Below are 57,536 nucleotides of genomic sequence, written 5' to 3'. Positions count from 1 at the left end.
CGCCAGAGCGGCAAGGATCGCCAGGCCGCGTGCCTGGGGCAGGCGCCAGGCGATCAGCCCGCAGCCAATCAGCAGCAGTGGCCAGGGCCCCAGGGTGCCCTGCAGCCACCACACCGACAGCGGCCAGCTCAACGACAACGCGGTGGCAAGCACCACGGCGGTAGTGGACAGCGTGCGCAAGACCGGGCTCAGTCGCGCATCAGCTGATCGACGGCGTTGACCACATCATCGATGCTGCGCACCGACTTGAAGGCCTCGGGATCGATGCGCCGACCGGTGAACTGCTTGAGTTCGACCACCAGATCGACGGCGTCGATGCTGTCGATGTCGAGGTCTTCGTAAAGACGGGCCTCCGGGGTTACCTCGGCAGGAGAGACTTCGAACAGCTCGACCAGGGTACGTTGCACGTGGCTGAGAATCTGTTCACGGCTGATGGCGGCTTCAGTTGACACGGCGTTCCTCCACCAGTGCTTGCAGCGCCGCCAGGCTGGCGAAGTGGCGGCGAGTATCCTCGGCCTCGGCGTCAAGGGTGACGCCGTAGCGCTTCTGCAGCGCCAGCCCCAGTTCGAGGGCATCGATGGAGTCGAGCCCGAGGCCCTCGCCGAACAGCGGCGCATGGTCGTCGATGTCCTCGGGGGTGACATCCTCGAGTTCGAGGGTGTCGATGATCATGTGCTTCAAATCAAGCGACAGCGGTACGCTTTGGTTCATGGTGGAGGCGCTCCAGTTCCCTGTTGAAGTAGTGGCTCAGTTCCCGCGTCAGTTGTCGGGCTTGCTGGCTGGTCGGTTGGTTTGACGCCGGCTCTGGCGGCAGGTCGTCGAGTACGTGCAGGTCCATCTGAACCTTGCGCCGGGGGATGTGATACCAGGGCTCACCCTTGGTCAGGGTGGTGGGCGAGCATTTGATCAGCACCGGAGTGATGGCGCTGCCGGTGCGCAGGGCGATGTTCGCCCCGCCACGGCGAAACTTGATCGGACGACCGGGCGTGGTGCGTGTTCCCTCGGGAAACAGGATCAACGAATTGCCCCGGGCAAGGCTGTCCCGCGCGGCCTCGAGCAGTGCCTGGGGATCGCGGTTGGTGATATAGCCGGCGACACCGATCGGCCCGCGGGTGAAGGGGTTGGTGGCGAGTCGGCCCTTGACGATGCAGTCGGCGTTGGGGGTATAGGCCAGCAGGAACACCACATCGATCAACGACGGATGGTTGGCCAGAATCAGACGGCCGCCACGGGCGAGTCGCCCACGACCTTCCAGGCGATAGTCGAGTACTCCGAGGCCCTTCATCAGCGCAATGAAGGCGCGAAAGACCCGCTGGATCAGACGCCTGGCCAGGCGTTGGCGACGCATCGGGTCGCGCATCCCCAGGTGCAGCAGTGGTGCCACCACCAGGCCGATGATCAAGCCGCCAATGCCGAAGGCAGTGAAGGACAGAAAGGTGCCGATGCCGCGCCGCCACTGGTCCAGCGTCATGCTTCCTCCAGGCGCCAGCCCGGGGCGGCGGCGAGACGTGGACTGCAGCCACCAAGCCAGTCGATGACGTCGAGCGGCGTCGGTGCCGCCCCTGGCGTGGCGTCCTCGGCTACCAGCGCCCGGCCCTGGGTCAGTGACAGTCGCAGGCCCACCGCGCAGGCGTGCCCCGGGTGCGGCGTGCAGTCGATATAGTCGCCGGGAAGCGTCCCTTCGCTGAACACAATGACCACCGCTTCATGGCCCTCGGCCAGGTAGCCACGGGCTTCCCACAGCAAGGCGTTGAACTCGTTGCCGCTGGCGCCGAGCGCCTGTAGCGGGCGGTAGTGATGGTTGGCGATGGCGTGGACGCCCAGGGTGGCGTTGTGCACCGACATCGAAAACCGGGTAGGCGAGAGCGGTTCCTGATTCGCCAGAGCCTTCAGCATCGACAGAGTAAAGTTGGCGTCGCCGTGGCGGGATGCGTGGATCAAGGGACAACGCGCCTCGGGATCGAGCCCTGCAAGAATATCGCAGGTGGCCCGACCGGCATTGTCCAGTCGGCGCCGGAGCATGGCCGGTAGCGAGACTCCCGGCTTGTCTGAGGGCAGTAGTCGGGCATCCTTCGTCGCGTTTTCTTCGCGGAGAGGATCCCAACCAAGCCATTCACTTAGGCGTAGTTGTTCCATGCTTAAAATCCGCCTGAGCGAAAAGGTAAATTTTACCGCTAAATCTGCACCTATCCAAGCACGTTAATTATCAGTATTACGTCGAAAAAGGGGTGTTTGGTCGCGTTTTTTTCTGATTGGTGCAGATGTCGATAGGCGCGCGGTGTAAGCAAGGTTGGGCTCGATAAGGCCTTTCAAGGAAAGTTGCTCCGGAAAGTACCGAGATCAGACACCAAAGCCACATCAAACAGGGCATAAAGCCACATCAAACAGGGCTTTAAGATGCGACATATGTGGGACGACATGGTGGCGTGTTTCATTGCTGTCCAGATCACAGCGGTCGCATGTGGTGTAGGAGGCCTCGGTGGTAGTCCGTCGGCGCTATTCGGGGTGCGAGCTGCTGCAAAGGCACAACCTGACTTTCTTGTCGAACCAGAATGGGCCACCGAGGCGGCCCGTTTTTGTCCGTGTACGTCAATGCCGAGCGAGTGGCCGGGCATCGGCGCAGCGAGGCTGACAGCTCGTGCCTGATCAGGGCGTCGCCTTCTGGGCGATGGCCTGGCGATAGCTTTCAAGCGTCAGCTGATTGCTGGTCGCCCAATCGCTGTCGACCACCATCTGCATGCGATCCTTCAAGTGGGCGTGGATCGGTTCCAGCTGTCGTGCGTCGGAAAAGGTGAACTCGGTCTCGATATCGGTGTTCAGGGCGATAGCCCAGAAGCCCGGCTTGACCCAGGTCCAGAAGCGGGTCACACCGATATCCACGGTGGTCACGTCGTCGCTGGCGTCGGCGCTGTTGACTACATTCCAGCCTGCGTCCTCGAAGCCTTCGCTGGCGTAGACGCGCACCAGCTCCGTGATGGTCTTGTCTTCCGGCAGCAGCACGTCGCCGAGCGCCTTGCCGTAGCCATTGCGCTTGCGTCCGATGGCCCGGGACTTGAGCTCGTCCGTCGCCGCCTCGGCGCCCTCGAAGCCCAGTGATGGAATGTCGGCGGAGCGGGGGGCCTCTTCGAAGTGCCGCTGATCAGTGACGTTGCGTATGTACAGGCTGGGGCCTGTGTGTGCCTGGCTGACTGTCCCGGTATTGGGTGTCTGTACGTCCACGGTGCTACGACTGGTGGCGCATCCCTGCAGAAGGGCGGCCGCCACAATGATGGCGGCCAGCATGATCCTTTTCATATGTCGTTCCCTGATGTCTTGATGATGAGCAATATCGTTGTCGGCAGCAGAGCGATCAGTGCCGAAGCGGAAAAATATCAGTATTGGTTGAACAAGTGCAGCTAGCACGCGCCGAGGTTGTGTCGTAAGACAATGTAATGCAGGTGTGGGAATGTAAATGTCTAACTTTTGTTAACTTTGTGTATAGGGTTTAATTTACTGATATAGAAGAAATATTCTGATGTTTTGCACGTAAGGTGCCGAGATGGAGGTTTGAGAGTTGCAGATCTCTTGCCTATAAGGGAATGGCTTGTTTGGCGGTGTGACTGGTAGTTGGCGCCGACCGGACCGATGACGGCCCACGCCTGGTGGCGTGGAAGGCTCATTTCCCGAGCAAACAACGGAGTGTTTGTCATGGCGAAGAATCCGTACACCCAACCGAATCGAGACGAGGCTCATGACACTGAGCGTCGTACCGACGCCAACAGCAAGACCGACAATCTCGAGACTTATCGCAGTGATGCGACCGGGCATGACCTGCGTACCAACCAGGGCACCCGGATCGCGGACAACCACAATTCGCTGAAGGCCGGCGAGCGCGGCCCGACGCTGATGGAAGACTTCATCTTCCGCGAGAAGATGAATCACTTCGATCACGAGCGCATTCCCGAGCGTATCGTCCATGCCCGCGGTGCGGCGGCCCACGGCTACTTTCAGCCCTATGAGGCGGCGGCAAGGTACTCAAAGGCGGGACTGTTTCAGGATACCGGCAAGAAGACGCCGGTATTCGTGCGCTTTTCCACCGTGCAGGGCGGCCGCGGCTCCAATGATACCGTGCGCGACGTGCGCGGCTTTGCCACCAAGTTCTACACCGATGAGGGTAACTGGGACCTGGTGGGCAACAACATGCCGGTGTTCTTCATTCAGGACGCGATGAAGTTTCCCGACCTCGTGCACGCGGTGAAGCCCGAGCCCCACAACGAGATTCCCCAGGGACAGTCGGCCCACGACACCTTCTGGGACTTCGTCTCGCTGATGCCCGAGAGCGCCCATATGGTGCTGTGGACCATGTCCGACCGGGCCTTCCCGCGGCACTACCGCTATATGGAAGGCTTCGGCGTCCACACCTTCCGGCTGATCGATCGACAAGGCAAGGCCCGCTTCGTCAAGTTCCACTGGAAGCCGCTGGCGGGCACCCACTCGCTGATCTGGGACGAGGCCCAGAAGCTGTGGGGTCGTGATCCGGACTTCAACCGCCGCGAGATGTGGGGAGACATCGAGAATGGCGATGCCCTGGAGTGGGAGCTCGGCATTCAGGTGGTCGAGGAAGAAGACGAGCATGCCTTCGACTTCGATATCCTCGATCCGACCAAGCTGATTCCCGAGGAGCAGGTGCCGGTGACTCCCATCGGCAAAATGGTGCTGGATCGCAACCCGGACAACTACTTTGCCGAGACCGAGCAGGTCGCCTTCAACCCCGGCAATGTAGTGCCCGGCATCGACTTCAGCAACGATCCGCTGCTTCAGGGGCGCCTGTTCTCTTATCTGGATACCCAGATGCTGCGCCTGGGTGGCCCGAACTTCCATGAGATCCCGATCAACCAGCCGGTGTGCCCGTTCCACAATCACCAGCGCGACGCTCCGCACCGTCAGACCATCAACAAGGGCCAGGTTTCCTACGAACCCAACTCGATCGAGGATGGCTGGCCCCGGGAGACCCCGCCGGCGGAAGAAAACGGCGGTTTCGAGAGCTATCAGGAGCGCATCGATGCCCACAAGGTCAGGGCGCGCAGCGAGTCTTTCGGCGACCACTACTCCCAGGCCAGGTTGTTCTGGCATAGCCAGAGTGACGTCGAGAAAGAGCACATCATCGCCGCTTACGCCTTCGAGTTGTCCAAGGTCGAGCGTCCGTGGATCCGTGAGCGGGTGATCAAGGAGATCCTGCCCAATATCGACATGGAGCTCGCGCGCCGAGTAGGCGAGGTGCATGGTGTCAAGCCGCCGGAGCATCCGCCGGCACCCTCGGAAGAGTTGGGCACCACGTCGCTGGACGCCTCCTCGGCGCTTAGTTTGATGCATCGCGGTCAGCCGGATATTCGCTATCGCAAGGTGGCGATCCTGGCCGCCGACGGGGTCGACGGTGACCAGGTGGAAGCGCTGCAGAAGCGCCTGGAAGCCGAGGGGGCCCAGGGGCTCATCATCGCGCCGTCGATGGCGCCGGTGGCGACCGTTCAAGGCGGCACCCTGACCCCGGATGCCATGCTCAACGGACTGCCGTCGGTGACTCTGGACGCCGTGGCGGTGGCCCCTGGCGATGACAGTGTCAAGGCGCTGGCGGGTTCCGGCCTGGGGCTTTACTACGTGCAGGAGGCCTACAAGCACCTCAAGCCGATCGCTGCACTCGGCGACGGTGCCAATGTGCTGCAGGCGGCTGGCATCGAGGTGCCGGAAGACGGCGTGTTCTCGGCGCAGACCGTGGACGATCTCTACGCCGATTTCCAGGAGGCGATTCGTGGCCACCGGGTCTGGTCGCGCGACGCCAAGGCCAACGACATGCCGGCCTGAGGTCCGGCGATGGCAGACCCCTTTGAACAGGCGGTCAGCACAGCAGCCCCCGAGGAGACTCGGGGGCTTTTTTTGGGTTCATCGCATTTTGCCGGGAAATGCGGCGCGGATCTTCAGGAAGAAGTACGCCGTGTCGCGTTATCCATAGGCCATCCGCCGATCGGACCTGATCCACGGCTTGCTGTTGGGGCTATTGGCCGGTCTTACCCATGCCCTGTATTCGTGGACGGCACGCCGCCTCATGCAGCGGGGCATCGCTCCCCGGGCCGCCATGAGGGCCACCTTTGACCACCTTTGGATTGGGTGGCCTGATCTGAAACCTGTCCTCATGGTCGCCGAGGCCTTATGACTCCCAGACTTGCCAGCTGAGCCGAAACCAATCATTATTCGGCTCACAATGCGAGTCGAATATCGTTGTCATTCGGCTCCTCCGCCTTCTTGGAGGCCTGGCATGACCGATCACGCCTCGACATGGATCTGGCAGCATCCTGACTGGCCGAACTTCACCTGGCACGCGGCCGAGATTCAGCCGCGGGTCCAGGCATGCTGGAGGGATCTCGGCATCTTGCTGGGACGCTCGTGGGCTCTGACATCCGCGGATGACCAGGACGCTGAGGCAAGAGCCGCCCTGGATACGCTACTGCAGAGCATCGTTACCTCTTCGGCCATCGAGGGAGAGCGTCTGAACGTGGCGTCAGTTCGCTCTTCCTTGGCCCGACGCCTTGGTGTGGAGGAGCCGGAGGGGGCTACCTCACCACGTGCTGAAGGCCTGGCGGAGTTGATGCTGGATGCCACCTTCAAGCCTGACACGCCGCTGGACACCACCAGGCTGTTTCAGTGGCATCGGTGGTTGTTCCCTGATGCTGACGCGGGGCTTACGACGTTAAGGCCCGGGCAGTGGCGCGGAGTGGAGCCCATGCAGGTGGTCTCGGGTCGCCTCGATCGACCCAAGGTGCATTTCGAAGCGCCGCCGCGAGAGGGGGTGGAACATGAGGTTGATCAGTTCCTCACTTGGTTCGCGTCCAGCCGTCATGACCCCGAGTTGGATCCCCTGGTTCGAGCGGGCCTGGCACACTTCTGGTTTGTAACACTGCATCCATTTGAAGACGGCAATGGTCGAATTGCCCGGGCTATCGCTGATCGCGCCTTGGCGCAGGCGGATCAGCAGAGTATCCGCCTGTATGCCATGTCGGCTGCCATCCTGGAGCGCCGCGCTGACTATTATCGGCGCCTGGAAGCGAACCAGTGTGGCACGCCTGACCTGACGGCCTGGCTTGTCTGGTTCCTGGAGACGCTGGATGCCACCTTGTTGGATGTCCTGGGGAAGGTCGATAGGACGTTGGCCAAGGCCCGTTTCTGGCAGCACTTCAGGGCAGCCGGCCTGTTGCCTGAGCAGGTGAAGGTGTTGAACCGCCTGCTGGATGGCGGTGAGAGAGGCTTCGAACACGGCATCAGTGCGTCGCAGTACCAGAAAGTCGCCAAGGTCAGTAAGGCAACTGCCACCCGTCATCTCGCTGGGCTGGTCGAGAAGGGTTGCTTGGTGAAGCTTCCAGGAGGTGGCCGCAGCACGCGCTATCAGGTACCGGAACGGTTTCATCAGGACAGCGGGGAGTAGGTGTCCGCTGTAATGACACGAGGAGAAGGAGTGCCGAGCCATACTGCTGAGCCCCGCGGTTGCGGGTAACGGTAGGACGGGGTGCCGCCCTCTCGACCTCGGTAAGGCTCGTTGTCGACAGCTAGCTTGGCCTTTCCCCAATAGCGATAATAACTCGTTGAGACCGCCATATTTTTTTCTTCGGCTCCGCTCAAGCGGACCACTGGTGACCCTGAGTTCAAGCACCAGCCGGTGTAAGCGTCACCTGGATGAAAGTTGCAGGAGTAAAGACGGTTCCCTCAAGCTAAATAAATTGCCTGAAGTGCGCATCATTGTCCGAGCTGGTATCGACCTTGGTTGAGTCATCAGGAGATGTCTTGCAAGAGATATCGGCGATGACGTACTGATCGGTGAGACGTTGTTTTTTCTGCCACCGCCACTTTCACGAAGTTGGCGGTTTTTTGTTGCTGTTTCCGTTAGTTACTTATTCAAGTGACTCACTATGTGGTGGATCGGTTGACTATTTGACCGTGTATGGGGCCTTGCCTTGAATGGGATGAATCAAGGAGGCGCCATGGATGAACTGATTCCCCCCAAAGACCGCTCCGGCACCCAGACCCTGAGTCGAGGGCTCGAAGTGCTGCAGTGCGTCGGGCGTGGTATTTCCACGATCAAGGCGCTGTCCCAGGCGATGCAGCTCCCCCGCAGTACGGTGGCCCGTTCCCTGTCCTGCCTGGTCAGAGACGGCTACCTGCACAAGGTGCCCTACAAGGGCTACTACCTCGGGGCGAAGTTGATCGAGCTGGGCGAACGGGCGGCGGAGCAGCAGCCCTTGGTCGATATTGCCAGGCCGTACCTGGAGGCGCTGGCCGAACAGACGCGGGATACCGTGCACTTCGGGGTGCTCGACGGTGGTGATGTGCTCTACCTGTGCAAGTTGCCGGGCAAGCGGACTCTTGAGATGCGCTCGCGCACCGGAGGGCGCATGCCGGCGTTGGCCACTGCCCTGGGCAAGGCAATGCTGGCATCGAAGGATCCCTCCAGCTGGCCCGCCTACTATGCCGCCGTGCAGCAGGTATCCAGGCCACGCGAGGATGCTCCTGCACTCAAGTCATTCGCGGAGGTCCGCCGCGATCTGAAGGAAGCCGACGTGCGCGGCTGGAGCTTCGACTGGGAAGAAAACGAGTACGGCATCCGCTGTGTCTCGGCACCGGTCAAGAATCATGTCGATAACGCCGTGGCCGCCGTCAGTGTCACCAGTGTCATCAGCTTTATGCCGAGAGACCGCATGGCAGCCTTGGGCCCCCAGGTAAAACGCACCGCCGACACCATCTCGCGGGCCCTTCGTGGTGAAAGTTAGCAAGCAGCATCGCGTCCAGGCGCGGTCGCGCGTGACGCTCTGTGCCTGGCAGCCACCACCCACACCGGAGCGTGAGATGGACGTATTGGTCGATACCGGCCCCTGCAGCGCCGGGGATGACATGAAAGGACCACCGATGATGCTGGCATCACCTGTCTCTGACGATGTCAGAGAGGCCGTTTCGCCTGTGGACAGTGGTTGCCTGGGATCTTGAAAAGGACACCTGCCATGAACATTGTCTTCTCCGATCTGGATCACGCCGATCATGACATCGAGCGGGACATCCTGGCTTCCGCTGGATTCGACGCACCGATGCTGGCCTGTCGCAGCGAGCAGGATCTGGTCGATCAGCTTACTGACGTGGACATCGCGCTCAACCAGTACGCCCCCTTCACCCGTCGGGTGCTCGAGGCACTGCCACGACTCAAGCTGATCGTTCGCTACGGTGTCGGCGTCAATAACGTGGACCTCGAGGCGGCCACCGACGCCGGGGTGCAGGTATGCAACGTACCCGACTACGGCATGAACGAGGTCTCCGACCATGCCCTGGCGCTGACGCTGGCGCTCACGCGCAAGCTGGTGCCGATGAACCTTGCCTGTCACCAGGGTCGCTGGGACTACGTCGAAGCCATTCCATTGCGGCGGCAGTCGACTCAGACGGTGGGTCTGATCGGCCTGGGACGGATTGGTCGACTGTACGCTCGGAAAGTCAACGCCCTCGGTTTCCGTGTCATCGGCTACGACGCCTTCTACCGCCCCAGTGCCGAGGATGGCACCGACTATATCGAAGCCGTCGAACTCGATTCGCTCTACGGACGGGCCGACGTGGTGGCGGTGTTCTGCCCGCTGACGGAGGACACCCGTCACCTGATCGACGCAGGGACACTGGCCGCGATGAAGCCCGGGGTCTTGCTGGTCAACACCTCACGAGGCGGGATCATCGACGAGGTGGCACTGGCCGAGGCGCTCGCCTCCGGTCACGTCGCCGGAGCAGGACTCGACACCACTGAACGGGAGCCGCTGGAACCCGATAGCCCGTTGTGGGCCCAGCCAAGCTGTCTGATCACACCGCACATGGCCTGGTATTCCGAGGACGCGGCTGCCGAGCTCAAGCGCAAGGTGGCCGAGGAGGCGGTGCGCTTTGCCAGAGGGGAGGCGGTGTACTGGGCCGTCAATCGGCTCGCGTGACGAACCCTCGAGAAGCGGATGCAGGATTGCTGTGACGACGGGCGCCTTGCTGCCCGTGCTCTTCAATGCCAACAACGCCAATAAAGGAAGACCTCATGCCAAGACTCTCCAGAATGAAGCTGTCCCTGATCGCCGCGGCACTGGCGATGACCCCGGCGCTGTCTCAGGCCGAAACGCTGCGCATGTCCAGCGTGACCTCGACCTCGGCCAAGGACGCCAGTGTCGAGTTCAAGCGCCTGGTTGAAGAGCGGACCGACGGCGAGCTCGAGATCACGCTGTTCCCGGATAACCAGCTAGGCGATGACAGGGTGGTGGTGGAAAGCACCATCTTCGGTGATATCGACATCGGTATCTCCTCGACCAGTCCGATGGCCACGCTGTTTGCGGACCTGTACGTGTTCGATGCTCCCTTCCTGTTCCTGTCGACGGAGGGCACCTACAGCGCCCTGGACGGCGAGGTCGGCGACAAGCTCCTCGAGTCGCTGGAAAGCAAGGGCCTCAAGGGGTTGGCGTTCTGGGAGAACGGCTTTCGCAACTTCACCGACAGCGGCAAGGTGGTGGCCGAGCCGGCTGATCTGGACGGCATGAAGGTGCGGACCATGGAGAATGAGGTCCATCTGGCGGCCTGGCGCGCCTACGGTGCGAATCCGACACCGATGGCCTTCACCGAGCTGTTTACCGCGCTGCAGCAGGGGACGGTGGACGCCCAGGAAAACCCGTTGGGCATCATCGACGGCAATCGCTTCCAGGAAGTGCAGGACCATGTGTCGCTGACCCAGCACGTCTATACGCCCTACCTGGTGTTCATGAACCTCGACAGGTACAACGCCCTCGACGACTCCCTGCGTGAGGCGCTCGACGCCACCATCGATGAGATGACGACCTACCAGCGCGAGCGCTCCCAGCAGCTGGAAGGCGAGATCCTCGACAAGTTTGCCGATCAGGGGGTGACGGTGACCGAGATTACCCCGGAGCAGAAGGAGTTGTGGCGTGATGCCGCCGTCGAGGCCGACATCTACTCGCTGGTCAAATCGAAGATGGAGCATCCCGAGTACCTCGACGAGCTGTTGAAGCCATGACCCGATGAGGCCAGAAGGCGCCCGCCGCACGCGGGCGCTTCGCTGTAGCCTTGCCGACTTCTGTCATCACCCCGCTGCCAGGGAGAGAGCGGATGAAACTTGTGAGATGGCTCGATGAGTACGCGGAGATCTCGATCTGCGTGGCGCTGATGTCCGCGATGACGCTATTGCTCGCGGTGCAGGTGTTCATGCGATACATCATGGGCGCGTCGCTGTCCTGGTCCGAGGAGCTCGCGCGCTACTTCTTTATCTGGTTGATTTATCTTGGGATCAGCTACGGCGCCCGGGAAATGCGGCATATCAAGATCGACGCGGCGCTCAAGCTGTTCCCACGCTCGGCGCGTCACTGGGTGGTCATCCTGGGGGACCTGCTGTTTCTGGCCTTCGCGCTTTATGTGGTCTGGACCAGCTGGGCGGTCATAGAGCGCCAGCTGATGCTCGGCCAGGCCTCCCCGGCCATCGGTGTTCCCATGTGGGTGGTCTACGCGGCGCCTTTCGTCGGCTTTGCGCTGACCACCCTGCGCCAGGTGCAGAGCATTCGCTGGCGGCTTGCGCATCCCGACGCCGTACACGACAAGGAGGTGTGAGATGACCGCGACGGTATTGTTCTTGAGCCTGGTGGTATTGTTGATCCTGAACGTCCCTGTGGGCATCGCCATCGGTCTGTCCTGTGTGGTGACCATCCTGTCCTTCGGCACCCTGTCCGAGCTCTATGTGGCCCAGACCCTGGTATCGGCCACCGATAGCTTTCCGATCATGGCCATACCGCTATTTATTCTGGCCGGCGACCTGATGGGGGCCGGCGGCGTGTCGCGGCGGATTCTCGGGGTGGCCTCGGCCTTCTTTGGTCGCTTCACCGGGGGGCTTGCCATCGTCACCGTGGTGGTGTGCATGTTCTTTGCCGCGGTATCGGGCTCGGGCCCGGCCACGGTTGCAGCGGTGGGGTCCATGGTGGTGCCGACCATGCTCGAGGCCGGCTACTCGAAGTCCTTCGTGCTGGCGCTGGTGGCGGCGGCCGGCAGTATCGGCGTGATCATTCCGCCTTCGATCCCGATGGTGCTCTACGGGGTCTCCACCGGCACCTCGATCTCCAACATGTTCCTTGGCGGTGTCCTGCCGGGGCTGTTGATTGGTCTGGTGCTGATCACCTACGCCTACTTCTATTCCCGCAAGATGGGCTGGAAGGGCGATGATACCCCCTTCGATGGGCGCAAGACCCTGTGCCTGGTGTGGGAGGCCAAGTGGGCGCTGCTCAATCCGGTGATTATCCTGGGGGGCATCTACGCGGGCATCTTCACTCCCACCGAGGCGGCGGCGGTGGCGGCGGTGTACGCCTTTGTCTGTGGGGTGTTCATCCATCGCGAGCTGTCGCCCCGGGATATCTTCAAGACCATCGCAGGGTCCTGCGCCACCACCGGCACGGTGATGGTGATCCTGGGCTGCGCCTCGACTTTCGCCCGCATCCTGACCATCGAGCAGATCCCGGTGGCGATCGCCGACTTCATGCTGCAGTTCTCGTCGAGCCCTGCGGTGTTGCTGCTGGTCATCCTGGTAATGCTGCTGCTGGTGGGCTGCGTCATGGATACCACACCGGCGATTCTGGTGCTGTCACCGATTCTCTATCCGGTGGCGACCTCCATGGGCATCGATCCAGTGCACTTCGGCATCGTCATGGTGGTCAGCCTGGCCATCGGCTTCATCACGCCGCCGCTGGGAATCAATCTGTTCGTGGCCTCGCGCATCGGCAATGCCTCGCTTGGCACCGTGATCAAGGGCATCGTGCCCTTCGTGATCGTGATGATCCTGACCTTGCTGGTGATCGCCTACGTACCGCAGCTGTCGCTGGTATTGCTGTCGGTGTTCAATTGAGCGTGGCATCGTAAGTCGCACACGCTGTCCATCAACGCCTTTATCGCCCCCGTCTTCCGCTGCCGGCCAGGCCTCGGGAGACAGGGGCGATGCGCATGCCAAGGGGCTGCGGATGGCTGGCATATCGGGCGCTCCGGCCCTTGCCCAAGGTCTAGCGGTTGCCGCTGAGTTCGCCGTCTATGCTTCTCCTGTCGGTTCAGTGACCGCCAATGACAAGGAGATGCTCATGCTCGCCTCGTGCAGAACCGCCCTCGTTTTCACTACGTTCGCCACTATGCTTGCCCCGATGTCGCTTCTGGCTCAAACCGTCATGCAGGAGCACCGCATCAAGAGCTCTGTGGACGATGCCATCGAGCTTTATGTCAGGGAGCGTCTGCCTGATGGAGTGTCGCCCGCCGACATGTCCGAGGCGGTGCTGTTTGTTCACGGTGCCACCTATCCCGGCATTTCCTTCGACACCGACCTGGCAGACGGCAAGAGCTGGATGGATCACACCGCGGAGGCAGGCTTTGCCACCTACTACCTTGATCAGCGGGGGTATGGCAATTCGACTCGGCCGGAGGTGATGGCGCAGCCCTCTGAAGACAACGCACCTTTCGCGCGGGCAGAGACGGTCATCGACGATATGGAGGGTGTCATCGATTTCATTCGCGAGCGCACTGGAGTCGACAGGGTCAATCTGGTGGGCTGGTCCTGGGGTACCGTCACCAGTGGCATGTACACGGCGCGTAACGATGAAAAGGTGGATCGCCTGGTGCTGTTCGCGCCGGTCTATAGCCATCGTAACCAGAACTGGACCAGCAGCCTGGCCGATGCGAATGATCCTGGCAAGTTGGCCGACGTGGGCGCCTACCGGACAGTGAATCGAGAGCAGGCAGACCAGCGTTGGGCCAACCAGATCCCGCCCGAGGCACTTGAACAGTGGCGTGATCGGGCGGTTTTCGACCGCTGGTTCAACGAGATGCTGGCTATGGAGCCCGCCGAGGATTCCGACGTCGTCAAGGCGCCTAACGGCGTTCTGGTTGATCTGTGGGAGATCTTCAATGCGCGACCGATCTATGAGGCTTCGCGCATCAGCGTACCGACGCTGGTTATTCGCGGCGATGACGACCCTACGGCGACCGACGCTGATGCCAGAGGGCTTTTCGCAGAGCTGGCAGCTGAGGAAAAGCGCTATGTGGTGATTGGAGAGGGATCGCACTTTCTTAATCTGGAAAAGCATGCCCCTCAGCTATTTGCCGAGACATTACTGTTTCTCGGCGGTGGCGAAGGGCAGCCTTGACGAAGGCGTGGCCTGGACGGACGACGGATTAGCGGTCCAGATAGTTGCGATAGATACGCGCCATGCGCTTGCGGTCGCGGTAGCCCCTGAGTTGTTGCGTTTCCAGGTGGTGGGGGCGCGCCTGTCCGTTGTCGTCGAACACAAAGGAGCGGCTGGCCCCCATGATGCCGGGGGCGGAGCTGTAGATGTACAGCACCAGCAACTCGAGCACGTAGTCGCTGTCTTCACCCTCACACAGGGTGTTGTCTTCGTCCTCGATGTCGGCGGCGCGTGCCCGGCGCACCAGACTATCGATTTCGCCGGCATCCAGGTGGGCGTTGGATGGCAGTGGACCCTGCAGCGTCCCCCTGGCGATGGAGGTGGGGGTGTCGCCGTTTTCGTCGGTATCCACCTCCGACACGGTGCAGCGGCGTATTCCGCACTTCTCGTGCAGCCACACCTGGACGGTCTCGATATGGATGCCCTCGGCGCTCATGTTGCTGATCAGGCAGCGGCCCTGGGTGGACAAGCCCATCACCTGATTGATGACCACCTTGGGGCGCCGCTGGCGACGGAAGCCGGCGTAGAGCAACTGAGCGTAGAAGATCCAGACCGCCAAAGTGCCGAGGCTGGTCATGAATTGCAGAAAGGTACCGTGGCTGGAGATCCATTCCATGGGAGAGGTCCTTGTCGGTTAGGGGAGGGCGAGATCGAATCCATGATCTCCACGTATGACGCTGCCTTTATTGTGCAGCGTCGAGCATCTAGAAAGAGTGGGTCAGCGGTGACGGACTTGCAAGACGTGGGGAGGTGAAGGGGGGCGTGCAACGAAAAACGGCCACCTCTCGTGTGAGCTAAGTGGCCGTCTTTACTAAATTCTTGGTCGGAGTAGCAGGATTCGAACCTACGACCTCTGCCTCCCGAAGGCAGCGCTCTACCAAGCTGAGCTATACTCCGATGTTTGAGGTGTGTCCCTCAACGGATGCGTAGTATACGGATCCTTGTGGATGATGCAACCCTCGCGAGCCCGAGTCAGCCACTTTTTTCCAGCTTCCCCGTCACTTGAGGGCACTTGCCCGGTGATTCTCAGGTCTTGCGTTCCACCGCCAGGCGGGCCAGTTCGGCCATGCTGTCGCGGTAGGGCGAGGGCGGCAGATGGTCGAGTTCGGCCAGGGCCTTGGCGGCCATCTCTTCGGCCTTCTGGCGGGTGTAGTCCAGTGCGCCGGTGGACTTGACGATGGCCAGCACCTCGTCGAGGTGGTCGAGTCCGCCCTTGCGGATGGCGCGACGCACCAGGCGGGCCTGGTCGGGGGTGCCGGCGGCCATGGCCTGGATCAGCGGCAGGGTGGGCTTGCCTTCGGCCAGGTCGTCGCCGACGTTCTTGCCCATGGCCTTGGCGTCACCTTCGTAGTCGAGCAGGTCGTCGACCAGCTGGAACGCCAGGCCCAAGTAGCGTCCGTACAGCGCCAGCGCCTGCTCCTGGCGTTCGTCGGCGCCGGCCAGGATGGCGCCGCTGTGGGAGGCGGCCTCGAACAGCATCGCGGTCTTGCCGAGGATGGTGTCGAAGTAGGCGGCCTCGTCGGTGTCGGGATTGCCCACATTGGTCAGCTGCTGAACCTCGCCCTCGGCGATGGTGCAGGTGGCGGCGGACAGCACCTCCATGATGCGCATGGAGCCGACCTCGACCATCATCTGAAACGAGCGCGAATACAGAAAGTCGCCGACCAGCACCGAGGGCGCGTTGCCCCAGGCATCATTGGCGGTGGCCTTGCCGCGACGCATGTGCGACTCGTCGACCACGTCGTCATGCAACAGCGTCGAGGTGTGCATGAACTCGATCAGCGTCGCCAGGGTGATGTGACGATCGCCCTGATACTCCAGCGCGCGTGCCGCCAGCAGCACCAGCAGGGGGCGCAGACGCTTGCCGCCGCTTTCGATGATGTACTGGCCGATGGTCTCCACCAGCGGGATGCGCGAGGCGAGCTGGTCGAGGATGGTCTGGTTGACGGCGGCGAAGTCGTCGGCGACCACCGCGTGAATCGGCGAAGGAGCTGCTGATGGTGACGGGGTGGCGTTGACTGACATGAAGGCGGCTTCGACTGGAGGTGAGGGAGGCCGTGGGCCTTGGGTTGCCGGTCATGCTATGGGCCGCCCATGGGGGCGTCAAGACGATTAGCGCCCGGCGGCGGCCTCGCGCGGGGTTTTTTCCGGTCTCGCCACTTGACGCTGGTTGTCGGGTTGTGCCCACGCGAGGGTGTCGCTATAATACGCGGCCCACTCATCCATGCTCCCTGTCAGATGGCTGCCAAAAGGGGCGCCACTCGAAGCAGGTCGATCAAGAGCCAACCCCGATGAGTTTCTGGAGAAACAGCATGTACGCAGTGATCAAGAGCGGTGGCAAGCAGTACCGCGTTCAGGAAGGCCAGACTCTCAAGCTCGAGAAACTGGAAATCCCCACCGGCGATACCGTCGAGTTCGACGAGGTTCTGCTGGTCGGCAACGATGACGACGTCACCGTTGGTGCCCCGCTGGTCGAGGGTGCCAAGGTCAGCGCCGAAATCGTCGCCCACGGCCGTGGCGAGAAGGTGACTATCATCAAGTTCCGTCGCCGCAAGCACAGCATGAAGCGTCAGGGCCACCGTCAGTGGTTCACCGAAGTTAAAATCACCGGAATTTCTGCCTAAATACGCCTCGCCCTCGGGCGAATGCGTAGCGGACTATTCCCTCAACGAGCGAGGACTTTGCAATGGCTCATAAGAAGGCAGCCGGCTCCACACGTAACGGTCGCGACAGTGAAAGCAAACGCCTTGGCGTCAAGCTGTTCGGTGGCCAGGCCGTGACCCCGGGTAACATCATCGTGCGTCAGCGTGGCACCCGTTTCCACGCCGGCACCGGTGTTGGCATCGGCAAGGACCACACCCTGTTCGCTCTGGACGAAGGCGTGGTCAAGTTCGAGACCAAGGGTCCGAAGAACCGTAAGTTCGTCAGCGTCGTCTCTGCCTGAGACCGCCCGAACGCCATGGGCCGCCGGCGAGCGTGACTCGCTTGCCGACAGGCCCCGGAAGGCCCCGCCAAGCGCGGGGCCTTCTTGTATCATGGTGGAAAGCATCCGCCAGGAGAGTGATAGATGCAGTTCGTCGACGAAGCCTCGATCATCGTGGAGGCAGGCAACGGAGGTAACGGTTGCCTGAGCTTCCGGCGCGAGAAGTACGTGCCCAAGGGCGGCCCGGATGGCGGCGATGGCGGCCATGGTGGCAGCGTCTACCTGATTGGTGACGATGCCCTCAATACGCTGATCGATTTCAAGTATCAGCGCTTCTACAAGGCGCAGAACGGCCAGCCCGGTCAGGGTCGCCAGATGAGCGGCCGCGCTGGCGAGGATCTCCACGTCAAGGTGCCCGTGGGTACCACGGTGATCGACGAGGATACCCTCGAGGTGATCGCCGACGTGACCGAGATCGGCCAGGTGGTGCAGGTGGCCCAGGGCGGTCGCCGTGGGCTCGGCAACATTCACTTCAAGTCCTCCACCAATCGGGCACCACGGCGTACCACGCCGGGCACCGAAGGTGAGCGGCGCAACCTGCGCCTGGAGATGAAGGTGATGGCCGATGTCGGTCTGCTGGGGCTGCCCAACGCCGGCAAGTCGACGCTGATCCGCTCGGTGTCGGCGGCCAAGCCCAAGGTGGCCAACTACCCCTTCACCACCCTGGTGCCGAACCTGGGAGTGGTGAAGCTCGGCATGCACGAGCACTTCGTCATGGCCGACGTGCCGGGGCTGATCGAGGGTGCCTCCGACGGTGCCGGCCTGGGGCTGCGCTTTCTCAAGCACCTGACGCGTACCCGCCTGCTGTTCCACGTAGTGGATGTGGCGCCGTTCGATGAGTCCGATCCGGTGGAAGCCGCCGAGGCGATCATCCATGAGTTGGGCGAGTTCTCGCCGACCCTGGCCGAGCGCCCGCGCTGGCTGGTGCTCAACAAGCTCGACCTGCTGCCCGAGGACGAGCGTGAGGCTGCCGCCGACGAGATCGTGCGTCGACTCGGCTGGGAAGGCCCGGTCTTTCGTATCTCGGCGATCTCCAACGTCGGCACCGAGGCACTGGTGCAGGCGGCCCATCGCTGGCTGACCGAGCAGCGCACCCTCGAGAACGAGGATGAAGAGGCCATGGAGCGCGAGCAGGAGATGCGCCGGCGCATGGAAGATGAGGCGGTGGCCAGGACAGAGGCGCGCCTGGGTCGTCGTCGCAAGCGTGACGAAGACGACGATGACGATCTCGATGACGACGACTACGACGTCGAGGTCGAATACGTTCAATAGCGGTCGTCAGGGGAGTCGACAGCCTCCCCGTTCGGCCAGAGCAGCGGGGCGAGAAAAGGATGCACAGCGGAGAGCGGGTCCCGGGGCGTGACGCCCTGTCCAGCGCGCGACGGGTGGTGGTGAAGATTGGCAGCGCCCTGTTGACCAACGACGGGCGTGGCCTCGATGACCCCGCCATCGGTGGCTGGGTGGATCAGATCGCCGCCCTGGCGAGTCGCGGCATCGAGGTGGTGCTGGTGTCTTCCGGGGCCGTGGCGGCAGGCATGGTGCGTCTCGGCTGGCGGGCTCGCCCGTCATCGGTGCGAGAGCTCCAGGCCGCTGCGGCGGTGGGGCAGAACGTGCTGACCGAAACCTACGAGAATCACTTCGGTCGTCACGGTCTGGTGACCGCGCAGATTCTGCTGACCCACGACGATCTGTCCAATCGCAAGCGTTACCTCAACGCGCGCTCGGCGCTGAGCACGCTGGTGGACCTCAAGGTGGTGCCGGTGATCAACGAAAACGACACCGTGGTCACCGACGAGATCCGCTTTGGCGACAACGATACCCTTGGCGCCCTGGTGGCCAACCTGCTCGAGGCCGATGCGCTGGTCATCCTGACCGACCAGGAGGGCTTGTTCGACGCCGACCCGCGTCATGACCCCAGCGCCCGGCTGATCGAGGAGGGGCGCGCCGACGATGCGCGCCTGGCGGCGGTGGCCGGCGGCGGCGGCGCCCTGGGCCGTGGTGGCATGACCACCAAGGTGCGCGCGGCGCGCCTGGCCGCGCGCAGCGGGGCGGTCACGGTGATCGCCAGCGGTCGCCAGCCCCGGGTACTGGAGCGGCTGGCCGATGGCGAGCGGCTGGGCACCCTGTTGACGCCGGACCGGGCCCCCATCGCTGCGCGCAAGCGCTGGCTCGCCGGCCAGCTGCAGGTGCGCGGTACCCTCACCCTGGACGCCGGCGCGGTACGGGTGCTGCGCGGCAGTGGCTCGTCGCTGTTGCCGGTGGGGGTCAAGGCCTCCTCGGGTGACTTTGCGCGCGGCGATATGGTGCTGTGCGTCGACGAGCAGGGTGAGCGGATCGCCAAGGGGCTGGTCAACTACAACGCCGAGGACGCGCGCAAGATTCTCGGCCAGCCCAGCGGTCGCATCTGTGAGTTGCTCGGCTATATGGAAGCGCCGGAGCTGATTCACCGCGACAATCTTGTGGTGCTGGCTTGACCCAGGGCAGTAGCGCGCTTCTTGTTGCTGCTGGCACCTCTCTTTAGGGATATGGTTCCCGTCTTTTCTCCGTGCTCTTATGCGCCGCCGACAGCAGTCGCTGTCGGCGGCGCATGCGCGACATCTGTCCTGTTGCGTGGGCCTTGAAGCTGAAGCGTGCCCTGGTGCGTGGTCTCAGCGGTCTTTGGAGAAGAGGGAGCGTTGTCGATGAAGTCTATTCTGGTAACGGGTGCTGGTTCCGGCGTCGGCTTTGAGGTCGTCAAGCTGTTTTTGGAGAAGGGCTTCAAGGTCGGTGGCCTGGATATCAACGTCAAGGCGCTGAACGAGCTGCAGGCGCAAGGGCAGGCGAACCTGTTTGCCTACAAGTGCGATGTCTCCTGTCGTGCCGGTGTGCATGACGCCATCGAGCAGTTCGCCACCGTCTGCGGTGGAGTGATCGATGTCGTCCACTCCAATGCCGGGATTCAGGCGAGTGGCCTGTTCAAGGACGTCGAGCTCGAAAAGTACGAGATGATGAACCTGATCAATGCCATGGGCACGATCTACATCATCAAGGAAGCGCTGCCCTACGTGATGGCGTCCGAGGCAGGCGCCATCCTGCTGACGTCGTCGGCGTCGGCGATCACCGGGCTGCCGATGTTCAGCGTGTACGGTGCGACCAAGTCGTTCGTGACGTCGCTGGGCGAGTCGCTGAGTATCGAGCTGGAATCCGATGGCATCTATGTAGGGATCATCGAACCCGGCCTGATCAATACACCGATGAACTCCAACAATCCTGACTCCATGGTGTGCACGGAGCAGGAGATTACTCTGGGCCCGAAGGAAGTGGCGGAGGCCGCCTACCAGGCGATCAGCACTCGCCGTCAGCTCTACTGGCACGTGGGCGAAGAGGCTCATGATCTGGCGGAGGCGATCCAGGGGCTGCGGCTGCAGGAGCGTCAGCGCTTCGTCAAGCAGATGATCCAGTCGAAGCTGAAGTGATTCGAGTGGCGATGGCGGCGGCAACGTCTGCGGTGACCTGAGGCGCCCGTGGCGCCCGTGGCGTCGTGACAAGTGGCGCGATGACCGCTGCGCTGGCCGCCGCTGGCCGGGCACAGGGTCGGTGGAGTGAGCCAGGCGCGCCAGGCCCTAAAAGGCTGGCGCGCAGTACCTTGACATGATAGGATGCGCCATCCTCTCAGACACGGCCCGTAACGATTGCCTCGCGACAGTGCTTGCGATGGCGGTCGGCCAGATGGCCAGGCCGACGGGGATTTTTTTATTTCCCTGTTGGATCAATACGTTATCAAGTCATCGTGCGACGGTGACGACAACTTTCTCCAAGGAGACAGTCAGTGGCTAACAGCAAGCAAGCCCGTAAACGCGCCCGTCAGGCAGAATCTCGTCGTGTCCTGAAGGCAGGCCAGCGCAGCATGGTCCGCACTTACGTCAAGCGCGTGATCAAGGCGATCAACAGCGGTGACCACGCTCAGGCAATGGACGCCTTCAAGGCGGCACAGCCGGTCATCGACCGCATCGCCGACAAGGACACCCTGTCCAAGAAGAAGGCCGCTCGCATCAAGAGCCGTCTGAACAAGCGCATCAAGGCGCTGGCTGCGTAAGCCGGTCCCGCGCTTTCGGCGTGACGCGGATGCGTCCGTGTCGCGCACGCGAAAAACCGGCTACGGCCGGTTTTTTTGTGCCTGCCAATTGATGACCCGCGGCGCCCCGGTGCCCCTTCGTCGCCCTTCTCCGGGCGATGGCGAGCCACAGGGCGGGGACTGTCAGCGTGGCAAGAAGGCCGGACAAACGAGCCGGGAATTGAGCAGGGAACCCGCAAGCAAGGAATCAGTGACGTGACCGACGAGCGTCGACAGCAGGCCTCGGATGAGGACATTGATCAGGCCCTGGAGCAGGGGGCAGGCACCTCGGTGGGGGGCGCCAAGGCGCCCGTGCGCCGAGGCCTGATGCGCTCTGGGCTGGTGGTCAGCAGCATGACCATGCTGTCCCGGGTGCTGGGGCTGGTGCGCGACGTGGTGATCGCCACCCTGCTGGGTGCAGGACAGGGCGCCGACGCTTTCTTCGTGGCCTTCAAGATCCCCAACTTCATGCGTCGGCTGTTCGCCGAGGGCGCCTTCAATCAGGCCTTCGTGCCGGTGCTGTCGGAGTACTCGACCACCCGCACCCGCGAAGAGATACGCGAACTGCTCAATGCGGTGTGCGGTAGCCTGGCGGCGGTGCTGGCGCTGATTACCGCCCTGGCTATCGTCGCCGCGCCCTGGTTGACCTGGGTGTTTGCTCCTGGCTTTGCGCGAGATCCCGACAAGCTCGCGCTGACCACCGACATGCTTCGGCTGACGTTCCCGTATCTGCTGTTGATCTCGCTGACCGCCTTCGCCGGCAGCGTGCTCAATACCTGGAATCGCTTCGCGGTACCGGCCTTCACCCCGGTGCTGCTGAACCTGTCGCTGATCGGTGCGGCGCTGGTGCTGACGCCGATGATGAGCGAGCCGGCCATGGCGCTGGCCTGGGGCGTGCTGATCGCCGGTGCCGCGCAACTGTTGTTTCAGGTGCCCTTTCTGGTGAGGCTCGGGCTGATGCCCCGGCCCTGGCCCAACTTCGCCCACGAGGGTGTGCGGCGCATCCTTCGACTGATGGCGCCGGCGTTGTTCGGAGTCTCGGTGTCGCAGATCAATCTGCTGCTGGATACCATCCTGGCCTCGCTGCTGGCGGCGGGCAGCGTGTCCTGGCTCTACTATTCCGACCGCCTGGTGGAGCTGCCACTGGGGGTGTTCGGCGTGGCCATCGGTACGGTGATCCTGCCGGCGCTGTCGCGGCGCCACGCCGAGGCGTCCACCGAGCACTTCAGCCAGATGCTGGACTGGGCGCTGCGAGCGGTGCTGCTGCTGGGGCTGCCAGCGGCGCTGGCACTGGCGCTGCTGGCCGAGCCGCTGTTGATCACGCTGTTCCACTACGGCGCCATGACCGACAACGATATCGTGATGGCGGCGATGAGCCTGCGTGCCTATGCCCTCGGCCTGGTCGCCTTCATGCTGATCAAGGTGCTGGCACCCGGTTTCTTTGCCCGCCAGGACACCAAGACGCCGGTCAAGGTCGGTATCATCGCGATGGTCGCCAATATGGTGTTCAACCTGATCCTGATCTGGCCACTGGCCCACGCCGGGCTGGCGCTGGCCACCGCGCTGTCGGCCTTCCTCAATGCCGGGATGCTGGCCTGGCTGCTGCGCAGGCAGGGCGTGCTGCGCTTCCAGCCCGGCTGGGGGCGCTTTGCCGTGCAGCTCGGAGGCGGCTGTGTGGCCATGGGCCTGGTGCTTGTGTTGCTGGCGCCGGAGTGGCACCAGTGGCTCGGCTGGGGGCTCATGCCTCGTGTGCTGTGGATGGCGGCGCTGGTGGCGGCCGGTGGGCTTGCGTACTTCGCCTGGCTGGGGCTGACAGGAGTCAGAGTCCGCCAGTTCCGGCTCAAGGGTTAGGGCTGGGGTTTGTCAGAAAGCTGTCTGCCCACCCAGACGCCTTCAGACGGTGGGAAGACGCGGCGCCCCGCACTTCGCTATAATCGACTCCCTTTAGGTTCGGTGTGACCCGACTCATGGAAGTAATTCGAGGCCTGCACAATCTGCGCGAGGAGCACCGTGGCACGGTGGCGACCATCGGCAACTTCGATGGGGTGCACCTGGGCCATCGGGCGATCCTTGAGCAGTGCCACGCCGAGGCGGCGCGCAGCGGACTGCCGGTGACCGTGGTGGTGTTCGAACCCCAGCCGCGCGAGTACTTTGCCGGCGACCAGGCGCCACCGCGCCTGACGCGGTTGCGCGACAAGGTCGGCCTGCTCAAGGAGTGCGGCGTCGATCGGGTGCTGTGTCTGCCGTTCAATGAATCGCTGCGCCAGCTGACGGCGGCAGAATTCATCGAACGGGTGCTGCTGGAGGGGCTCGGCGTACGCCATCTGGTGGTGGGCGACGACTTCCGCTTCGGTTGCGATCGTCGCGGTGATTTCGCCCTGCTGACCGAAGCCGGCCGCAGCAGCGGCTTCAGCGTCGAACACACCCTGACCTTTCGCATCGACGATGATCGAGTGTCGAGCACACGGGTGCGCACCCTGCTGGCCTGTGGCAACTTCGAGGCGGCGGCGCGCCTGCTGGGCCGGCCTTACCGCGTCAGCGGCCGGGTGGTGCGTGACCAGCAGCGCGGGCGCACCATCGGTGTGCCCACCGCCAACCTGCCGCTGCTGCCGGGTCCGCTGGTGCTGCGCGGTGTCTATGCGGCGACGGTGGAGATCCACGACGGCAGCGATGGCGAGGCGTCCCAGCGTCATCCCGCGGTGGTCAATATCGGCTGGCGGCCCACGGTAGGGTCGCCGCGTCCGGTGCTGGAGGCGCATCTGCTGGACATGCAGGCAGACCTGTATGGCAAACGCCTGACGGTGGTGCCCTGCGCCAAGCTGCGCGGTGAAGAGACCTTCGCGGACTTCGCCGCGCTGAAGACCCAGATATATGCCGACATCGACCGGGCGCGAGCAGTGTTTGCCCGGGACCCTGACGGCCCACGACCCTATCCTCTGGCATCGGCGCCACGTGCGCGCGAGGCCGCAACCCAGGATTCCCCGGCGGGGCAGGCCCCCGCCGATCATGACGACGGCTGACCCCAGGACTATGAGCGACTACAAGCACACTCTGAATCTGCCAGAAACCGAATTCCCCATGCGCGGCATGCTCCCCAAGCGCGAGCCGGCGCGGGTCGAGCAGTGGCAGAAGCTGGACATTTACCAGCGCTTGCGCGACGCACGCCAGGGCCAGGAGGTCTTCGTGCTGCACGATGGCCCTCCCTACGCCAACGGCAGCATTCACATCGGTCACGCCGTCAACAAGATCCTCAAGGATATCATCGTCAAGTCGAAGAACCTGGCGGGCTTCGACGCACCCTACGTGCCGGGCTGGGACTGCCACGGGCTGCCCATCGAGCACAAGGTGGAGACCACCCATGGCAAGCACCTGGAGCCTGAAAAGGCCCGGGCGCTGTGTCGCGAGTACGCCGACGAGCAGGTCAAGGGCCAGCTTCAGGACTTCGTGCGTCTGGGCGTGGTCGGCGACTGGGACAATCCCTACCGCTCCATGGAGTACGCCAACGAGGGTGGCGAGATCCGCGCCCTGGCCGACATGGTCAAGGGCGGCTACGTGTTCAAGGGACTCAAGCCGGTCAACTGGTGCTTCGACTGTGGTTCGGCCCTGGCCGAGGCCGAGGTCGAGTACGCCGACAAGAAGTCCGACGCCATCGATGTGGCCTTCACCTGCGCAGACGACGCCAAGCTGGCCGCCGCCTTCGGGCTGGACAGCCTGCCCAAGCCCGCAGCGGTGGTCATCTGGACCACCACCCCCTGGACCATCCCGGCCAACCAGGCGCTGAATGTCCATCCGGAGTTCAACTACGCCCTGGTCGACACCGGCGAGCGGCTGTTGCTGCTGGCCGAGGAACTGGTCGAGAGCTGCCTCGAGCGCTTCGGCCTGAGCGGTGAGGTCATCGCCACGGCGCGTGGCGAACGGCTGGAGCTGATCGAGTTCCGTCATCCGCTGTATGAGCGTACCGCGCCGATGTATCTCGCCGACTACGTGACCAGCGACGAGGGCAGCACCGGTATCGTCCACTCGGCGCCGGTTCATGGCGTCGATGACTTCGACTCCTGCCGTCGCTACGGCATGGACTTCAGTGACTTCATCAGCGTGGTCAAGGGCGACGGCGTCTACGTCGACGACCTGCCGCTGTTCGGTGGCATGCTGATCTGGAAGGCCAATCCCAAGATCGTCGAGGCACTGTCCGAGGCCGGCGCGCTGATGGCTCACAAGACCATCACCCACAGCTACATGCACTGCTGGCGTCACAAGACCCCGGTGATCTACCGGGCCACCGCCCAGTGGTTCGTCGGCATGGACATCCCTGGCCATGACGGTCGCACCCTGCGCGAAAGTGCGCTCGAAGGGATCGAGGCGACCGAGTTCACCCCGGGCTGGGGCAAGGCGCGGCTGCACAGCATGATCGCCAACCGCCCGGACTGGTGCATCTCGCGTCAGCGTAACTGGGGCGTGCCGATCCCGTTCTTCCTGCACAAGGAAAGCGGCGAGCTGCACCCGCAGACCGTGGAGCTGACCGAGAAGGTCGCCGACCTGGTCGACCGCGGCGGCATCGACGCCTGGTTCCGCCTGGACCCGGCCGAGCTTCTGGGCGAAGAGGCCAGTCAGTACGACAAGGTCACCGATACCCTGGACGTGTGGTTCGACTCCGGCACCACCCACCGCCACGTGCTGCGCGGCTCGCATCCCCACGGCCACCAGAGCGGCCCGCGTGCCGATCTGTACCTGGAGGGCTCGGACCAGCACCGCGGCTGGTTCCACTCGTCGCTGCTGACCGGCTGCGCCATCGACGGTCACCCGCCGTACCGGGGCCTGTTGACCCACGGCTTCACCGTCGACGCCCAGGGCCGCAAGATGTCCAAGTCCATGGGCAATGTGGTGGCCCCGCAGGAGGTAATGGACAAGCTCGGCGCCGACATCCTGCGTCTGTGGGTGGCCTCCACCGACTATTCCGGCGAGATGGCGGTGTCCGACGAGATCCTCAAGCGCACCGCCGACGTTTACCGGCGTATCCGCAACACCGCGCGCTTCCTGCTGGCGAACCTGAACGGCTTCGACCCCGAGCGTGACGCCCTGGCCTTCGACGACATGCTGGCGCTGGACCAGTGGGTGGTGGACCGCGCCGCGCAGCTTCAGGCACGCATCGAGACGGCCTACGACGAGTACCGCTTCCTCGACGTCTACCAGCAGGTGCACGGCTTCTGCGCGCGGGAGCTGGGCGGCTTCTACCTGGACGTGATCAAGGATCGCCAGTACACCACCCAGTCCGACTCCCAGGCCCGTCGCAGCGCCCAGACCGCCCTCTATCACGTGGTCCAGGCGCTGGTGCGCTGGGTCGCGCCGATCCTGTCGTTCACCGCCGAGGAGATCTTCGAGAACATCCCCGGCGAGAAGGGCCTGGCCGAAGGCCGCAGCGTGCTGCTTGAGACCTACTACACAGGCCTGTCCACCCTCAGCGACGACGCCAGCATGGGCCGTGACTTCTGGGAGCGGGTGCTGACGGTCAAGCAGGCGGTCAACAAGTGCCTGGAAGACGCCCGCAACGCCAAGACCATCAAGGGCAGCCTGGCCGCCGAGGTGACCCTGCACGTCAGCGATGAACTTGACGAGTTGCTCTCGCGCCTGGGCGACGAGCTGCGCTTCGTGATGCTGACCAGTGAGGTCCACCTGGCGCCGCTCGACCAAGGAGTCGATGCCGCCGAGACCGACGTCGAAGGGCTCAAGGTGGCGGTGCGCGCCAGCGACAACGCCAAGTGCGAGCGCTGCTGGCACCATCGCCCCGAGGTGGGCTCGCTGCCCGAGCACCCGGACCTGTGTTCGCGCTGCGTCAGCAACCTGCCGGACGGTCCGGGTGAGGTGCGTCACTATGCCTGACGCCACGGATTCCACGACCAAGGAGGGTGACGGGCACATGAGTTCACAGGTGGAACCGATGCGCCAGCCGCTGCGCTGGTGGTGGCTGGCGCTGGCCTGGGTCGTGCTCGATCTGGGCACCAAGGCACTGATGAGCCAGACGCTGACCTACGCCACGCCGGTGGAGGTGCTGCCGTTCTTCAATCTGACGCTTTTGCACAATACCGGGGCGGCCTTCAGTTTCCTGGCCGATCACCCCGGTTGGCAGCGCTGGCTGTTCGCCGCCATCGCGGTGGCGGCCACCGTCGGCCTGACGATCTGGATGCGTCGCCTGCGGCGTGACGAAAAGCTGCTGGGGGCGTGTCTCGCGCTGATCATCGGCGGCGCCCTGGGCAACCTCTATGACCGCCTGGTGCACGGCTACGTGGTGGACTTTCTGTCCTTTCACGCGGCGGGCTGGTACTACCCGGCGTTCAACGTGGCGGATATCGGCATCACCCTGGGCGCCATCGGCCTGATCTGGGAGTCGATCTTCGGCGAGCGCCGCCGCGCCCGGCGCGGCTAATTATCTGTTGCCGGCAGCGACGTATCGGTCCCTGCCGGTCCGTCACTCTTTCGGAGATCCCAATGAGCGACTACCGTATCGACGAGGGCATGGAAGTCACCCTTCACTTCACCCTCAAGCTGGAAGATGGCACCGTGGTGGACTCCACCCGGGACAAGGCCCCGGCGACCTTTCAACTGGGCGATGGCAACCTGCCGCCCGGGTTCGAGCAGCCGTTGAAGGGTATGACCGACGGCGACAGCGGCAGCTTCGAGGTCAGTCCCGAGCACGCCTTCGGTCAGCACAACCCGCAGAACATCCAGCGCATGAAGCGTGAGGTGTTCAACGGCGACGAGCCGGAGGTCGGCACCGTGATGTCCTTTGCCGATGCCAACGGCGACGAATTACCCGGGGTGGTCACCGAGATCGACGGCGACATGGTGGAAGTGGACTTCAATCATCCGCTGGCCGGGCGCACCCTGACCTTTGAGGTCGAGGTGCTGGGCGTCAAGCCCGCCACCACCCACTAGGCGATTCACGTCCCCGGTGTGCCGGTAAGGCGCAGTACGTGATGACCACGCGAATCATCCGCTCAACCAGGTGCCAAGACGGCACCGAGGCAAGGCAAACCATGCAAATCAAGCTGGCCAACCCGCGCGGCTTCTGCGCCGGCGTCGACCGGGCCATCGACATCGTCAACAGCGCGCTGGACGTGTTCGGGCCGCCCATTTACGTGCGTCACGAGGTGGTCCACAACCGCTTCGTGGTGGATAGCCTGCGCGAGCGTGGGGCGATCTTCGTCGAGGAACTCCACGAGGTTCCCGATGACGTCATCGTGATCTTCTCTGCCCACGGGGTGTCCCGGGCGGTGCAGGAGGAGGCCGAGCGGCGCGGGCTAAAGGTCTTCGACGCCACCTGCCCGCTGGTGACCAAGGTGCATATGGAAGTGCTGCGCTACGCTCGCCGTGGCCAGGAGTGCATCCTGATCGGGCATGAAGGGCATCCCGAGGTCGAAGGCACCATGGGGCGTTACGACACCTCCCACGGTGGCCAGATCTACCTGGTCGAGGACGAAAAGGACGTGGCCCGTCTGGAGGTCAAGGACCCCAGTCGGCTGGCCTTTGTCACCCAGACCACCTTGTCCATGGACGATACCGCTCGGGTGATCGATGCCCTGCGCGCCACCTTCCCCGACATCCAGGGGCCGCGCAAGGACGATATCTGCTACGCCACCCAGAACCGCCAGGACGCGGTGCGCGAACTGGCGGCGGGCTCCGACCTGGTACTGGTGGTGGGAAGCCCCAACAGCTCCAACTCCAATCGCCTGCGCGAGCTGTCCGAGCGAGTGGGCACCCCGGCCTACCTGATCGACAGTGCCGAGCAGATCGATCCGGCCTGGCTTGCGAATATCGGTGCAGTCGGCGTGACCGCCGGGGCCAGCGCCCCGGAGGTACTGGTCAAGGGGGTCATCGACCGCCTGACCGAGCTGGGCGCCGAGGCCCCCGAGGAACTGGCCGGCCGAGAGGAAACCATCACCTTCTCGATGCCGCGTGAACTGCGCGAGCGGGTCATCGTCAGCGACTGATGCCACCAGGGGATTGCCGTGAAGGCATTCCGCCGTTCGTTTTTCCAGTGCAGCATCTCGACGCCGCCCCCAAGGGCGGCGTCCTTGTTTTCAGGCGTAGGAGAAAGCCTCAAGTCTGTGCTTAAGCGTGGTGTCGCGACACAACCTTGATCCAGCGCCTGCCGTCCATGGCGGACGTGCGACATACTCGAAGGGAAAACGAGCCGGAGAAGCCCGATGCAGGGAATACGAAAAACGCGAGGCTCAATTTACGCAGAGACGCGCTGGGATGAGCATGGATTCAGTGAGCTGGACCAGAAAGTCAGTGCCGCTTCGACACGGGCTTCGTCACCAGGCCCGATGGAGCGTCAGGGCGGTTTCACCCTGATCGAACTGTTGCTGTGCATCGCCATCATCGGTCTGCTGGCGTCGGTGGCCTACCCCATGTACACCGAGCATCTACGCGAGACCCGTGTCGCCGATGGCCGCGCCTTGTTGATGACAACCGCCTCGTCGCTGGAACGCTGCTACAGCCGTGACCAGGCCTATGATATCGCCGCCTGTGACGGTCTTGAGCGACCGTCGGAGTCCGGTTTCTACCAACTGTCGGTGGAACGCCACCCAGGGCGCTATTTTCTCGAGGCCAGGGCCCTCGACGCCCAGTCGGTGAAGGAAGGCTGCGATAGCCTGACCATGGACCAGACCGGCGAACGGGCACCAGATGACTGCTGGTAACCGCCAGCGCGGGGTCACCCTGCTGGAGCTGGTCGTCTGCGTCGCGGTGATCGGTCTGATGGCTGCGGTGGCGGTGCCAAGTCTGCACCATTGGCTGGCCGGCGAGCGTCTGGTGGCGGATACCAATCGCCTGGTCGGCGCACTGACCCTGGCACGCACCACCGCCTTGACCCGACGCCAGGAGGTCCGGGTGCTGGTGGTCGACTGCGCGGGACGATGGCGGCTCGAGGTGCTGGCGGGAGACGCGGACGCCGGCGGCTGCCAGTCCACTCCAACCGCGCATGGTGATGTACTGATGGTCGATGAAGCAGCGCACACTGACGGTACCCGGGTATCGCCCGGTGGGGTCAGCTTCGATCTGATGGGGCGCCTGGATGACTGCAGCTACGGTAGCCCTTGCCGTTGGCAGCTTCGCGGGACAGGAGGCGAGGGTCGCTGGGTCTCGGTGGAGCCAAGCGGCGTGGTACGTTCCGGCGATGAGGAAGATGCCGCGTGAGAAGCCTGCGATCCCAGGCCGGGTTTTCCCTGCTCGAGGCACTGGTGGCGCTGGTGCTGCTGTCGGTGGGACTTTTAGGGGTGGCGGGGATGCAGTTGCGCAGCTTGCAAAGCGCCCATTCCAGTATCCAGAGATCGCTGGCGGACCTGGCCGCCCAGGATGCACGGGAACTGCTGTGGGCAAGCCTAGTGGCCAATGGCGGGTACTGTCCTGAAGGTGTGCCCGAGAGCCTTTCCCGAGAGCACTGGCGCGAGCACTGGGCCGATTTCCTTCCCGGTCTCATTCCCCTGAATGAGGCGGTGATCGCTCGGGACGACTGCGCCTTCGAATTGCGTATCAGCTGGAAGGACGAGCGCTTCACCGAACCCAGCCTGTTTCAGTATTGGGTCAAGCTGCCCGCTCGGAAAGCACCATGAGCCCGCACCGCGTCCTTTCCCCGTGCAAGTCATTGCGTCGCCAGCGCGGCGTGTCGCTGGTCGAGCTGATGGTGGCCATGGTCGTCGGCAGCCTGGTGATCCTGGCTGCGGGCTCGCTGTTTCAGGAGGTCAACGCCAATGCGCGCGAGGTGCTGCGCCTGGCCGATCGCCAGGCGGTCCTGAGCTACGCCCTCGATACCATCACCGCGGCGGTGCGCCGGGGCGACGCCTCCCCCGGCGATTACGTGCTGCGCCCGGCGCCAGATGGCGAGTCCTGTACGCTGCACGAGGTCGACAGCGGCGAGCCTCTGGTCGATGGCCTGGCCTACGATGGTTCCTGCGAGGACGATCAGGTGCTGGAAGATCTGGGTGGGGGACTCTATCGCATCACCCTGAACCTGCCCCACGCAAGGACACCGATCCGGCTGCACGCGGTGGATCGTCTCCAGGCCGTGTCCGCGGCGGAGAATGCCGAATGAAGGCGCCAGCGAGGCAGCGAGGCGCGGCACTATTGGTGGTGCTGTCGCTGGTAGCAATCGCCTCGGTGGTGGCCATGGCCGGGGTCAAGTCGGCGCTGGTGGACGAACGCCTGGCCGGCAATATGCGCGCCATGGCCCAGGCCCAGATGGCGGCGGATTGGGGTGGGGCCGAGAGGCTAAGTGAAACGCCTGAATCGAGCGGGCTACTGGAGTGTGCCGAGATTCAAGACCGAGCGGAACAGGGCGGCGTATCCGCTGATTGGTCGGACGTACACACACTGACCAATAGCGACACAGTGGGCTATCGACATATCGACTGTATAGAACAGGATGTTGTCGTGCAGCTGATCATGGGGCAGGTCAGCGATGGTGAGCAGGTATTGGCAAGGCACTTTCTGATGGTGGGGCGAGAGAAGGAAAGCTCTGGATTGGAATTGCCCGATCTCATCCCTGACGATTGCATGGTCTATGCGGGGGGGCCTGTGGTGGCACATCCTGAGCTGGATCAGCCCGCCAACTGCCAACTAAACGGACTTGCCCACCCCGGTAACGACTACGGTCCAGACAGCTATATCGATGAGGTCGCCAAAGACTTCGAGGATGCCGACTTTGGGCCGGATGGCTGTGCGAGTCACCAAGGGATCGTCTATTGCGACGCTAGAACTCACGGGTTTGATGGCAGTCTGAATCTAGCGGATTACCCTGATGCGGATCAGATCGTGATCGTGGTGGATCCTGCCGATCCGAGCCAGAGCGTGACAATCGAAGCCCCAGCTGGGAGCTATGGCACCTCGATCGTTGTTTCTGGAGCGCCAACGCTCGCTCCTCACGGACAGGTGGAACTCAATGGAGACATCTGGAGTACCGGGTCTATGGCGATAAGCGGGGGCGGGGGGCTCACGATCAATGGCAGACTAGTTGCCGAAGGTCCCGTCACGATAAATGGCAAGGTCGAAATCAGCCCCGATGAAGGTGGAGAAGGTGACGGCGGCGTAATCTGGATCGATCGTGATGACTAAGGCGGAAACGAGGGTCCAGCACACCGACCCTTTTCACTTCTGATCCTTCCAAAATTGCTGAGTACCAGCCTAGCGCCCGTGTTTTCTCGCGCGCAGATATCGAAAGTCCCGTTATGTCCACTGGCGCGTCCATTGGCCAGAAAACGCACCGGCTTTGCATCCTCGCGAAAGCCGATGCTTGAGAGCCGGCTTGGCGCAAAGACATGAAGTGTCGCGCCCTCCCAACTCGGCGCTCCAGCCTTGATCAACAGCTTCCCCCTCCAGTCCTCGCCGCAGTGCACGCCGTCGTCGCTCGGGCACAGGGTGACGGGTCTTGCCCGGGTGATGGCCGTGCCCCGGGCCAGCATCAGGGCGCCTTCTAGTCGCGAAAGCTCGCTGGCGATATCCTGTCGGGCGGCCATTGCCCGGTAGCCCGGCAGGGCCACGCCGACCAGAAGGCCCACAATAGCCACCACCAGCAACAGTTCCAGCAAGGTGGTCCCGGACTGGTGGAAAGCCATGCGGCAAGGTTCGGGATGGCAAAATTCTTGGCGGTGAGGTTCGTGCCGGTGAGCACGGGACATGCATAAATGGCAGCGGATTCGGGCGTCGTCGTCCATGGCGAACGCTTCCTTGTGGTTGTTGTTTGAATTCAGGGTTCCTTGAGCCTAGCTCGGAGAAGGGAGAGCAGACGTTGGAGAAGCGCTTTGAGTGATTTCCTGGTGATTGGCGGCGGCGTCATAGGGCTGATGACGACACTGCAACTGGCCGATGCCGGTCACAGTGTGACGGTGGTCGAGCGAGGCGGCTGCGGTAGCGAGGCCTCCTGGGCCGGGGGCGGGATCGTCTCGCCGCTTTATCCCTGGCGCTACAGCTCGCCGGTATCGCGCCTGGCGAGCTGGTCGGAGGGGGCCTACCCCGAACTGGCCCTGCGCCTGCTGGAGGAGACCGGGGTCGACCCGGAGTATCGTCAGAAAGGGCTTCTCTACCTGAGGGTGGATGACGAAGCGCGCGCACTCGAGTGGGCGCGGGAGGTTGGCAAGCCGCTGTCGCGGGTAGGCGCGGAAGTGATCCGCCGAAAGGAACCCAACGCCCGCCGCGATATCGACGAGGCGCTGTGGATGCCGACCCTGGGCAGCATTCGTAACCCCCGCCTGATGCGCGCGCTGAGGACCCGACTGGAGGACATGGCGGCGGTGACGTTGCGCGAGCAATGCACGGTCACCGGGTTCGAGCGGCAAGGGGAGCGGGTGGCGGTGGTGAACACCGACCAGGGCAACATCAGTGCCGATCAGGTGGTGATCTGTGCCGGCGCCTGGTCGGCGGGACTTGCCGACATGGCCGGGCTCGATCTGCCGGTACGCCCGGTCAAGGGTCAGATGATTCTGTTCAAGGCACCACCCGGGCTGGTCGAGCGGGTGGTGCTGATGGATGGACGCTACGTGATTCCTCGCGGCGACGGGCGGGTCCTGGCCGGCTCCACCCTGGAAAACGCCGGGTTCGACAAGGGCACCGATGACGACGCCCGTAGCTCACTATGGCATAGCGCTACCGGCATTATTCCGGCATTGGCCGACTGCGAGATCGAGCACCACTGGGCCGGACTGAGGCCCGGATCACCGGACGGGGTGCCTTATATCGGCCAGGCCTCCGGCTGGGACAACCTGCACGTCAACGCCGGGCACTACCGCAATGGGCTGGTGCTGGCGCCGGCCTCGACGCGACTGTTGGTGGATCAACTGCTGGGAAGAGAGCCGATCATTGATCCCGCGCCCTATCGGTTGCAAGGACGTGTGGAAGAACGCCCAAGGGGATAGGAGAAACGGGAACGCCCAACATCCGCAGGCTGGCCTTGCAAAGGGACTGTGTCAGCGAGTCTTGAATATCGCACCAGGGCGCTACCTCACCGATAGCTGCCATCCGATTGGTGTTCCAGGCCGTAGTAGCTCGGGAAAAATGTACGATTTTTTTCCTGCCAGGCTCGCGACAGGGCGATGGCTTGCTGGACCTGCTCCGGTGTCATTTGTGCTTCCAGGCGTTTCTTGTCAGGGACGCCGGCCGTGCCTTGGAGGTCGAAATACTTGTAGGCTTGTACCAGGTCGACTTCGGTACCGATGCCTTCTTCGTAGTACACTGCAAGGCCGCCATGACTAATACTTCCATCGAATGGCATATGTTCGGCACGCTTTAACCACTCGAAGGCTGCTCGCTCATCCTTTGGCACGCCGAGGCCTTTACGATAGATGCCGGCAAGCTGTGAGGCTGATTCGGCGTCGCCCTGTTCGGCGGCGCGGGTGAACCAGATCCTCGCCTGCTGGATATCTTTATCCACCAGTCCGCGAGGACGGGAACCTCGGTAGGCGAAGCCCAGTCTTTTCTGGGAGAGGATATAGCCCTTTTCCGCGCTTGCCTGGAGGTAGGCCAGCGCCAAGGGTTTATTGATTCGGGTGCCGATGCCCTTGTAGTAGACGGTGAAAAGAGAATGACCCGCGTCGATCACTCCTAATCGCCATGCTTCTTGAAGCAGTCGTATACCTTCACTTGTATCTGGTTCTCGCTCGAATCTCGTGATATAGCCGAACTGAACAAGCCCTAGCAGAAATGTGGCTTCGCCATCACTAGCTTTAGCTTTATTTGTAAGGTCTTCTACTGTGATACCTTCAAAGTTGTCCCAGAGAGGGCTATTGTCGGTGGAGTTTGCGATAAAGTATGGAGGCGCTTTCATCGCTATGGTAGAAGTGCTGTGTCCTCTAGTAGTGCTGAAAGGAGATGTGCCGTCACAACCTGTTAGAAGGAAGAAGTAGATTAGTATAAAGGCTGGTATGTCAAGTATCTTTCTGTTCCTGTCCATGGTCAGATGCTCATCCTGAAAATATCAACTTTAGTTTCTTGTGAAGTGTCTGAAGAAACGAAGCTGACGGAAAGTTTTAGTGGTTTGGGAGGCTTGTTACTACGTATAAGACCTTCTCTTTTACTGGCGTGGCATTCGCTGACCCTTGGAACTTTCCAAGAAGTTGCGCTTCCATGCCAAGGCTTCATAGGGAAGTCGCTGCCCCTGGTGATTGCCATAGCAACAGCGATTGACCCAGTCTTCGACGCAGGCAACAAGACGAGAGAGCTTAAGATATTTATAGGTGATGGGAAGAAATAGCCGTAGATCCGAAGGCTAGCCTTTTTGCTCGAATTCAGGTGCTCGAGATTGAGGTCGAAAGCCAGCCTTGCGATCGGATTGGGCCAGGAAGTGGTTGGCGATCGCCTAGGACGCTACCTCACCGATAGCTGCCATCCGACTGGTGTTCCAGGCCGTAGTAGCTCGGAAAAAATGTACGATTCTCTTCCTGCCAGGCTCGCGACAGGGCGATGGCTTGCTGGACCTGCTCCGGTGTCATTTGTGCTTCCAGGCGTTTCTTGTCGGGGACGCCGGCTGTGCCTTGGAGGTCGAAATACTTGTAGGCTTGTACCAGGTCCACCTCGGTGCCGATGCCCTCTTCGTAGTACACTGCAAGGCCGCCATGACTAATACGTCCATCGAATGGCATATGTTCGGCACGCTTTAACCACTCGAAGGCTGCTCGCTCATCCTTGGGCACGCCGAGGCCTTTACGATAGATGCCGGCAAGCTGTGAGGCTGATTCGGCGTCGCCCTGTTCGGCGGCGCGGGTGAACCAGATCCTCGCCTGCTGGATATCTTTATCCACCAGTCCGTGAGGACGGGAACTTCGGTAGGCAAAGCCCAGTCTTTTCTGGGAGAGGATATAGCCTTTCTCCGCGCTTGCCCGGAGGTAGGCCAGCGCTAGGGGTTTATTGATTTGGGTGCCGATGCCCCAGTTATAAGCAGTGAATAGCGAGTACCCTGCGTCGACTACCCCCATCTTCCACGACTCCTTCACGAGTGGTAGTCCTTGGGACCTATCGACGTACTCTTCATACCCTGTTATCAACTCCGCATAGATCAAACCGAGAAGGAACTTGGCTGTTATGTCACCATTCTGGTTGTCACGAATCGAACTTTTCGATCGATGTGTTGTCGTAGAAGTCAGCGAGCGCGTAGCGGTCCGGGTTGTTAGCAATAAAATATGGCGATTCCTCCATTTCCGTAAAGGTTATTTCTCGAGAACCCATAAAGTTGAAAATGGAAGATTCGTCGCAACCTGTTAAAGACACTGATGAAAATATAAGAAATAGGATTATCGGGATTTTCTTGACGTAGTGGGTCATGGCTATATCCTCACTATGAATGCACCTGTTTTCATATCACTTGGCCTGTTTTGGTTGATGAGATTAACATAAAGCGTCAGAGGTTTAGGTGGTAGATTGCTATGCATGTACTTTTCGATAGAAATGCAATTGTAGCTATTGTTTTTTGAAACCTCCCTGGTGGTAGTGTTCGGGCCAGGGTGAGGTCGCTGTCTTGCCGGTCGGTAAGTACCAGCAGGCTCTATTTGATGGGGTGCCGGTTGAGGTCGTCGCCAGGACGCAGATCGTGTCGTACAGACGTGCCCATGTTGTTGGCCGCCCTGGTTCAATGTGGAGTTCATCAGCGACAACAGATCGCCCTTTGCATCTTGCTCCATGCCAATCACTTCCCTTGCCAGTCCGTTGGCCCCTGATGCCACGCTGCCGCTCGAGGGCGTCACGAAGACGGTTTCCTCGGCGGTTGGCGTCGGCACCAAGTCGCGGACGGGATTGAGCGATGAACCGTCCTGTCCAGATGACGGAGCGATTTGATGCCTATGGTCAATAAGCCATAGTCAGGCGGATGGGAAAACGAGCAGAGAGATAGGGGAAGCGCTAAAGATTAGAAGTTAAGAATATAATAACATCGACATGAACAATGTCTTACGAATAACGCTTGTTCGTGCAGGTGCGAGAAAGGCGGGAGGAGACGAGCAGTCTTTGGCGAGAACGAGTGAGTGCGGCAGGCGCGCGGCATGGCGAGGCTCGACGTCCGGTCGTCGCTATGCTGCGGGCGTCAAGCTCTGAAGAAGGGGCGTTCAACGCCCCTGGGTGTCATCGCCGTTATCGCCGTCAGCATCGTCGCCTTGGCGGCTTTCGGTGATGAACTTGTCACGATGGTCACCGCAGCAGAACCACTCGCCCTTTTCGCGCAGGGCGTCCTGCTCGGGCAGGTGTACCTTGCACCAGGTGCAGCGGACCATTTTGCCACCCTCATGGGAGGTGGGGCCTTGATCCTGCTGCTCAAACTTCCACTCGCGGTACATGCGATAAAGCTTGAGCCCGGCAAAGAACACCACGGCGAAGATCAGAAGGCGGATTATCAAGAGGTTCATCCTTACTCCACACGGATTGGAGGCGGCCTTTGCCTGTTGGCGGCCCTTGCGGGACAATGGGGGCTGATCCCCCCGATTCTCGAGAGATTTCTCCGCTCATGCAAGACCTGACTCTGGTGATGGCGCAGCTCGACCCCTTGGTCGGCGACATCCCCGGCAACGCCGACCGGGCCATCGAGACCGTACGCGAGGCTTTCCTCGAGCACGGTGCCGACGTGGTTGTTCTGCCGGAACTGTTCTTGACCGGGTATCCGCCCGAGGACCTGTTGCTGAGGCCGTCGATGGAGACCCGCCTGCGCGAGGCGCGTACCCGCATGGCGGAAAAGATGGTCCGTGACGTCATGGTCATCGTGGGCTATCCCGGCCGTCGCGAGGGCGCGCTGCACAACATGGCCGGCGTGCTCTACAACGGCCAGTGGCTGGATGAGTATGCCAAGCAGGCCCTGCCCAATTATCAGGTATTCGATGAGCAGCGCTACTTCCAGCCCGGAGACACGCCGCTGGTCGTGGAACACAAGGGCGCCAGGCTCGGGATTCTGATCTGCGAGGATATCTGGCAGGAAGCGCCGGTCCGCCAGGCTCGCGACGCCGGTGCCGATATCCTGGTCACCCTCAATGCCTCGCCCTACCACCAGAACAAGCCGGCCGAGCGGCTCGAGCTTCTCGAGCAGCGTGCCAGTGACGTCGGCCTGCCGCTGGTCTATGTCAATCAGATTGGCGGTCAGGATGAGCTGGTGTTCGACGGTGGCTCCTGCTGTGTCGACGCCGAAGGCAAGCTGGCGGTGCAGGCGCCGCACTGGGATATCTGGCTGAGCCCGGTGCACTTCGTCGAGGAGCAGGGCAAGTGGACCCCGCGCCAGGGCGAGGTGGATCTGGACGTGGCGCCGGAGGAAGACCTCTACAGCGCTCTGGTCACCGGTCTGCGTGACTACGTCAACAAGAGTGGGTTCAAGGGCGTGGTGCTGGGGCTGTCTGGCGGCATCGATTCGGCCCTGTCGCTGGCCATCGCGGTGGATGCACTCGGTCCCCAGCGGGTCCATGCGGTGATGATGCCGTATCACTACACCGCCGACATTTCCAAGGAAGACGCCGCCGAGCAGGCCCGTCTGCTTGGAGTCAGTTATGAAGTGATGCCGATCGCGCCCATGGTTGAAGCCTTCATGGACACCCTGGCCGAGAGCTTCGAGGGTACCGAGCGCGATACCACCGAGGAGAATCTCCAGTCGCGTTGTCGCGGTGTGCTGCTGATGGCGCTGTCCAACAAGAAGGGCCTGATGGTCCTGACCACCGGCAACAAGAGCGAGATGGCGGTGGGCTACGCCACCCTCTACGGTGACATGGTCGGTGGTTACAACGCCATCAAGGACGTCTACAAGACCTGGGTGTATCGCCTGGCGCGCTGGCGCAACACCGAGAACCTGGTGATCCCGGAGCGTGTCATCGAGCGTCCGCCCTCGGCGGAACTGGCGCCGGACCAGCAGGACAGCGACTCGCTGCCGGACTATGACGCCCTGGACGCCATTCTGGTGCGCTACATCGAAGGCGACATGAGCGCCGAGGCGATCATCGAGGCGGGCTTCAGCGCCGAGGACGTCTACAAGGTGGTCAAGCTGGTGGACCGCTGCGAGTACAAGCGCCGCCAGGCACCGGTAGGCGTGCGCGTGACCCAGCGCGGCTTCGGCCGTGACCGTCGTTATCCAATCGTCAATGGATGGCAACCGGGCCTCTGACGAGACCTGCTTCTTTCCTCTTGTCGGTACCCCACCCGTCGGGCCAGATCGGCTCGGCGGGTGGCGATGTTATGCCCACCCTTCGCTGTTTGCGACGTCACTTCCCGTCGTTGGTCATGATTTCCCGGGCCGGGATTTCTCTTGCGCTCGCTAAAGCCCCGCGACCATTAGATGGTATTTGCTTTGATGCGTACGCCATTTTTACATGGTGATCGACGTCACTTTGCATATTCGTCGGAAGAGATGATTTAAGCCTTCATGACTGAAGCGCCAATAGGCATCGTAAAGGTAATGGAGAAGAGTGCGGTGCGAGGTGTAGGCGATATCGCAGTTCTTGCTGAACTAGTATGGTTGTTTTCAGGGGGATAGGCGCAAATTTATTCCTTACCATTGTTTTTAATGGGTTTTTTGAAATCATATATGCCTAATTAAATTAATTTGTAATAGTGGTTTCTGGGTGTGTTTAGACCAATGTCCCGGTAAATAAAGCGCGACATTTCAATGTTGGGGCGACGCGATGGTGCTAAGGTTTTTTAGAACAGGAACCTATAACGCCGGCAGAGGGAGCGCGAATGATGACGTCCTTTCGAGTTAAAACCGTTTGTGCGCTGGTGATGGGGGGTGGGGCGGTGTTTGCCCAGCATGGCGTGGCTGCCGAGTTGACCATTGCCACGGTGGATAACCGGGACATGCTGCGGATGCGAGAGCTGAGCGAGGACTTTGTCGCGGGGAATTCCGATATTCAGCTCAATTGGGTGACGTTGGACGAGAGTACGCTGCGCCAGCAGGTCACCACCGATATCGCCACCTCCGGGGGGCGCTTCGACATCGTTACCATCGGCACCTACGAAGCCCCCATCTGGGCGGAGCGTGGCTGGCTCGTACCCATCGCCGACATGCCTGGCGACTACCAGCCCGAGGATCTGCTGCCCACCGTGCGCCAGGCGCTGTCCTATCAGGATGTTCTCTACGCGGCTCCCTTCTATGCGGAGTCCGCCTTCACCATGTACCGCACGGACCTGTTCGAGGATGCGGGCCTGAGCATGCCCAAGTCGCCGAGCTGGGACTTCCTTGAACAGGCGGCAGAAAAGCTCTCGGACTCCGATGAACACTACGGCATCTGCCTGCGGGGCAAGCCGGGGTGGGGCGAGAACATGGCCCTGTTGACCGCCATGGCCAACGCCTTCGGCGGTCGCTGGTTCGATGAAGAGTGGCAGCCACAGCTTGAGGGAGGTGGCTGGCGCGATGCGCTGGACCTCTATCTGACCTTGTTGGGAGAGTACGGCCCGCCGAATCCGGAAGACAACGGCTACAACGAGAATCTCGCGCTGTTTCAGCAGGGCAAGTGCGGCATCTGGGTAGATGCCACCGTGGCCGCATCCGCGGTGACCGATCCCGAGGCCTCCGAGGTCGCCGATCGCGTGGGATTCGCTCTGGCGCCTGATAACGGACTGGACAAGCGCAGCAATTGGCTGTGGGCCTGGGCGCTCGCAATTCCCTCCAGTTCCGAGCAGAGCGAGGCGGCCAAGCGCTTTGTCGCCTGGGCCACCTCCCGGGGCTATCAGGAACTGGTGGCCGAGCGAGAGGGCTGGTTCCAGGTGCCGCCGGGGACCCGTGCTTCGCTTTACGACAATCCGAGTTACCGCGAGGCCGCGCCCTACAGTGAGCTGGTGCTGGAATCGTTGAGGAGCGCCAATCCGGATGACCCGACGGTACAGGCGGTGCCCTATCGAGGCGTTCAGTACGTGGCGATCCCCGCTTTTCAGGGTATCGGTACGGCGGTGGGTAACCGCTTCGCCAAGGCGTTGGCCGGAGACATCTCCGCCGAGGAAGCCATCGAAGATGCTCAGTGGGTCACCGAGAAGGTGACCGAGCAGGCACGCTTTGCTCAGCAGTAGTGGCGATCGGCTCCTCGAAGGAAGCCGGCGGAACGGGTGAGCCCGCAGGTGCGACGTTCACCCGCAAGCGAGATGAGTGACACACAAGGAGGCGCCCATGGCGACATCCGGATTTGACCCGCAGCAATCTCTAGACAGCGTCGACGATGAACAGCTGCCGGTTCCGCCCCACAAGCAGCACGGTGCCAAGCACTTTCTCGGACTGTATGCCGCAGAGCACGTGGCCGCGACCGAGTTCGTGATCGGTGCCACCTTCGTCGGCCTCGGTGCCGGCATCTGGGACATTCTGATCGGTCTGGTCATCGGCAACACCCTGGCGATACTGAGTTTCACCCTGATCACCGCACCGATCGCCGTCGGCACCCGGCTCAGTCTTTTCGCCTACCTGGAACGCATCGCCGGCAACGTCATGGCGAAGCTCTACAACGGCGCCAATGTGGTGATCTTTGCTGCCATCTCGGCGGCCATGATCACGGTCTCTGCCACCGCGGTGCGGGTGCTTTTCGATGTGCCACCTCAGGTGGCGCCCTATCCCACCGACATGGCCTTCGTCATCATCGCCTTTGCCGTAGGGGCCATCGTGGTGCTGGTCGCGGCCTTCGGCTTCAACGCCCTGAGCGAGTTCGCCAGCATCTGTGCACCCTGGCTGATGGTGATGTTCACCGCCGGCGGCATGGTATTGATACCGGCGCTGTCGGAGTCGGTGACCGGTTTTACCACCTTGACGAGTTTTTCGGATTTCGTCGCCATCGCCAGTGCCAGCGTATTCACCGGCATCAACGCCGATGGCGAACCGGGGATCGGGCTGTGGGAGGTCATTGGCTTCGCCTGGGCCGCCAATACCTTCGCCCACTTCGGACTGATCGACATGGCGCTTCTGCGCTATGCCCGCAAGAAGCGCTACGCCCTGGCCACCAGTACCGGCATGATGTTCGGCCACTACGTTGCCTGGATCTCGGCGGGCCTGATGGGGGCGGCCACCGCCGCCACCATGAAGCTCAGTATCCTGGTGGTCGACCCCGGCGATGTGGCGTTCTACGCGTTGGGAATGTCCGGCTTCGTGATCGTGATCGTGGCCGGCTGGACCACGGCGAATTCCAACCTGTACCGCGCCGGTCTGGCCGCCCAGGCGCTGATGCCCGAGGTCAAGCGCTGGAAGGTGACCATGCTGGTGGGGCTCGGGGTGATGGGCGCGAGCTGTTTCCCCTTCGTCTACCGCAGCATGTTGCCACTGCTGACTTACGCTGGCCTGATCCTGGTGCCGGTGGGCGGCATCGCCTTTGCTGAGTACCAGCTGTTCCCGCGGCTCGGCATGACCCGCTACTGGGCCAACTTCAAGGGCCTTGCCGACAACCGGCCGGCGATCGCTAGCTGGGGTATCTCGCTGATCTTCGGTTTTGGGCTCAATGTCCTCGACGTGATGCCGTTCTACTACCTGTTCCTGCCGACCTGGTTTGTATCGATCCTGGTCTACGTGGTGCTGGCGCGAAGGGCCGGTGCCTGTGAGGCCTATCCAGAGAAGGAAAAGGCCCAGCAGGAGTTCAACGAGCGGGTGGTCGAACATCACCGGCGCAAGGCGGCGGAAAAGTACCGCGAAGGCGTGGAGGACAAGACACTGCTATCCAAGGGCATCAAGGTGATGTGGGGGATCGTTGGACTGGGTGTGCCAGCGGTGCTGGCCTGGCGGGTGATGTTTGAAAGCCCCGACCTGTATCAGTACTACGTCAATCGTGAGCTGTTCTACGACATCACCATCTGGTGCACGGTTATCTACTTCGTCTTCGCCTACTGGGGCCTGCAGCGCTCCAAGCAGTTCAAGCGTCGGGAGCCCGAGGGCACACCGTCCCAGGCATCGACAGGTTGAGTAGAAGCAGAAAATAGCCGGAGCCTGGCCTGCGGTGGACGCCAAGGGCAGCCACAGGCCAGCGACGGCGGAAGGACGGTGGATCGCAGCCCTGGAGCGTCAAGATGGGAGCTGGACGAAGAGAAAGGAAACGAAGCGAAGCGCAGAGCGAATGAAAGCAAGCGCCGCAACAAGAAGGGGCCGCCCATGGGCGGCCCCTTCTCCTTTCTTTGGCCTGCCGGCAACCTCACGGCACCGCCTGCCTTGCGGTCGTTCAGGCGCTCAGTGGGGCGCCGTCGACGTACTTGGGTTCGAAGCGACGACCGTTGAGGCGCTCGTTGTCCGGGTCGTTCTCGATCAGCACCTGCAGCGTCTCGCTGGCGCGATCACGCAGGCCCATGCCGAGGTAGCCTTCGACCATCACCGCCAGGGCGTCGCGGGTAGCCTCGGCCTGGGGGTAGTTCTCCAACACCCAGCGACCCCGCTGCACGGCGGCCATGTAGGCCTTCTTGCGCAGGTAGAAGTCGGCCACATGCAGCTCTTGCTGGGCCAGCAGGTTGCGCAGGTAGATGATGCGCTGTTGCGCGTCCGGGGCGTACGGACTGTCCGGATAGCGGGTGATCAGGTCGGTAAAGTCGGTGTAGGCGTCTCGGGTAGCGCCGAGGTCCCGCTCCGAGATATCGATGACCTTGAGCGACTCCAGGCTGAAACGACCGGCCTGCCAGGCGGCCAGCCCGCGCATGTAGTAGGCGTAGTCGACCTGCGCATGGTTGGGGTGCAGGCGAATGAAGCGGCTGGCGGCGGCCCGGGCGGCTTCCCAGTCATCCATCTCGTAGTAGGTATAGATGAGTTCGAGCTGGGCCTGTTCGGCGTAGTCGCCGAAGGGGAAGCGGGTGTCGATGGCTTCCAGGCGGTTCATGGCCGTGGTAAAGCTGCCGTTCTCCAGGGCCTGGCGACCTTCCTGGTAGAGCTGGCGTTCGGTGGCGCCGTCGTAGCGCTCTTCCTCGACGTCGTTGCTGGCGCAGCCGCCGAGTACCGCGCCCATCAACACCAGGGCGCCCAGGCGAGCGGCGGAAGTAGTGAAAACGCGCATCTTGGTCCTCGTGTCAAACAACCCGGGTCGGCCGTGGTAGAATCGGCCGCGATCCGCCCACTATAAAGCACCTTGCCTGGAAACGCAGTCTTCCTGCTGCGGGCCACGTGTTTTGTGCGCGAGTTGCCATCAATCTTCGATCCCCACAGAGAAGTGTTCCGAACCATGTCACAGACCCTCGACGTCCACAGTCGCATTCCCCTCGACATGGCAGGCTATCGCCTGGACCAGGCCGCAGCGGAATTGTTTGCCGACTATTCCCGGGAGCGGTTGAAGGGTTGGATCAAGGACGGTTCCCTGACCCTGGATGGGGCTGCGGCCAAGCCCAAGGACAAGGTCCACGGCGGTGAAAGGCTGGTGCTCAAGGCCCTCATCGAGGATGACACTCGCTTCGAGGCGCAGGATATTCCGCTTGAGGTGGTGTTCGAGGACGACCAGGTACTGGTGGTCAACAAGCCGCCGGGGCTGGTGGTTCACCCCGCTGCGGGCAACCCCGACGGGACCCTGCTCAATGCCTTGCTGCACCACTTTCCCGACGCCGCCACCTTGCCTCGTGCCGGTATCGTGCATCGCCTCGACAAGGACACCAGCGGGCTGATGGTGGTGGCCAAGTCCCTGGCCGCCCACGCTGACCTGGTGGCGCAGCTGCAGGCGCGTAGCGTGTCGCGGGAGTATGACGCCATCGTGGTGGGCAAGATGACCTCTGGCGGCACCGTGGATGCGCCGATCGGCCGGCATCCCAAGGACCGCAAGCGCCAGGCGGTTACCGCCTCGGGCAAGCCGGCGGTGACCCACTATCGGGTGGTGGAACGCTTTCGTGCCCATACCCACGTTCGCTGCAAGCTGGAGACCGGCCGCACTCACCAGATTCGCGTGCACATGGCGCACCGGCGCTTTCCATTGATCGGCGACCCGGTTTACGGTGGGCGACTCAAGCTGCCGCCCGGAGCGGAGCAGACGCTCAAGGAGATCCTGCGCGAGTTTCCGCGCCAGGCGCTGCACGCGCGTCGACTGGCCTTCGTCCACCCGAGTCGCGGTGAGGAGGTCAGCTTCCAGGCGCCGCTGCCGGATGACCTGCTGATGCTGCTGGACTTCCTGCGTGACGATGCGGAGACCATGCAATGATCGATGCCCTCGACCTGCGCCCCAGCGTGATCGTGCCCGACTGGCCTGCTCCGGCCAATGTCGGTGCCTTCGTCACCACCCGCGAGACCGGCCCCAGCCAGGGACCCTACGCCGCCTTCAACCCGGCCAGTCACGTCGGCGACAAGCCGGAACATGTGGAGCTTTGTCGGCGCCAGTTGAGCAAGGAACTGGGCGATGAGCTTCCGCTGCTGTGGCTCGATCAGGTCCACGGCGCCAGCGTCCAGCATGGCTTCAGCGACACCATACCCAAGGCCGATGCCTCGGTGGCGACCACCCGTGACTACGCCTGCGTGATACTGACGGCGGACTGTCTGCCGGTGTTCTTCTGTGATCGTGGCGGAGAGCGCGTGGCGCTGGCCCATGCTGGCTGGCGCAGCCTGGCCGGTGGCGTACTGGAGGCTACCGTGGCCTCCCTGGGCACTGCGCCTGGGGAACTGATGGCCTGGTTGGGGCCGGCGATCTCCAACGCTCAGTTCGAGGTCGGACCCGAGGTGCGTGAGGCCTTCTGCGGCGTGCACCCCGAGGCGGCCAGCGCCTTTGAACCGAGCCCCTATCGCCTGGGGCACTATATGGCGGACCTTTACAAGCTGGCGCGTCTGCGGCTTGAACGTCTTGGCGTCTCCCACGTCAGCGGCGGACACTTCTGCACCGCCTGTGAATCACGCTTCTATTCCCATCGTCGTGACGACGGCGTCACCGGGCGCATGGCCAGCGTGATCTGGCTGCGATAGAACGGACCGACGTCGCACTTTTCCCGAGACTCCCCTCTAGACGTGAAACTGCTTCACTAGACTTGAAACGTCCCTAAAGCACCGCCATATCTCTGTCAAGTCACATTGACAGGGTCAAGCGGTGCGTCCGAACGCATCGCCATCCCGAAAGGAGATATCGATGCGTTTTGACAAGTTTACCGCCAAGCTGCAGCAGGCTATCGCCGACGCCCAGTCCCTCGCCGTGGGGCGCGGGCACAATCAGATGGAACCTGCGCACCTGCTGCTGGCGCTGCTCGACAACCGCGACACCGGCGTCAAGGCGCTGGTACAGAAGGCGGGGGGCGACGCCGGTCGGCTACGTGACGCCCTGGCGGGCCAGATCGACGATCTGCCCCAGGTCGCCCAGTTCGACGGCGAAGTGCAGCCGTCCCGGGATCTGATCAAGCTGTTCAACCTCACCGATGCCGAGGCCCAGAAGCGTGGCGATCAATACATCGCCAGTGAACTGGTACTGCTGGCGGCAATCGCCATGAAGCATGCCGTGGCTAAGGCGTTGACCCAGGCTGGCCTTGCGCGCAAGTCGCTGGAGGGCGCCATCGATAGCGTGCGCGGTGGCCAGAAGGTGGATGACGCCAACGCCGAGGACAGCCGCGAGGCGCTGGAGAAGTACACCCTGGATCTGACCCAGCGGGCCGCCGACGGCAAGCTGGATCCGGTGATCGGGCGTGACGACGAGATCCGTCGCACCATCCAGGTGCTGCAGAGGCGCACCAAGAACAACCCGGTGCTGATCGGCGAGCCTGGCGTCGGCAAGACCGCCATCGTCGAGGGGCTGGCCAGCCGCATCATCAACGGCGAGGTGCCCGAGGGGCTCAAGGACAAGCGCGTGCTGTCGCTGGACATGGGCTCGCTGCTGGCCGGGGCCAAGTTTCGCGGCGAATTCGAGGAGCGCCTGAAGGCGGTGCTCAACGAGCTGTCCCAGGAAGAAGGGCGGGTCATCCTGTTCATCGATGAATTGCACACCATGGTCGGTGCGGGCAAGGCCGAGGGCGCCATGGACGCCGGCAACATGCTCAAGCCGGCGCTGGCCCGGGGTGAGCTGCACTGTGTCGGTGCCACCACCCTGGACGAGTACCGCAAGTACATCGAGAAGGATGCGGCGCTGGAGCGGCGTTTCCAGAAGGTGCAGGTGGACGAGCCCAGCGAGGAAGACACGGTGGCGATCCTGCGTGGCCTCAAGGAGCGCTACGAGGTGCACCACGGCGTCGACATTACCGACGGCGCGATCATCGCGGCGGCCAAGCTGTCGACGCGCTACATCACCGATCGTCAGCTGCCGGACAAGGCCATCGACCTGATCGACGAGGCGTCGTCGCGCATTCGCATGGAGCTCGACTCCAAGCCGGAGGAAATGGACCGTCTGGATCGTCGCCTGATCCAGTTGAAGATGGAGCGCGAGCACCTCAAGAAGGAAACCGACGAGGCCTCGCGCAAGCGCCTCGATACCCTTGAGGAACAGATCGGCGAGCTCGAGCGCGAGTACGCCGACCTGGACGAAATCTGGAAGGCCGAGAAGGCCAGCATCCAGGGCGCGGCCCAGTTCAAGGACGAGCTAGACCGGGCGCGGGTCGACCTGGAGCAGGCTCGCCGCCAGGGTGACCTCGGGCGGATGTCGGAACTGCAGTACGGGGTGATTCCGGAGCTCGAGAAGAAGATTGCCGAGAGCGGCGATGCCGAGGCGGACACCCGTCACCACAAGCTTTTGCGCTCCAACGTCACCGAGGAGGAAATCGCCGAGGTGGTGTCACGCTGGACCGGCATTCCGGTGGCCAAGATGCTCGAGGGCGAGCGCGACAAGCTCCTGCGTATGGAGGAGGCCCTGCACCAGCGGGTCATCGGTCAGGACGAGGCGGTCACCGCCGTGGCCAACGCGGTGCGGCGCTCCCGCGCGGGCTTGGCCGACCCCAACCGGCCCAACGGCTCCTTCCTGTTTCTCGGCCCGACCGGGGTGGGCAAGACCGAACTGTGCAAGTCGCTGGCCAACTTCCTGTTCGACACCGAGGAAGCTATGGTGCGCATCGACATGTCCGAGTTCATGGAGAAGCACTCGGTGGCGCGGTTGATCGGCGCGCCTCCCGGCTATGTCGGCTATGAAGAAGGCGGCTACCTGACCGAAGCGGTGCGCCGCAAACCCTATTCGGTGCTGCTGCTCGACGAGGTGGAGAAGGCCCACCCGGACGTCTTCAACATCCTGCTCCAGGTGCTGGAGGATGGTCGCCTGACCGACGGCCAGGGGCGCACGGTGGATTTCCGCAACACCGTCATCGTGATGACCTCCAACCTGGCGTCCGACATCATCCAGCAGTTCGGTGGTGACGACGCCGACTACGACAGCATGCGTCAGACGGTGATGGAGGTGGTCGGAAGCCACTTCCGGCCTGAGTTGATCAACCGCATCGATGAAGTGGTGGTGTTCCACGCCCTCGGCCAGGGTCAGATCCAGGCGATCGCCGGCATACAGCTTGAACGTCTGCGCGCGCGGTTGGCAGAACACGATCTCGGGCTCACGGTCTCCGACGAGGCGTTGGCACTGTTGGCGGTGGTCGGCTTCGACCCGGTCTATGGCGCTCGTCCGCTCAAGCGCGCCCTGCAGAGCCGGATCGAGAACCCGCTGGCACAGGACCTGCTGGCCGGCAAGTTCAGCGCTGGCGACGTGATCCGCGTGGTCGCCGACGATGGTCAGTTACGTTTCGACCGCTGACCACGGGTCGATCACGCAAGAAGGCCCCTTCATCAAGGAGGGGCCTGATGCCTTCGGCTGGCATTCGTGCATGATGGGTAATTCGAATACCCATTCTCAAGCAAATGGTTAATCGGTCGCTATACTGAAGGTCAGGTTGCGTCCTGTGACCCCCTTGCCCGCCCGGTTCCCCACCCGGCGGGCTTTTTCGTGGTTTTCTTCAAGGCTTGGGCTCTGCCCGAAAGGGCAACGAGCGCGGGCTTATTCTTGCCAAGCCCTAGCGCGTCGCCCGGGCGCCGGACAGGTGCACGCGTCGCAGGCGTACGTTGTCGCCCACCAGGTGCTTTTGCAGTTCCTCGAGACTGACGTTCTTGGTCTCTGGCATCAGGAATATCACGAACACCAGTTGCAGCAGCATCATTACCGCGAAGAAGGCGAACACCGGCCCGCCGCTGAAGGTGCCCAGCACCCAGGGCATGACCAGGGTGATCAGCGCAGCGAAGACCCAGTGGATCGAGGCACCGAAGGATTGGCCGCGGGCACGCACGTGGTTGGGGAAGACCTCGGAGATGAACACCCAGATGACCGCACCCTGACTGATGGCATGGGCAGCGATGAACAGTCCCAGCAGCAGCGGGACTTCGAGTCCGCCCAGGGCGTCGGCGAAGAAGGCGCGAGAGATCAGCACCAGCGACACTAGATAGCCGGCCGAGCCGATGAACAGCAGGGTACGGCGGCCGAAGCGGTCGATCAGCGACATCCCGATCATGGTGAAGACCAGGTTGACCAGACCAATGCCGGCGGTGGACAGAAGCGCTGCCTGGCTACCGAGTTCGGCGGCTTCGAGCACCCGGGGGGCATAATAGATGATGAAGTTGATGCCCGAGAGCTGGTTGAAGAAGGCGATCAGGAAGGCCAGCAGAATCGGCAGACGATAGCGACGCGAGAAGAAGGGGGCCTTGGCGGACGCTTCGTCGGTTTCGGCGGCGCGAATGGCGTTGATCTCGGCGTCGACATCGGCATCAGGGTTGATCTGGCGAAGTACCTGGCCGGCTTCCTCGATAGCGTTCTTCTTGAGGATGAGCCAGCGCGGACTGCGCGGGACACGGGTGATCATCAGGGTGTAGATCAGTGCAGGGATGGCCTCGATACCCAGCATCCAGCGCCAGGCGTCGTCGCTCATCAGGCTGCCGATCACATAGTTGGAGACGAATGCCATGAGGATGCCGAAGACGATATTGAACTGGTACATGGCGACCAGAAAGCCGCGATGGCGCGGCGGGGCGATCTCGGAGATATAGGTGGGGGCCGCCACCGACGAGATGCCGACGCCGATGCCGCCGATCAGGCGGAAGAAGGCGAACAGCCAGGGGTCGGACACCACCGCCGAGCCCACCGCGGAGACCAGGTACAGTACACCGATCATCAGCAGGGTGGCGCGCCTTCCCAGCGCATCGGTGGGCCAGTTGCCGAAGATGGCACCGATCACGGTGCCCCAAAGGGCCATGGACATGATCAGCAGGCCATGCTGCAGGTCGCTGAGACCCCACAGCGCCTGGGTGGGCTTGTCGGCCCCGGAGATGACCGCGGTGTCGAAGCCGAACAGGAATCCTGCCAGCGCCACGGTGATGGACCATTGCACGATGCGAGACATGTAGTGCTACCTCCTGTGAAAGGGGGGCGTTGTTGTGGTTGTCGAAAAGACCTTGTGGTTGTCTAGAGAAATCCTTGGATGAATCGATTCTCTCTCGAGGCGTCAGCGATCCAGATGGCAAGTGTCAGCGACCCGATTTGAAAGCGTCGGCGAGTCGTTCGCTGATCGTCAGCGGTGCCGATCAGACCCGGGGCGGGGCAGAGAGAAACTCTCCTGCCGTCATGCTCCGACTGTCGTGGCGACTTTCCGCCGCACCCTCTCCATCGGTGTCTGGTAAAGTAAGTGAATCGTGTCACCTGGCGTCATTACAGCAGCGTCATGGCCAGATTTCGAGGAAACGGCGTTAGACATTGGTCTTGCTGCACCCGCGAAAAGAGGCCTTTCAGAGTGCTCTGACCGAGCGCGATGGGAACGGCGGTTGACAGTCACAGAGCGCTATTGGAATCTTGAGGGTTCCTGACTGCGGGCGCGGCACGATGGGTGACCCCCAACGCCGCGTGAAGGGTAGGCCAATGGGCCTCTACCCGCCGAAGGACTACCAGGTTCGGGTTAACCGCCCCGCCTGGCCAACGCCCCGACGCGGTGACCCGCCGTGATGAGAGTGCAGGCCCCAACCGGGCCGACGGACGCCAGGGTTTGGCATCAGGTGCCGGTGCGCCGGCAGCAGCATACCGCTGCACTCGACTTCGTACCCACGACAGGTGCGAATCGCACTCGAGACCTCCAGGGGAGATACATCTGTGGAATTGCTTTCAGGCGCGGACATGATCGCCCGCTTCCTCCAGGATGAGGGCGTGGAATACATCTACGGCTATCCGGGCGGCGCCGCACTACACATCTACGATGCCTTGTTCCGTCAGGACAAGGTCAAGCACATCCTGGTTCGCCACGAGCAGGCCGCGACCCACGCCGCCGACGGCTATGCCCGGGCATCCGGCAAGCCCGGGGTGGTACTGGTCACCTCGGGTCCGGGGGCCACCAATGCGGTGACCGGCATCGCCACTGCCTATATGGACTCGATCCCGATGGTCGTGCTCTGTGGTCAGGTGATGAGCCATCTGATCGGTGACGATGCCTTCCAGGAGACCGATATCGTCGGTGTCACCCGGCCAATCGTGAAGCACAGCTTCTCGATCAAGCACCCGAGCGAGATTCCCGAGGTGCTCAAGAAGGCCTTCTATCTCGCCGCCACCGGGCGTCCCGGTCCGGTGCTGGTGGATATACCCAAGGACATGACGGCGCCCACCGAGCGCTACGAGTACGTCTATCCGAAGAAGGTCAAGATCCGCTCGTACAACCCGGTCAGTCGCGGCCATACCGGACAGATCAAGAAGGCCGTCGAGCTGATGCTCAAGGCCCGTCGTCCGGTGTTCTACACCGGTGGTGGCGTGGTCCAGGGGCGTGCTTGCGAGGGTCTGACCGATCTGGTCAAGCAGCTCGGTTTTCCGATCACCACCACCTTGATGGGCATCGGGGCTTATCCCCAGAGCGACGATCAGTGCCTGGGCTGGCTCGGCATGCACGGCTCCTATGAGTCCAACATGGCGATGCATCACGCCGACCTGGTGATCGCCATCGGCGCGCGTTTCGACGATCGTGTGACCAACAATACCTCGAAGTTCTGCCCCACGGCCAAGATCATCCACGTGGATATCGACCCCAGCTCGGTGTCCAAGACGGTGCGCGCAGACGTGCCCATCGTTGGACCTGCGGCCAGCGTGATCAACGAAATGATCAGCCTGGTGCAGGGCCATGAGATCGCCAATCCCGACGCGCTCAAGGACTGGTGGAAGACCATCGACGAGTGGCGCGACGAGCGCAAGGGCAAGCTCTACGAGCCGTCCAGGCCCGGCGAGGTGCTCAAGCCGCAGGAGGTGATCGAGGCCATCTGCCGGGTGACTCGTGGCGAGGCGTACGTCACGACCGACGTGGGTCAGCACCAGATGTTCGCAGCCCAGTACTACAAGTTCGACAAGCCTAACCGGCTGATCACCTCCGGTGGACTCGGCACCATGGGCTTCGGTTTTCCCGCGGCCATGGGCGTCAAGCAGAACTTCCCCGATGAGGAGGTCGTCTGCGTGACCGGCGAAGGCAGCTTCCAGATGATGATGCAGGAACTCTCCACCTGTAAGCAGTTCGGTGGTGGGGTCAAGATCATCAATCTCAACAACGGCTCGCTGGGCATGGTGCGCCAGTGGCAGGACCTCAACTACAAGTCCCGCCATGCTCACTCCTACATGGAGTCGCTGCCGGACTTCCAGATGCTGATCGAGGCCTACGGTTTCACCGCGCTCAGGGTCGAGAAGAAAGAGGATCTGGAAGAGGCGCTGGCGCGTACCTTCGCCGACACCCATGAGCTGGTGTTCCTCGACGTCGCGGTGGACCCGCACGAGCACGTCTATCCGATGCAGGTGCCTCTGGGCTCCATGCGTGACATGCTGCTTTCCAAGACGGAGCGGACCTGATGCGACATATCATCTCGATTCTGATGGAAAACGAACCGGGTGCGCTGTCGCGGGTCGTGGGGCTGTTCTCCCAGCGCAACTTCAACATCGAAACCCTCAACGTGGCGCCCACCGATGACCCGACCCTGTCGCGTCTGACCGTGACCACCGTCGGTGACGACCGGGTGATCGAGCAGATCACCAAGCACCTCAACAAGCTGATCGACGTGGTCAAGCTGGTGGATCTCACCGAAGGCAACCATATCGAGCGTGAGTTGATGCTGGTGAAGGTCAAGGCGCTGGGCGCTGCCCGCGATGAGGTCAAGCGCACGGTAGACATCTTCCGTGCCCAGATCGTCGACGTCACCCCGAGTCTGTACACCGTGCAGATCACTGGCGATGCCGAGAAGCTCGACGCCTTCCTGCAGGCGATGGGCCCCGTGGGCATTCTCGAAGTAGCGCGCACCGGCGTCTCGGGTATCGCCCGTGGTGACAAGGTGCTGAGCCTCTAGCAAACCGCTGGCCCTGGTGGGCAGCCGGTGAACCTGTTACGCCGCCTCTCGGGGCGGCGTTTTCGTGCCCGGCCTCAACGCTCCACGACTTCCTGCCACAGGGCATCGATCAACGGGCTCTTCAGGCGCCGCTCCAGCACACAGAGGCCCACGTCGTAGTGCGGCAGTTCCGGCTTGACCGGGAGTATTCTCACGCGTTCGGCCAGCGGGCTCGCCTCCAGCACGATGCGTGGCACCACACCGATGCCGAAGCCGAGTCCGACCATACTGACGATGGCTTCGTGGCCGGCTACCTGGGCGTAGATGGTCGGCGTCACGCCCAGCGCCTTGAACCAGGTGTCGGCCAGTTCCCGCGATAGCCCAGCCTCCGACAGGATCATTGGCACCCCTTGCCACTGTGTCTGGCTCGGGCTCATCGGCTGCTGTGGCACCCACGGTCGTTGCTCTTGTGGGGCGATGAACACCAGTGCCGAGCGGGTCAGCGACTTGAAGGCGAGACCATCGGGCAGGCGGCGCGGGCGTGAGGTAATGGCCATGTCTTCGTCGCCGGCCAGCACTCGCTGGATGGCTCGGGCTGGGTCGCCGGTGTGCAGCTTGAGCTCGATGGCGGGATAGCGCTGGCGGAAGTCGGCCAGCAGGCTGTAGAGAAAGCTGTAGCTCGCGGTCACCGAGCAGTAGATGCTGATTTCACCACTGAGGCGCTTGGCCTCGCTCTGCAACGACAGGCGGACCTGCTCCCACTCTTCCAGGGCTTCCTTGGCATAGCGCTGGAAGCGCTTTCCCTGGGGGGTCAGCACCACGTGGCGATTGTCACGGTTGAACAGCACCACGCCGAGCTGTTGTTCCAGTAGGCGAATGGAGCGGCTCAGGGTCGATGGGCTCACGTGGCAGGCCTCGCTGGCACGGCCGAAGTGCAGTGAATCGGCCAGCATCAGAAAGTGCTTCAGGGGGCGGAAGTCCATGGGGAGTCCTGATCTGTAATTGCATATTTTGGCACGTAGTATTGCAAATATAGCGTTTTACGCAATACGGGCTCTGGCGTAAGGTGGGATGCATCGACGGAGGGCGAGCCCTCTCGTCTGCCCAGCGCCGCACAAGACGGCGCGGGTGGCCATCAACGCTGAACGCAACACGACACAGACAAGATCTCTTCTATCGCCGAGCAGGCACTCGTTTTCAGGAGCACCAGATGCGCGTTTATTACGACAAGGACTGCGATCTTCAGCTGATCCAGAACAAGCAGGTCACCATCGTCGGTTACGGCTCCCAGGGCCACGCCCACGCCAACAACCTGAAGGAATCCGGCGTCAGCGTCACCGTCGCGCTTCGCCCGGGTTCTTCTTCCGCCGCCAAGGCGGAGGCCGCCGGCCTGAAGGTGGCCTCTGTGGCCGAGGCTTGCCAGTCCGCCGACGTCGTCATGGTGCTGGCGCCGGACGAGAACCAGAAGGCCATCTACGAGCAGGAAATCGAGCCGAACCTCAAGGAAGGCGCTACCCTGGCCTTCGCCCACGGCTTCAACATCCACTACAACCAGATCGAGCCGCGCAAGGATCTGGACGTGGTGATGATCGCCCCCAAGGCGCCGGGCCACACTGTGCGCTCCGAATTCGCCCGTGGCGGCGGTATTCCTGACCTGATCGCCATCCACCAGGATGCCACCGGCCAGGCCAAGGAACTCTGCCTGTCCTACGCCGCCGCCATCGGTGGTGGCCGCAGCGGCATCATCGAGACCACCTTCAAGGACGAGACCGAAACCGACCTGTTCGGTGAGCAGGCTGTCCTGTGTGGTGGCGCTGTCGAACTGGTCAAGGCCGGCTTCGAGACCCTGACAGAAGCGGGCTACGCCCCTGAAATGGCCTACTTCGAGTGTCTCCACGAGCTCAAGCTGATCGTTGACCTTATGTACGAAGGCGGCATCGCCAACATGAACTACTCCATCTCCAACAATGCGGAGTATGGCGAGTACGTGACCGGCCCTGAGGTCATCAACGACGAGTCGCGTGCCGCCATGCGCAACGCCCTCAAGCGTATCCAGACCGGCGAGTACGCCAAGATGTTCATCAACGAGGGCAACAGCAACTACCCCTCGATGACCGCACGTCGTCGCCTGAACGCCGAGCACGAGATCGAGCAGGTCGGTGAGAAGCTCCGTGGCATGATGCCCTGGATCGCCGCCAACCAGCTTGTCGACAAATCCAAGAACTGATGGGTTCCTGGTAACCCATCGTCGGGCTTGCCCGCCGATGGGGACAGAAACGGGGGAGGAGCACACTCAGTGCTCCTCCCCCGTTGCGTCATGGGTGAACGACTGAGTGGTCATGGTGCTGCCGCATGAATCCTGCGCTGTGCCTTGCGTTTGGCCCGCAGGTGCCCGAGGCTGGAGGTAGAGGACGGCTGCCGCGAGGTTGGCGGTAACGGCCGGCCGGTCGTGTAGAATGATCCCATACTCGAAGCCAATGGATGACAGAGATGAGCGAAGACGCAGGCAAGCGTGAGCAGGAACCACGAGAGCCCCAGGATGAAGATCTGGCCAGCGCCTTCATGCGGGAATCCGAAGTCGTGGAAGAAGCGGTCGAGGACGGCAAGAAGGTGCGACGGCGGGGGATCTACCTGTTGCCGAACCTGTTCACCACCTCGGCGCTGTTTTCGGGATTCTTCGCCGTTGTCGCCGCCCTCAATGGCGATTTCACCGCCGCTTCGGTGGCCATCTTCATCGCCATGGTGCTCGATGGCCTCGACGGCCGGGTAGCCAGGCTGACCAATACACAAAGCGAGTTTGGCGCCGAATATGACAGCCTTGCTGACATGATCTCCTTTGGCATGGCGCCGGGGCTTGTCGCCTTTACCTGGATCCTGCAGGACATCGGCAAGACCGGATGGGTGGTGGCGTTCCTGTACGTGGCCTGTGCGGCGCTTCGCCTGGCGCGGTTCAACGTGCAGATCGGCAGCGTCGACAAGAAGTGGTTCATCGGCTTGCCCAGCCCGTCGGCGGCGGCGCTGGTGGCGGCCAGTGTGTGGACGTTCCACAGCTTCGACGCCACCGCTCTTGGCTTCAAGCTGTTGATGCTGCTGGTGGTGGGGGCGGCTGGCATTTTGATGGTCAGCAACATTCGCTACTACAGCTTCAAGGATGTCGATCTCAAGGGGCCGGTGCCCTTTGTGGCCCTGCTGGCCATCGTGCTGGGATTTGTCGTGATCTCGATCGAGCCGTCGGTCATGCTGTTGCTGCTGTTCGGTACCTATGTGGCGTCCGGTCCGACGATGGCGCTGATGCGCAAGCTCAAGACCTAGCCCAGGATCATCTTGCGGTAACATTAGAGGCCGATGTGAGCAGCAAGCCCAACGCTTCGTTATACTGACGACCGACAGGAACGCCCGCCTAGCGCGGGCGTTCCTGTTCTTGTATGAGTGCCGAAAGCGCCTTCTGGGGCAGTCTGTGCATTCATCCACAGGGGGCTTCCATAGAGCGGTGTGGACAAGATGGTGCCGCTGTTGGATCGACACTGCTCGATGATCTGGCATTTTTTTACGAAAAGCGCTTGCCAAGGCCGGAGGTGATGCGTAAAGTACGCATCCGCTGCCGGCGACGAGCAAACGTCACAGGCGGTGAAGGGTGGTAAAGTGATTGTTTTGAAAAGGCTTTTTCAAGTCTTCGAAAAATTCTCCACTTGACGGGCAACGAGAAATCGGTAAAATGCTCGCCACTCGATCGGAGTCGCCAGGACGGTATCGCAGGATGCGTGTCAGGCTCGCTTCGCTTTCTCTTGGGTCCTGCAGGCATCGCTTGTACGGCGAAAAAGAAAGCCTTGACGAAACGCTTCGATTCTGTAGAATACGCCTTCCTCGCAGGGCGTTGTGACAAGGGCTCGGGTTAACGATTCGGGCTGCGGCGCAGCAAAGCGAGACGCTCTTTAAGCTCTCTATAGAGCCCAGAGCATGCTCTTTAATAATTTGATCAGGTAATTCATGTGGGCGCTTGCCGATGAGTCAGTGACACTGTCACTGAAATATCAAGGCAAGCGACTCGTCAAACGAGACGTTTGAACCTTGAGCCAAGTT

General features: G+C 62.4%; 51 protein-coding genes and 1 tRNA gene (1 of these 52 running past the window's edge). 36 read left to right on the top strand and 16 right to left on the bottom strand.

Going from position 1 to position 57,536, the window contains the following annotated elements; translation table 11 throughout:
• The 6 genes from EBB56_RS19815 to EBB56_RS19790 all read right to left on the bottom strand — a co-directional run.
• A protein-coding gene (locus EBB56_RS19815) for a hypothetical protein (protein WP_231498698.1) crosses the window boundary here: on the bottom strand, window positions 1-180 show its beginning. It extends 363 nt beyond the left edge of the window; the window shows 180 of its 543 coding nt (coding positions 1-180); its start codon is at window positions 178-180; its stop codon lies off the left edge, out of view.
• Between the two features lie 8 nt (window positions 181-188).
• Entirely contained in the window at window positions 189-452 is a 264-nt protein-coding gene (locus EBB56_RS21950) for an acyl carrier protein (RefSeq protein ID WP_197037147.1), read from the bottom strand.
• Complete coding sequence (locus tag EBB56_RS19805) at window positions 442-711, bottom strand: phosphopantetheine-binding protein (RefSeq protein ID WP_045993617.1); 270 nt, start codon at window positions 709-711, stop codon at window positions 442-444. Before EBB56_RS19805 ends, EBB56_RS21950 begins: the two co-directional genes overlap by 11 nt.
• Window positions 683-1,471, bottom strand: a complete 789-nt coding sequence (locus EBB56_RS19800) for a 1-acyl-sn-glycerol-3-phosphate acyltransferase (protein ID WP_124805127.1) — start codon at window positions 1,469-1,471, stop codon at window positions 683-685. Before EBB56_RS19800 ends, EBB56_RS19805 begins: the two co-directional genes overlap by 29 nt.
• Window positions 1,468-2,136, bottom strand: a complete 669-nt coding sequence (locus EBB56_RS19795) for a beta-ketoacyl synthase chain length factor (RefSeq protein WP_045993615.1) — start codon at window positions 2,134-2,136, stop codon at window positions 1,468-1,470. Before EBB56_RS19795 ends, EBB56_RS19800 begins: the two co-directional genes overlap by 4 nt.
• Window positions 2,137-2,646: 510 nt before the next feature.
• Window positions 2,647-3,294 (bottom strand): flagellar biosynthesis protein, encoded by a 648-nt coding sequence (locus EBB56_RS19790; protein ID WP_124805126.1) that lies wholly within the window; start codon window positions 3,292-3,294, stop codon window positions 2,647-2,649.
• Between the two features lie 393 nt (window positions 3,295-3,687).
• Between EBB56_RS19790 and katE the strand changes: the two genes are divergently transcribed.
• From katE to EBB56_RS19745, 8 genes are all read left to right on the top strand, one after another.
• On the top strand, window positions 3,688-5,838 hold the full coding sequence (gene katE / locus EBB56_RS19785; RefSeq protein WP_124805125.1) for a catalase HPII: 2,151 nt from the start codon (window positions 3,688-3,690) through the stop codon (window positions 5,836-5,838).
• 451 nt (window positions 5,839-6,289) lie between these two features.
• Window positions 6,290-7,453: a Fic family protein gene (locus tag EBB56_RS19775; protein WP_124805124.1), complete on the top strand. Its 1,164-nt coding sequence runs from the start codon at window positions 6,290-6,292 to the stop codon at window positions 7,451-7,453.
• 553 nt (window positions 7,454-8,006) lie between these two features.
• Window positions 8,007-8,792 carry an IclR family transcriptional regulator gene (locus EBB56_RS19770; RefSeq protein ID WP_221621214.1) on the top strand — a complete coding sequence of 262 codons (786 nt, stop codon included), beginning with the start codon at window positions 8,007-8,009 and terminating at the stop codon, window positions 8,790-8,792.
• Between the two features lie 228 nt (window positions 8,793-9,020).
• Window positions 9,021-9,980, top strand: coding sequence for a C-terminal binding protein (locus EBB56_RS19765; RefSeq protein WP_124805122.1), 960 nt, complete (start codon window positions 9,021-9,023; stop codon window positions 9,978-9,980).
• Between the two features lie 95 nt (window positions 9,981-10,075).
• Window positions 10,076-11,059: a DctP family TRAP transporter solute-binding subunit gene (locus EBB56_RS19760; RefSeq protein WP_185696481.1), complete on the top strand. Its 984-nt coding sequence runs from the start codon at window positions 10,076-10,078 to the stop codon at window positions 11,057-11,059.
• 92 nt (window positions 11,060-11,151) lie between these two features.
• Window positions 11,152-11,646 (top strand): TRAP transporter small permease, encoded by a 495-nt coding sequence (locus EBB56_RS19755; protein ID WP_045993609.1) that lies wholly within the window; start codon window positions 11,152-11,154, stop codon window positions 11,644-11,646.
• 1 nt (window position 11,647) lies between these two features.
• Window positions 11,648-12,928: a TRAP transporter large permease gene (locus EBB56_RS19750; protein WP_108133517.1), complete on the top strand. Its 1,281-nt coding sequence runs from the start codon at window positions 11,648-11,650 to the stop codon at window positions 12,926-12,928.
• A gap of 112 nt (window positions 12,929-13,040) precedes the next feature.
• Window positions 13,041-14,210 carry an alpha/beta hydrolase gene (locus EBB56_RS19745; protein ID WP_124805120.1) on the top strand — a complete coding sequence of 390 codons (1,170 nt, stop codon included), beginning with the start codon at window positions 13,041-13,043 and terminating at the stop codon, window positions 14,208-14,210.
• 28 nt (window positions 14,211-14,238) lie between these two features.
• On the opposite strand, the gene EBB56_RS19740 is transcribed toward EBB56_RS19745, so the two are convergent.
• The 3 genes from EBB56_RS19740 to ispB all read right to left on the bottom strand — a co-directional run bounded on the left by EBB56_RS19740 (window position 14,239) and on the right by ispB (window position 16,274).
• Entirely contained in the window at window positions 14,239-14,865 is a 627-nt protein-coding gene (locus EBB56_RS19740) for a hypothetical protein (protein ID WP_045993607.1), read from the bottom strand.
• 204 nt (window positions 14,866-15,069) lie between these two features.
• A tRNA-Pro gene (locus tag EBB56_RS19735) sits at window positions 15,070-15,146 on the bottom strand.
• A 129-nt stretch (window positions 15,147-15,275) separates the two neighbouring features.
• Window positions 15,276-16,274, bottom strand: a complete 999-nt coding sequence (gene ispB, locus EBB56_RS19730; RefSeq protein WP_124805119.1) for an octaprenyl diphosphate synthase — start codon at window positions 16,272-16,274, stop codon at window positions 15,276-15,278.
• A gap of 287 nt (window positions 16,275-16,561) precedes the next feature.
• On the opposite strand from ispB, the gene rplU reads away from it, so the two are divergent.
• The 17 genes from rplU to EBB56_RS19645 all read left to right on the top strand — a co-directional run bounded on the left by rplU (window position 16,562) and on the right by EBB56_RS19645 (window position 32,434).
• Window positions 16,562-16,873, top strand: a complete 312-nt coding sequence (gene rplU / locus EBB56_RS19725) for a 50S ribosomal protein L21 (RefSeq protein ID WP_045994439.1) — start codon at window positions 16,562-16,564, stop codon at window positions 16,871-16,873.
• 62 nt (window positions 16,874-16,935) lie between these two features.
• Window positions 16,936-17,193: a 50S ribosomal protein L27 gene (rpmA, locus tag EBB56_RS19720; protein ID WP_045994440.1), complete on the top strand. Its 258-nt coding sequence runs from the start codon at window positions 16,936-16,938 to the stop codon at window positions 17,191-17,193.
• A gap of 123 nt (window positions 17,194-17,316) precedes the next feature.
• On the top strand, window positions 17,317-18,504 hold the full coding sequence (gene cgtA / locus EBB56_RS19715) for an Obg family GTPase CgtA (protein WP_108133520.1): 1,188 nt from the start codon (window positions 17,317-17,319) through the stop codon (window positions 18,502-18,504).
• Between the two features lie 59 nt (window positions 18,505-18,563).
• Window positions 18,564-19,706: a glutamate 5-kinase gene (proB, locus tag EBB56_RS19710; protein ID WP_108133521.1), complete on the top strand. Its 1,143-nt coding sequence runs from the start codon at window positions 18,564-18,566 to the stop codon at window positions 19,704-19,706.
• 207 nt (window positions 19,707-19,913) lie between these two features.
• On the top strand, window positions 19,914-20,687 hold the full coding sequence (locus EBB56_RS19705) for an SDR family NAD(P)-dependent oxidoreductase (protein WP_108449256.1): 774 nt from the start codon (window positions 19,914-19,916) through the stop codon (window positions 20,685-20,687).
• 353 nt (window positions 20,688-21,040) lie between these two features.
• Window positions 21,041-21,307 (top strand): 30S ribosomal protein S20, encoded by a 267-nt coding sequence (gene rpsT, locus EBB56_RS19700; RefSeq protein WP_045994444.1) that lies wholly within the window; start codon window positions 21,041-21,043, stop codon window positions 21,305-21,307.
• 345 nt (window positions 21,308-21,652) lie between these two features.
• A complete protein-coding gene (murJ, locus tag EBB56_RS19695; RefSeq protein ID WP_124805193.1) occupies window positions 21,653-23,176 on the top strand; it encodes a murein biosynthesis integral membrane protein MurJ in 1,524 nt (507 codons plus the stop codon).
• A 116-nt stretch (window positions 23,177-23,292) separates the two neighbouring features.
• Window positions 23,293-24,345 (top strand): bifunctional riboflavin kinase/FAD synthetase, encoded by a 1,053-nt coding sequence (gene ribF, locus EBB56_RS19690; protein WP_108133523.1) that lies wholly within the window; start codon window positions 23,293-23,295, stop codon window positions 24,343-24,345.
• A 10-nt stretch (window positions 24,346-24,355) separates the two neighbouring features.
• Window positions 24,356-27,202, top strand: a complete 2,847-nt coding sequence (gene ileS, locus EBB56_RS19685; protein ID WP_185696480.1) for an isoleucine--tRNA ligase — start codon at window positions 24,356-24,358, stop codon at window positions 27,200-27,202.
• Between the two features lie 37 nt (window positions 27,203-27,239).
• The gene (gene lspA / locus EBB56_RS19680; RefSeq protein WP_231498700.1) at window positions 27,240-27,746 is read left to right on the top strand and encodes a signal peptidase II; all 507 of its coding nucleotides are present in this window, start codon (window positions 27,240-27,242) and stop codon (window positions 27,744-27,746) included.
• A 62-nt stretch (window positions 27,747-27,808) separates the two neighbouring features.
• Window positions 27,809-28,255, top strand: a complete 447-nt coding sequence (fkpB, locus tag EBB56_RS19675; RefSeq protein WP_045994447.1) for an FKBP-type peptidyl-prolyl cis-trans isomerase — start codon at window positions 27,809-27,811, stop codon at window positions 28,253-28,255.
• Window positions 28,256-28,356: 101 nt separating this feature from the next.
• Entirely contained in the window at window positions 28,357-29,310 is a 954-nt protein-coding gene (gene ispH / locus EBB56_RS19670) for a 4-hydroxy-3-methylbut-2-enyl diphosphate reductase (protein WP_185696479.1), read from the top strand.
• A gap of 339 nt (window positions 29,311-29,649) precedes the next feature.
• On the top strand, window positions 29,650-30,024 hold the full coding sequence (locus tag EBB56_RS19665) for a type IV pilin protein (protein ID WP_162816485.1): 375 nt from the start codon (window positions 29,650-29,652) through the stop codon (window positions 30,022-30,024).
• The gene (locus tag EBB56_RS19660; protein WP_124805118.1) at window positions 30,011-30,520 is read left to right on the top strand and encodes a GspH/FimT family pseudopilin; all 510 of its coding nucleotides are present in this window, start codon (window positions 30,011-30,013) and stop codon (window positions 30,518-30,520) included. The genes EBB56_RS19665 and EBB56_RS19660 overlap by 14 nt, the downstream gene beginning before the upstream one ends.
• On the top strand, window positions 30,517-30,936 hold the full coding sequence (pilV, locus tag EBB56_RS19655) for a type IV pilus modification protein PilV (protein WP_260425401.1): 420 nt from the start codon (window positions 30,517-30,519) through the stop codon (window positions 30,934-30,936). The genes EBB56_RS19660 and pilV overlap by 4 nt, the downstream gene beginning before the upstream one ends.
• Window positions 30,933-31,415, top strand: coding sequence for a PilW family protein (locus EBB56_RS19650; RefSeq protein WP_083970596.1), 483 nt, complete (start codon window positions 30,933-30,935; stop codon window positions 31,413-31,415). Before pilV ends, EBB56_RS19650 begins: the two co-directional genes overlap by 4 nt.
• Window positions 31,412-32,434, top strand: a complete 1,023-nt coding sequence (locus tag EBB56_RS19645; protein WP_124805117.1) for a PilX N-terminal domain-containing pilus assembly protein — start codon at window positions 31,412-31,414, stop codon at window positions 32,432-32,434. The genes EBB56_RS19650 and EBB56_RS19645 overlap by 4 nt, the downstream gene beginning before the upstream one ends.
• Here the strand turns inward: EBB56_RS19645 and EBB56_RS19640 are convergent.
• Window positions 32,431-33,033 (bottom strand): GspH/FimT family pseudopilin, encoded by a 603-nt coding sequence (locus EBB56_RS19640; protein WP_124805116.1) that lies wholly within the window; start codon window positions 33,031-33,033, stop codon window positions 32,431-32,433. The genes EBB56_RS19645 and EBB56_RS19640 overlap by 4 nt on opposite strands.
• A gap of 87 nt (window positions 33,034-33,120) precedes the next feature.
• Here EBB56_RS19640 and thiO point away from each other — a divergent pair, with 87 nt between their 5' ends.
• Entirely contained in the window at window positions 33,121-34,230 is a 1,110-nt protein-coding gene (thiO, locus tag EBB56_RS19635) for a glycine oxidase ThiO (protein ID WP_124805115.1), read from the top strand.
• 86 nt (window positions 34,231-34,316) lie between these two features.
• Here thiO and EBB56_RS19630 read toward each other — a convergent pair whose 3' ends face one another.
• The 3 genes from EBB56_RS19630 to EBB56_RS19620 form a co-directional block, all read right to left on the bottom strand.
• Window positions 34,317-35,264 (bottom strand): tetratricopeptide repeat protein, encoded by a 948-nt coding sequence (locus tag EBB56_RS19630; protein ID WP_124805114.1) that lies wholly within the window; start codon window positions 35,262-35,264, stop codon window positions 34,317-34,319.
• A 418-nt stretch (window positions 35,265-35,682) separates the two neighbouring features.
• Window positions 35,683-36,285, bottom strand: a complete 603-nt coding sequence (locus EBB56_RS19625) for a tetratricopeptide repeat protein (protein WP_124805113.1) — start codon at window positions 36,283-36,285, stop codon at window positions 35,683-35,685.
• Window positions 36,286-37,407: 1,122 nt separating this feature from the next.
• The gene (locus tag EBB56_RS19620; RefSeq protein WP_108133534.1) at window positions 37,408-37,704 is read right to left on the bottom strand and encodes a PP0621 family protein; all 297 of its coding nucleotides are present in this window, start codon (window positions 37,702-37,704) and stop codon (window positions 37,408-37,410) included.
• Window positions 37,705-37,802: 98 nt separating this feature from the next.
• Here EBB56_RS19620 and EBB56_RS19615 point away from each other — a divergent pair, with 98 nt between their 5' ends.
• The 3 genes from EBB56_RS19615 to EBB56_RS19605 all read left to right on the top strand — a co-directional run bounded on the left by EBB56_RS19615 (window position 37,803) and on the right by EBB56_RS19605 (window position 43,196).
• The gene (locus EBB56_RS19615; RefSeq protein WP_124805112.1) at window positions 37,803-39,434 is read left to right on the top strand and encodes an NAD+ synthase; all 1,632 of its coding nucleotides are present in this window, start codon (window positions 37,803-37,805) and stop codon (window positions 39,432-39,434) included.
• 572 nt (window positions 39,435-40,006) lie between these two features.
• Window positions 40,007-41,332: a sugar ABC transporter substrate-binding protein gene (locus tag EBB56_RS19610; protein ID WP_260425400.1), complete on the top strand. Its 1,326-nt coding sequence runs from the start codon at window positions 40,007-40,009 to the stop codon at window positions 41,330-41,332.
• Between the two features lie 97 nt (window positions 41,333-41,429).
• A complete protein-coding gene (locus tag EBB56_RS19605; RefSeq protein WP_108133538.1) occupies window positions 41,430-43,196 on the top strand; it encodes a cytosine permease in 1,767 nt (588 codons plus the stop codon).
• Window positions 43,197-43,449: 253 nt separating this feature from the next.
• On the opposite strand, the gene EBB56_RS19600 is transcribed toward EBB56_RS19605, so the two are convergent.
• On the bottom strand, window positions 43,450-44,268 hold the full coding sequence (locus tag EBB56_RS19600) for an outer membrane protein assembly factor BamD (RefSeq protein WP_045994250.1): 819 nt from the start codon (window positions 44,266-44,268) through the stop codon (window positions 43,450-43,452).
• Between the two features lie 165 nt (window positions 44,269-44,433).
• On the opposite strand from EBB56_RS19600, the gene rluD reads away from it, so the two are divergent.
• The 3 genes from rluD to clpB all read left to right on the top strand — a co-directional run bounded on the left by rluD (window position 44,434) and on the right by clpB (window position 48,888).
• On the top strand, window positions 44,434-45,393 hold the full coding sequence (gene rluD, locus EBB56_RS19595) for a 23S rRNA pseudouridine(1911/1915/1917) synthase RluD (RefSeq protein ID WP_108133540.1): 960 nt from the start codon (window positions 44,434-44,436) through the stop codon (window positions 45,391-45,393).
• Window positions 45,390-46,145: a peptidoglycan editing factor PgeF gene (gene pgeF / locus EBB56_RS19590; protein WP_124805111.1), complete on the top strand. Its 756-nt coding sequence runs from the start codon at window positions 45,390-45,392 to the stop codon at window positions 46,143-46,145. Before rluD ends, pgeF begins: the two co-directional genes overlap by 4 nt.
• A gap of 160 nt (window positions 46,146-46,305) precedes the next feature.
• Window positions 46,306-48,888, top strand: coding sequence for an ATP-dependent chaperone ClpB (gene clpB, locus EBB56_RS19585; protein WP_124805110.1), 2,583 nt, complete (start codon window positions 46,306-46,308; stop codon window positions 48,886-48,888).
• Window positions 48,889-49,144: 256 nt separating this feature from the next.
• On the opposite strand, the gene EBB56_RS19580 is transcribed toward clpB, so the two are convergent.
• On the bottom strand, window positions 49,145-50,521 hold the full coding sequence (locus tag EBB56_RS19580; protein WP_124805109.1) for a sugar porter family MFS transporter: 1,377 nt from the start codon (window positions 50,519-50,521) through the stop codon (window positions 49,145-49,147).
• Between the two features lie 740 nt (window positions 50,522-51,261).
• Here EBB56_RS19580 and EBB56_RS19575 point away from each other — a divergent pair.
• Window positions 51,262-52,986 carry an acetolactate synthase 3 large subunit gene (locus EBB56_RS19575; RefSeq protein WP_045994255.1) on the top strand — a complete coding sequence of 575 codons (1,725 nt, stop codon included), beginning with the start codon at window positions 51,262-51,264 and terminating at the stop codon, window positions 52,984-52,986.
• Window positions 52,986-53,477: an acetolactate synthase small subunit gene (gene ilvN, locus EBB56_RS19570; RefSeq protein ID WP_045994256.1), complete on the top strand. Its 492-nt coding sequence runs from the start codon at window positions 52,986-52,988 to the stop codon at window positions 53,475-53,477. Before EBB56_RS19575 ends, ilvN begins: the two co-directional genes overlap by 1 nt.
• 74 nt (window positions 53,478-53,551) lie before the next feature.
• Here ilvN and ilvY read toward each other — a convergent pair whose 3' ends face one another.
• Window positions 53,552-54,439, bottom strand: a complete 888-nt coding sequence (gene ilvY, locus EBB56_RS19565; protein WP_124805108.1) for an HTH-type transcriptional activator IlvY — start codon at window positions 54,437-54,439, stop codon at window positions 53,552-53,554.
• An 83-nt stretch (window positions 54,440-54,522) separates the two neighbouring features.
• Here ilvY and ilvC point away from each other — a divergent pair, with 83 nt between their 5' ends.
• Both ilvC and pssA read left to right on the top strand, forming a co-directional pair.
• Complete coding sequence (gene ilvC, locus EBB56_RS19560; protein WP_260425399.1) at window positions 54,523-55,683, top strand: ketol-acid reductoisomerase; 1,161 nt, start codon at window positions 54,523-54,525, stop codon at window positions 55,681-55,683.
• A gap of 263 nt (window positions 55,684-55,946) precedes the next feature.
• Window positions 55,947-56,768: a CDP-diacylglycerol--serine O-phosphatidyltransferase gene (gene pssA, locus EBB56_RS19555; protein ID WP_045994259.1), complete on the top strand. Its 822-nt coding sequence runs from the start codon at window positions 55,947-55,949 to the stop codon at window positions 56,766-56,768.
• Window positions 56,769-57,536 lie beyond the last annotated feature (768 nt).

Source organism: Halomonas sp. YLB-10 (assembly GCF_003856855.1).
Classification (GTDB): domain Bacteria; phylum Pseudomonadota; class Gammaproteobacteria; order Pseudomonadales; family Halomonadaceae; genus Halomonas; species Halomonas litopenaei.
The sequence above is the reverse complement of the archived record's forward strand: the minus strand, read 5'-3'. Positions and strand labels throughout refer to the sequence as shown.

Bases quoted from the DNA above. Each gene is read 5' to 3' on its own strand.
- EBB56_RS19805 (WP_045993617.1), bottom strand. From the start codon at position 711: ATGAACCAAAGCGTACCGCTGTCGCTTGATTTGAAGCACATGATCATC.
- EBB56_RS19800 (WP_124805127.1), bottom strand. From the start codon at position 1,471: ATGACGCTGGACCAGTGGCGGCGCGGCATCGGCACCTTTCTGTCCTTC.
- EBB56_RS19795 (WP_045993615.1), bottom strand. From the start codon at position 2,136: ATGGAACAACTACGCCTAAGTGAATGGCTTGGTTGGGATCCTCTCCGC.
- EBB56_RS19790 (WP_124805126.1), bottom strand. From the start codon at position 3,294: ATGAAAAGGATCATGCTGGCCGCCATCATTGTGGCGGCCGCCCTTCTG.
- katE (WP_124805125.1), top strand. From the start codon at position 3,688: ATGGCGAAGAATCCGTACACCCAACCGAATCGAGACGAGGCTCATGAC.
- EBB56_RS19775 (WP_124805124.1), top strand. From the start codon at position 6,290: ATGACCGATCACGCCTCGACATGGATCTGGCAGCATCCTGACTGGCCG.
- EBB56_RS19770 (WP_221621214.1), top strand. From the start codon at position 8,007: ATGGATGAACTGATTCCCCCCAAAGACCGCTCCGGCACCCAGACCCTG.
- EBB56_RS19765 (WP_124805122.1), top strand. From the start codon at position 9,021: ATGAACATTGTCTTCTCCGATCTGGATCACGCCGATCATGACATCGAG.
- EBB56_RS19760 (WP_185696481.1), top strand. From the start codon at position 10,076: ATGCCAAGACTCTCCAGAATGAAGCTGTCCCTGATCGCCGCGGCACTG.
- EBB56_RS19755 (WP_045993609.1), top strand. From the start codon at position 11,152: ATGAAACTTGTGAGATGGCTCGATGAGTACGCGGAGATCTCGATCTGC.
- EBB56_RS19750 (WP_108133517.1), top strand. From the start codon at position 11,648: ATGACCGCGACGGTATTGTTCTTGAGCCTGGTGGTATTGTTGATCCTG.
- EBB56_RS19745 (WP_124805120.1), top strand. From the start codon at position 13,041: ATGGCTGGCATATCGGGCGCTCCGGCCCTTGCCCAAGGTCTAGCGGTT.
- EBB56_RS19740 (WP_045993607.1), bottom strand. From the start codon at position 14,865: ATGGAATGGATCTCCAGCCACGGTACCTTTCTGCAATTCATGACCAGC.
- ispB (WP_124805119.1), bottom strand. From the start codon at position 16,274: ATGTCAGTCAACGCCACCCCGTCACCATCAGCAGCTCCTTCGCCGATT.
- rplU (WP_045994439.1), top strand. From the start codon at position 16,562: ATGTACGCAGTGATCAAGAGCGGTGGCAAGCAGTACCGCGTTCAGGAA.
- rpmA (WP_045994440.1), top strand. From the start codon at position 16,936: ATGGCTCATAAGAAGGCAGCCGGCTCCACACGTAACGGTCGCGACAGT.
- cgtA (WP_108133520.1), top strand. From the start codon at position 17,317: ATGCAGTTCGTCGACGAAGCCTCGATCATCGTGGAGGCAGGCAACGGA.
- proB (WP_108133521.1), top strand. From the start codon at position 18,564: ATGCACAGCGGAGAGCGGGTCCCGGGGCGTGACGCCCTGTCCAGCGCG.
- EBB56_RS19705 (WP_108449256.1), top strand. From the start codon at position 19,914: ATGAAGTCTATTCTGGTAACGGGTGCTGGTTCCGGCGTCGGCTTTGAG.
- murJ (WP_124805193.1), top strand. From the start codon at position 21,653: ATGCGCTCTGGGCTGGTGGTCAGCAGCATGACCATGCTGTCCCGGGTG.
- ribF (WP_108133523.1), top strand. From the start codon at position 23,293: ATGGAAGTAATTCGAGGCCTGCACAATCTGCGCGAGGAGCACCGTGGC.
- ileS (WP_185696480.1), top strand. From the start codon at position 24,356: ATGAGCGACTACAAGCACACTCTGAATCTGCCAGAAACCGAATTCCCC.
- lspA (WP_231498700.1), top strand. From the start codon at position 27,240: ATGAGTTCACAGGTGGAACCGATGCGCCAGCCGCTGCGCTGGTGGTGG.
- fkpB (WP_045994447.1), top strand. From the start codon at position 27,809: ATGAGCGACTACCGTATCGACGAGGGCATGGAAGTCACCCTTCACTTC.
- ispH (WP_185696479.1), top strand. From the start codon at position 28,357: ATGCAAATCAAGCTGGCCAACCCGCGCGGCTTCTGCGCCGGCGTCGAC.
- EBB56_RS19665 (WP_162816485.1), top strand. From the start codon at position 29,650: ATGGAGCGTCAGGGCGGTTTCACCCTGATCGAACTGTTGCTGTGCATC.
- EBB56_RS19660 (WP_124805118.1), top strand. From the start codon at position 30,011: ATGACTGCTGGTAACCGCCAGCGCGGGGTCACCCTGCTGGAGCTGGTC.
- EBB56_RS19650 (WP_083970596.1), top strand. From the start codon at position 30,933: ATGAGCCCGCACCGCGTCCTTTCCCCGTGCAAGTCATTGCGTCGCCAG.
- EBB56_RS19645 (WP_124805117.1), top strand. From the start codon at position 31,412: ATGAAGGCGCCAGCGAGGCAGCGAGGCGCGGCACTATTGGTGGTGCTG.
- EBB56_RS19640 (WP_124805116.1), bottom strand. From the start codon at position 33,033: ATGGACGACGACGCCCGAATCCGCTGCCATTTATGCATGTCCCGTGCT.
- EBB56_RS19630 (WP_124805114.1), bottom strand. From the start codon at position 35,264: ATGGACAGGAACAGAAAGATACTTGACATACCAGCCTTTATACTAATC.
- EBB56_RS19625 (WP_124805113.1), bottom strand. From the start codon at position 36,285: ATGGGGGTAGTCGACGCAGGGTACTCGCTATTCACTGCTTATAACTGG.
- EBB56_RS19620 (WP_108133534.1), bottom strand. From the start codon at position 37,704: ATGAACCTCTTGATAATCCGCCTTCTGATCTTCGCCGTGGTGTTCTTT.
- EBB56_RS19615 (WP_124805112.1), top strand. From the start codon at position 37,803: ATGCAAGACCTGACTCTGGTGATGGCGCAGCTCGACCCCTTGGTCGGC.
- EBB56_RS19610 (WP_260425400.1), top strand. From the start codon at position 40,007: ATGATGACGTCCTTTCGAGTTAAAACCGTTTGTGCGCTGGTGATGGGG.
- EBB56_RS19605 (WP_108133538.1), top strand. From the start codon at position 41,430: ATGGCGACATCCGGATTTGACCCGCAGCAATCTCTAGACAGCGTCGAC.
- EBB56_RS19600 (WP_045994250.1), bottom strand. From the start codon at position 44,268: ATGCGCGTTTTCACTACTTCCGCCGCTCGCCTGGGCGCCCTGGTGTTG.
- rluD (WP_108133540.1), top strand. From the start codon at position 44,434: ATGTCACAGACCCTCGACGTCCACAGTCGCATTCCCCTCGACATGGCA.
- pgeF (WP_124805111.1), top strand. From the start codon at position 45,390: ATGATCGATGCCCTCGACCTGCGCCCCAGCGTGATCGTGCCCGACTGG.
- clpB (WP_124805110.1), top strand. From the start codon at position 46,306: ATGCGTTTTGACAAGTTTACCGCCAAGCTGCAGCAGGCTATCGCCGAC.
- EBB56_RS19580 (WP_124805109.1), bottom strand. From the start codon at position 50,521: ATGTCTCGCATCGTGCAATGGTCCATCACCGTGGCGCTGGCAGGATTC.
- ilvN (WP_045994256.1), top strand. From the start codon at position 52,986: ATGCGACATATCATCTCGATTCTGATGGAAAACGAACCGGGTGCGCTG.
- ilvY (WP_124805108.1), bottom strand. From the start codon at position 54,439: ATGGACTTCCGCCCCCTGAAGCACTTTCTGATGCTGGCCGATTCACTG.
- pssA (WP_045994259.1), top strand. From the start codon at position 55,947: ATGAGCGAAGACGCAGGCAAGCGTGAGCAGGAACCACGAGAGCCCCAG.